This is a genomic window from Massilia niastensis DSM 21313 (assembly GCF_000382345.1).
GTDB lineage: Bacteria > Pseudomonadota > Gammaproteobacteria > Burkholderiales > Burkholderiaceae_D > Telluria > Telluria niastensis.
Map to the genome: position 1 here is coordinate 1 of NZ_KB908092.1, position 56,809 is coordinate 56,809.

At 66.3% G+C, this 56,809-nt stretch carries 51 protein-coding genes and 1 tRNA gene (1 of these 52 cut by a window edge); 33 read left to right on the forward strand and 19 right to left on the reverse strand.

The window, feature by feature from the left end; all coding sequences use genetic code 11:
- Together H162_RS30645 and H162_RS0111565 are read right to left on the reverse strand one after the other, a co-directional pair.
- The coding region (locus H162_RS30645) for a transposase (RefSeq protein ID WP_169444476.1) at positions 1-223 on the reverse strand (223 nt) is incomplete at its 3' end.
- A gap of 101 nt (positions 224-324) precedes the next feature.
- Positions 325-2,661, reverse strand: coding sequence for a penicillin-binding protein 1A (locus tag H162_RS0111565; protein WP_020653631.1), 2,337 nt, complete (start codon positions 2,659-2,661; stop codon positions 325-327).
- A gap of 342 nt (positions 2,662-3,003) precedes the next feature.
- Between H162_RS0111565 and H162_RS0111570 the strand changes: the two genes are divergently transcribed.
- From H162_RS0111570 to H162_RS0111600, 7 genes are all read left to right on the forward strand, one after another.
- The gene (locus H162_RS0111570) at positions 3,004-4,068 is read left to right on the forward strand and encodes a pilus assembly protein PilM (protein ID WP_026354527.1); all 1,065 of its coding nucleotides are present in this window, start codon (positions 3,004-3,006) and stop codon (positions 4,066-4,068) included.
- Positions 4,068-4,703, forward strand: a complete 636-nt coding sequence (locus tag H162_RS0111575; protein ID WP_020653633.1) for a PilN domain-containing protein — start codon at positions 4,068-4,070, stop codon at positions 4,701-4,703. The genes H162_RS0111570 and H162_RS0111575 overlap by 1 nt, the downstream gene beginning before the upstream one ends.
- Before the next feature lie 3 nt (positions 4,704-4,706).
- Positions 4,707-5,405: a type IV pilus inner membrane component PilO gene (locus H162_RS0111580; RefSeq protein ID WP_020653634.1), complete on the forward strand. Its 699-nt coding sequence runs from the start codon at positions 4,707-4,709 to the stop codon at positions 5,403-5,405.
- On the forward strand, positions 5,402-5,944 hold the full coding sequence (locus H162_RS0111585; protein ID WP_020653635.1) for a pilus assembly protein PilP: 543 nt from the start codon (positions 5,402-5,404) through the stop codon (positions 5,942-5,944). The genes H162_RS0111580 and H162_RS0111585 overlap by 4 nt, the downstream gene beginning before the upstream one ends.
- Entirely contained in the window at positions 5,941-8,133 is a 2,193-nt protein-coding gene (locus tag H162_RS0111590) for a type IV pilus secretin PilQ (protein WP_026354528.1), read from the forward strand. The genes H162_RS0111585 and H162_RS0111590 overlap by 4 nt, the downstream gene beginning before the upstream one ends.
- 135 nt (positions 8,134-8,268) lie before the next feature.
- Positions 8,269-9,882: a bifunctional shikimate kinase/3-dehydroquinate synthase AroKB gene (gene aroKB / locus H162_RS0111595; RefSeq protein ID WP_026354529.1), complete on the forward strand. Its 1,614-nt coding sequence runs from the start codon at positions 8,269-8,271 to the stop codon at positions 9,880-9,882.
- Positions 9,883-9,895: 13 nt separating this feature from the next.
- Positions 9,896-11,029, forward strand: a complete 1,134-nt coding sequence (locus H162_RS0111600; RefSeq protein WP_026354530.1) for a deoxyguanosinetriphosphate triphosphohydrolase — start codon at positions 9,896-9,898, stop codon at positions 11,027-11,029.
- Between the two features lie 120 nt (positions 11,030-11,149).
- Here the strand turns inward: H162_RS0111600 and mutY are convergent, their stop codons facing one another.
- Genes mutY through mutM form a run of 3 tightly spaced genes read right to left on the reverse strand, consistent with a single transcriptional unit; the run spans position 11,150 to position 15,041 of the window.
- Positions 11,150-12,265: an A/G-specific adenine glycosylase gene (mutY, locus tag H162_RS0111605; RefSeq protein ID WP_020653639.1), complete on the reverse strand. Its 1,116-nt coding sequence runs from the start codon at positions 12,263-12,265 to the stop codon at positions 11,150-11,152.
- Entirely contained in the window at positions 12,262-14,187 is a 1,926-nt protein-coding gene (locus H162_RS0111610; protein ID WP_020653640.1) for a dynamin family protein, read from the reverse strand. The genes mutY and H162_RS0111610 overlap by 4 nt, the downstream gene beginning before the upstream one ends.
- A gap of 20 nt (positions 14,188-14,207) precedes the next feature.
- Positions 14,208-15,041: a bifunctional DNA-formamidopyrimidine glycosylase/DNA-(apurinic or apyrimidinic site) lyase gene (gene mutM, locus H162_RS0111615; protein WP_020653641.1), complete on the reverse strand. Its 834-nt coding sequence runs from the start codon at positions 15,039-15,041 to the stop codon at positions 14,208-14,210.
- Positions 15,042-15,192: 151 nt separating this feature from the next.
- On the opposite strand from mutM, the gene H162_RS0111620 reads away from it, so the two are divergent.
- The 7 genes from H162_RS0111620 (at position 15,193) to pth (ending at position 21,461) form a co-directional block, all read left to right on the forward strand.
- On the forward strand, positions 15,193-17,019 hold the full coding sequence (locus H162_RS0111620; protein WP_020653642.1) for a tetratricopeptide repeat protein: 1,827 nt from the start codon (positions 15,193-15,195) through the stop codon (positions 17,017-17,019).
- A 68-nt stretch (positions 17,020-17,087) separates the two neighbouring features.
- On the forward strand, positions 17,088-17,684 hold the full coding sequence (locus H162_RS0111625) for an outer membrane lipoprotein LolB (protein ID WP_020653643.1): 597 nt from the start codon (positions 17,088-17,090) through the stop codon (positions 17,682-17,684).
- A gap of 1 nt (position 17,685) precedes the next feature.
- On the forward strand, positions 17,686-18,585 hold the full coding sequence (gene ispE / locus H162_RS0111630) for a 4-(cytidine 5'-diphospho)-2-C-methyl-D-erythritol kinase (protein WP_020653644.1): 900 nt from the start codon (positions 17,686-17,688) through the stop codon (positions 18,583-18,585).
- Between the two features lie 68 nt (positions 18,586-18,653).
- Positions 18,654-18,730, forward strand: a tRNA-Gln gene (locus H162_RS0111635).
- A 141-nt stretch (positions 18,731-18,871) separates the two neighbouring features.
- Positions 18,872-19,822 (forward strand): ribose-phosphate pyrophosphokinase, encoded by a 951-nt coding sequence (locus H162_RS0111640; RefSeq protein ID WP_026354531.1) that lies wholly within the window; start codon positions 18,872-18,874, stop codon positions 19,820-19,822.
- A gap of 191 nt (positions 19,823-20,013) precedes the next feature.
- Positions 20,014-20,601: a 50S ribosomal protein L25/general stress protein Ctc gene (locus H162_RS0111645; RefSeq protein WP_020653646.1), complete on the forward strand. Its 588-nt coding sequence runs from the start codon at positions 20,014-20,016 to the stop codon at positions 20,599-20,601.
- A 275-nt stretch (positions 20,602-20,876) separates the two neighbouring features.
- Positions 20,877-21,461 carry an aminoacyl-tRNA hydrolase gene (gene pth, locus H162_RS0111650; RefSeq protein WP_020653647.1) on the forward strand — a complete coding sequence of 195 codons (585 nt, stop codon included), beginning with the start codon at positions 20,877-20,879 and terminating at the stop codon, positions 21,459-21,461.
- 162 nt (positions 21,462-21,623) lie between these two features.
- Here pth and H162_RS0111655 read toward each other — a convergent pair whose 3' ends face one another.
- Positions 21,624-23,480 (reverse strand): DUF3857 domain-containing transglutaminase family protein, encoded by a 1,857-nt coding sequence (locus H162_RS0111655; protein ID WP_020653648.1) that lies wholly within the window; start codon positions 23,478-23,480, stop codon positions 21,624-21,626.
- A gap of 96 nt (positions 23,481-23,576) precedes the next feature.
- On the opposite strand from H162_RS0111655, the gene H162_RS0111660 reads away from it, so the two are divergent.
- From H162_RS0111660 to H162_RS0111685, 6 genes are all read left to right on the forward strand, one after another.
- Entirely contained in the window at positions 23,577-24,674 is a 1,098-nt protein-coding gene (locus H162_RS0111660) for a patatin-like phospholipase family protein (protein ID WP_020653649.1), read from the forward strand.
- A 164-nt stretch (positions 24,675-24,838) separates the two neighbouring features.
- On the forward strand, positions 24,839-25,930 hold the full coding sequence (gene ychF / locus H162_RS0111665; protein ID WP_020653650.1) for a redox-regulated ATPase YchF: 1,092 nt from the start codon (positions 24,839-24,841) through the stop codon (positions 25,928-25,930).
- A 195-nt stretch (positions 25,931-26,125) separates the two neighbouring features.
- Positions 26,126-26,584: a DUF6130 family protein gene (locus tag H162_RS0111670; protein ID WP_020653651.1), complete on the forward strand. Its 459-nt coding sequence runs from the start codon at positions 26,126-26,128 to the stop codon at positions 26,582-26,584.
- Positions 26,585-26,726: 142 nt separating this feature from the next.
- Positions 26,727-27,635 (forward strand): subclass B3 metallo-beta-lactamase, encoded by a 909-nt coding sequence (bla, locus tag H162_RS0111675; RefSeq protein ID WP_026354532.1) that lies wholly within the window; start codon positions 26,727-26,729, stop codon positions 27,633-27,635.
- A 95-nt stretch (positions 27,636-27,730) separates the two neighbouring features.
- On the forward strand, positions 27,731-28,576 hold the full coding sequence (locus tag H162_RS0111680) for an MOSC domain-containing protein (RefSeq protein ID WP_020653653.1): 846 nt from the start codon (positions 27,731-27,733) through the stop codon (positions 28,574-28,576).
- A 126-nt stretch (positions 28,577-28,702) separates the two neighbouring features.
- Positions 28,703-29,821 (forward strand): GGDEF domain-containing protein, encoded by a 1,119-nt coding sequence (locus H162_RS0111685; RefSeq protein ID WP_026354533.1) that lies wholly within the window; start codon positions 28,703-28,705, stop codon positions 29,819-29,821.
- A 23-nt stretch (positions 29,822-29,844) separates the two neighbouring features.
- Here the strand turns inward: H162_RS0111685 and H162_RS0111690 are convergent, their stop codons facing one another.
- The gene (locus H162_RS0111690; RefSeq protein WP_026354534.1) at positions 29,845-31,824 is read right to left on the reverse strand and encodes a monovalent cation:proton antiporter family protein; all 1,980 of its coding nucleotides are present in this window, start codon (positions 31,822-31,824) and stop codon (positions 29,845-29,847) included.
- A 75-nt stretch (positions 31,825-31,899) separates the two neighbouring features.
- On the opposite strand from H162_RS0111690, the gene H162_RS0111695 reads away from it, so the two are divergent.
- The 8 genes from H162_RS0111695 (at position 31,900) to H162_RS0111730 (ending at position 38,522) form a co-directional block, all read left to right on the forward strand.
- On the forward strand, positions 31,900-32,922 hold the full coding sequence (locus H162_RS0111695; RefSeq protein ID WP_026354535.1) for a KpsF/GutQ family sugar-phosphate isomerase: 1,023 nt from the start codon (positions 31,900-31,902) through the stop codon (positions 32,920-32,922).
- A complete protein-coding gene (locus tag H162_RS0111700; RefSeq protein WP_026354536.1) occupies positions 32,922-33,452 on the forward strand; it encodes a KdsC family phosphatase in 531 nt (176 codons plus the stop codon). The genes H162_RS0111695 and H162_RS0111700 overlap by 1 nt, the downstream gene beginning before the upstream one ends.
- A 10-nt stretch (positions 33,453-33,462) precedes the next feature.
- On the forward strand, positions 33,463-34,068 hold the full coding sequence (gene lptC / locus H162_RS0111705; protein ID WP_020653658.1) for an LPS export ABC transporter periplasmic protein LptC: 606 nt from the start codon (positions 33,463-33,465) through the stop codon (positions 34,066-34,068).
- Between the two features lie 30 nt (positions 34,069-34,098).
- Positions 34,099-34,653 carry a lipopolysaccharide transport periplasmic protein LptA gene (lptA, locus tag H162_RS0111710; RefSeq protein ID WP_020653659.1) on the forward strand — a complete coding sequence of 185 codons (555 nt, stop codon included), beginning with the start codon at positions 34,099-34,101 and terminating at the stop codon, positions 34,651-34,653.
- The gene (gene lptB, locus H162_RS0111715; RefSeq protein WP_020653660.1) at positions 34,650-35,408 is read left to right on the forward strand and encodes an LPS export ABC transporter ATP-binding protein; all 759 of its coding nucleotides are present in this window, start codon (positions 34,650-34,652) and stop codon (positions 35,406-35,408) included. The genes lptA and lptB overlap by 4 nt, the downstream gene beginning before the upstream one ends.
- An 8-nt stretch (positions 35,409-35,416) precedes the next feature.
- Positions 35,417-36,889 (forward strand): RNA polymerase factor sigma-54, encoded by a 1,473-nt coding sequence (locus tag H162_RS0111720; protein WP_020653661.1) that lies wholly within the window; start codon positions 35,417-35,419, stop codon positions 36,887-36,889.
- Positions 36,890-36,946: 57 nt separating this feature from the next.
- On the forward strand, positions 36,947-37,300 hold the full coding sequence (gene hpf / locus H162_RS0111725; RefSeq protein WP_020653662.1) for a ribosome hibernation-promoting factor, HPF/YfiA family: 354 nt from the start codon (positions 36,947-36,949) through the stop codon (positions 37,298-37,300).
- A 136-nt stretch (positions 37,301-37,436) separates the two neighbouring features.
- The gene (locus tag H162_RS0111730; protein ID WP_020653663.1) at positions 37,437-38,522 is read left to right on the forward strand and encodes an enoyl-CoA hydratase/isomerase family protein; all 1,086 of its coding nucleotides are present in this window, start codon (positions 37,437-37,439) and stop codon (positions 38,520-38,522) included.
- Positions 38,523-38,569: 47 nt separating this feature from the next.
- Here H162_RS0111730 and rapZ read toward each other — a convergent pair whose 3' ends face one another.
- The 5 genes from rapZ to ilvA form a co-directional block, all read right to left on the reverse strand.
- Positions 38,570-39,448: an RNase adapter RapZ gene (gene rapZ, locus H162_RS0111735; RefSeq protein ID WP_020653664.1), complete on the reverse strand. Its 879-nt coding sequence runs from the start codon at positions 39,446-39,448 to the stop codon at positions 38,570-38,572.
- A gap of 53 nt (positions 39,449-39,501) precedes the next feature.
- Positions 39,502-40,437 (reverse strand): HPr(Ser) kinase/phosphatase, encoded by a 936-nt coding sequence (gene hprK / locus H162_RS0111740; RefSeq protein WP_020653665.1) that lies wholly within the window; start codon positions 40,435-40,437, stop codon positions 39,502-39,504.
- A 42-nt stretch (positions 40,438-40,479) separates the two neighbouring features.
- Positions 40,480-40,962, reverse strand: coding sequence for a PTS sugar transporter subunit IIA (locus tag H162_RS0111745; protein WP_020653666.1), 483 nt, complete (start codon positions 40,960-40,962; stop codon positions 40,480-40,482).
- A 333-nt stretch (positions 40,963-41,295) separates the two neighbouring features.
- Complete coding sequence (queF, locus tag H162_RS0111750) at positions 41,296-42,123, reverse strand: NADPH-dependent 7-cyano-7-deazaguanine reductase QueF (protein WP_020653667.1); 828 nt, start codon at positions 42,121-42,123, stop codon at positions 41,296-41,298.
- Between the two features lie 108 nt (positions 42,124-42,231).
- The gene (ilvA, locus tag H162_RS0111755; RefSeq protein ID WP_020653668.1) at positions 42,232-43,770 is read right to left on the reverse strand and encodes a threonine ammonia-lyase, biosynthetic; all 1,539 of its coding nucleotides are present in this window, start codon (positions 43,768-43,770) and stop codon (positions 42,232-42,234) included.
- 188 nt (positions 43,771-43,958) lie between these two features.
- On the opposite strand from ilvA, the gene H162_RS0111760 reads away from it, so the two are divergent.
- The 5 genes from H162_RS0111760 to H162_RS0111780 all read left to right on the forward strand — a co-directional run bounded on the left by H162_RS0111760 (position 43,959) and on the right by H162_RS0111780 (position 50,172).
- Positions 43,959-44,462, forward strand: coding sequence for a YqaA family protein (locus H162_RS0111760; RefSeq protein ID WP_020653669.1), 504 nt, complete (start codon positions 43,959-43,961; stop codon positions 44,460-44,462).
- Positions 44,463-44,526: 64 nt separating this feature from the next.
- Entirely contained in the window at positions 44,527-45,090 is a 564-nt protein-coding gene (locus tag H162_RS0111765) for a flavin reductase family protein (protein ID WP_020653670.1), read from the forward strand.
- A gap of 209 nt (positions 45,091-45,299) precedes the next feature.
- On the forward strand, positions 45,300-49,307 hold the full coding sequence (locus tag H162_RS0111770; RefSeq protein WP_020653671.1) for an FAD/FMN-binding oxidoreductase: 4,008 nt from the start codon (positions 45,300-45,302) through the stop codon (positions 49,305-49,307).
- On the forward strand, positions 49,304-49,741 hold the full coding sequence (locus tag H162_RS0111775) for an HIT family protein (protein WP_020653672.1): 438 nt from the start codon (positions 49,304-49,306) through the stop codon (positions 49,739-49,741). The genes H162_RS0111770 and H162_RS0111775 overlap by 4 nt, the downstream gene beginning before the upstream one ends.
- A 14-nt stretch (positions 49,742-49,755) precedes the next feature.
- Positions 49,756-50,172, forward strand: coding sequence for a gamma-butyrobetaine hydroxylase family protein (locus tag H162_RS0111780; protein WP_020653673.1), 417 nt, complete (start codon positions 49,756-49,758; stop codon positions 50,170-50,172).
- Positions 50,173-50,287: 115 nt separating this feature from the next.
- On the opposite strand, the gene H162_RS0111785 is transcribed toward H162_RS0111780, so the two are convergent.
- The 7 genes from H162_RS0111785 to H162_RS0111815 form a co-directional block, all read right to left on the reverse strand.
- Positions 50,288-50,491, reverse strand: a complete 204-nt coding sequence (locus H162_RS0111785) for a cold-shock protein (RefSeq protein ID WP_020653674.1) — start codon at positions 50,489-50,491, stop codon at positions 50,288-50,290.
- A 225-nt stretch (positions 50,492-50,716) separates the two neighbouring features.
- Complete coding sequence (locus tag H162_RS0111790; protein ID WP_020653675.1) at positions 50,717-52,165, reverse strand: hypothetical protein; 1,449 nt, start codon at positions 52,163-52,165, stop codon at positions 50,717-50,719.
- Between the two features lie 30 nt (positions 52,166-52,195).
- Positions 52,196-52,753 carry a hypothetical protein gene (locus H162_RS30650; protein ID WP_020653676.1) on the reverse strand — a complete coding sequence of 186 codons (558 nt, stop codon included), beginning with the start codon at positions 52,751-52,753 and terminating at the stop codon, positions 52,196-52,198.
- 11 nt (positions 52,754-52,764) lie between these two features.
- A complete protein-coding gene (locus H162_RS0111800; RefSeq protein ID WP_020653677.1) occupies positions 52,765-53,442 on the reverse strand; it encodes a C39 family peptidase in 678 nt (225 codons plus the stop codon).
- Position 53,443: 1 nt separating this feature from the next.
- A complete protein-coding gene (locus H162_RS0111805) occupies positions 53,444-53,833 on the reverse strand; it encodes a hypothetical protein (protein WP_020653678.1) in 390 nt (129 codons plus the stop codon).
- Between the two features lie 57 nt (positions 53,834-53,890).
- Complete coding sequence (locus H162_RS0111810; protein WP_020653679.1) at positions 53,891-55,780, reverse strand: hypothetical protein; 1,890 nt, start codon at positions 55,778-55,780, stop codon at positions 53,891-53,893.
- Positions 55,781-56,159: 379 nt separating this feature from the next.
- Positions 56,160-56,809: the final stretch of a sigma-54 dependent transcriptional regulator gene (locus H162_RS0111815; RefSeq protein ID WP_026354537.1), read on the reverse strand. 685 nt of this gene lie beyond the right edge of the window; the window shows 650 of its 1,335 coding nt (coding positions 686-1,335); its start codon lies beyond the right edge, outside the window — the gene reads right to left on this strand; its stop codon occupies positions 56,160-56,162.

Consider the following 56,809-nt stretch of genomic DNA (forward strand, 5'->3'; position numbering starts at 1 on the left):
AACGAATGCCAAACAGGTAGCCGATGAACAGCATCTTGAACAGCGTCACAGGGTCCAGTGCTGGGCGACCATTATCGGCGCAGTACAAATGCGCGGTCTGTTCCCGGATGAAATCGAACTTGATGTGGCGGTCGATCAGACGCAGCAAATGGTCTTGCGGTACCAGCTGTTCCAGCGTGACCATCTCCAGCTCGTGCTGGAAGGGAGAAGGTGTCTTGAGCATGATGACATTAAATCAAAAGCCCCCGCCGTTGGCGAGGGCTTTTGACTTTGTCAGCAGTCTGAGGCGGCCGGTGGCCGCCTTCTCTTTTCCGCGATCGGGCCTCAGAACAACTCGTTCCTCACCGCGTCGCGCGCCTTCTGCTCGGCCGGCGCCGGCGGCGGGCCGACATCCAGGGTCTGCACGCCGGTGCCCGGCGGGTTCTCGGCGTAGTAGTACTCGCTGCCGTACTGCACCAGTCCGGGCGGCACCACGGGTTCCGCCACCGGCTCGTTCTTCAGCGCCTTGGCCATGTAGCCGATCCAGATCGGCAGCGCCAGGCCGCCGCCGGTCTCGCGGTTGCCCAGGTTCTTCGGCTGGTCGTAGCCGATCCAGGCGATGCCCACCAGCTTGGGCTGGTAGCCCGCGAACCAGGCGTCGATCGAGTCGTTGGTGGTGCCGGTCTTGCCCGCCAGGTCGGGGCGCTTGAGCGACAGCGCCTTGGTCGCGGTGCCGAAGCGCACCACATCCTTGAGCATGCTGTCGACCAGGTAGGCATTACGCGAGTCGATCACGCGGTTGGCTTCGACGCCGGCGCGTTCCGGACGCGCTTCCGACAGCACCTTGCCGCCGCTGTCGGTGACCTTCGAGATCAGGTAGGGGCTGATGCGGTAGCCGCCGTTGGCGAACACCGCGTAGGCGCCCGCCATCTGCAGCGGGGTGGTGGCGCCGGCGCCCAGCGCCAGGGTCAGGTAGGCCGGGTTGCGGTCCGGATCGAAGCCGAAGCGGGTCGCGAATTCCTGGCCGTAGCGTGCGCCGATCTTGTTCAGGATCCGGATCGAGACCATGTTCTTCGACTGCGTCAGGCCGCGCCGCATCGTCATCGGACCTTCGTAGCGGTTGTCGTAGTTCTTCGGTTCCCACGCCTGGCCGCCGGTCTGGCCGGCGTCGAAGGAGATCGGGGCGTCGTTGACGATGGTGGCCGGCGACAGCCCGCGCTCCAGCGACGCCGAATAGATGAACGGCTTGAACGAGGAACCCGGCTGGCGCCAGGCCTGGGTCACGTGGTTGAACTTGTTGCGGTTGAAGTCGAAGCCGCCGACCAGCGCGCGGATCGCGCCGTCCTCGGTGCTGGCCGCGACGAAGGCCGATTCGACTTCCGGCATCTGGGTGATCAGCCACTTCGATTCGTCGTCCTGCATCACGCGGATCACGGCGCCGCGGCGCAGGCGCCGGTTCGGGGCCGCCTTCTCGGCCAGCCAGGCCTTGGCGAAGGACAGGCTGGCGCCGGTCATCTTGATGGTCTCGCCCGAGGCGATGGTCGCCGTCACCTGGCTCGGGGACGCCTGCAGCACGATGGCGGCCACGATGTTGTCGCTGTCCGGATGCTCGGCCAGCTCGGCCTCGATCGCTTCATCGGCCTCGGTCTTGTCGCCCGGGATCTCGATATAGCCTTCCGGGCCGCGGTACGGATGGCGGCGTTCGTAGTCCATCACGCCGCGGCGCACCGCCAGGTAGGCGGCGTCCTGGTCGGCCTTGGTGATGGTGGTGAACACGTTCAGGCCGCGCGTGTAGGTGTCTTCCTTGAACTGTTCGTACACCAGCTGGCGCGCCATCTCGGCCACGTACTCGGCATGCACGCCGAAGGCGGTGCTGTCGGACTTGATCTTGAGCGGCTCTTCCTTCGCTTCCTGGAACTGGGCGTCGGTGATGTAGCCGAGCGAGTGCATGCGCTGCAGGATGTACTGCTGGCGCGTCCTGGCGCGGGTCGGGTTGACCACCGGGTTGTAGGCCGACGGCGCCTTCGGCAGGCCGGCCAGCATGGCCGCTTCGGCCACCGAGATGTCGCGCAGGTCCTTGCCGAAGTAGATCTGGGCCGCCGACTGGAAGCCGAAGGCGCGCTGGCCGAGGTAGATCTGGTTCATGTACAGCTCCAGGATCTGGTCCTTGCTCAGGTTCTTCTCGATCTTCCAGGCCAGCAGGGCCTCGTAGGCCTTGCGCTTGAAGGTCTGTTCCGAGGACAGGAAGAAGTTGCGCGCCACCTGCTGGGTGATGGTGGACGCGCCCTGGCGCGCGCCGCTGCCGGCGGCGTTGTGCACGACCGCGCGCAGGATGCCCCAGTAGTCGATGCCGCTGTGCTGGTAGAAGCGGTCGTCCTCGATCGACAGCACCGCTTTCTTCATCACGTCGGGAATGTCCTTGAAATGGACCAGGGTGCGGCGCTCCTCGCCGAATTCGCCGATCAGGACGTTATCGGCCGTGAAGATCCGCAGCGGCATCTTCGGGCGGTAGTCGGTGATCGTGTCGAGCGCGGGCAGGTTGGGGTAGGCCATCGCCAGTGCGAACACGACGACCAGCACACCGATGGCCCCGAGGCCAAGGATGCCGCCGATGGCCATCAGGATCAGGCGCTTCGGACTGAATTTCGAGGAAGAGGGAGATGCGGCTTGTTTCTCTTTCATGCTGGCTTTCGCTTTATTGATCCGCCTCATTATAAGGCAGCACCTTCACCCCTGATACTGGCTTGGCGGCAATCAAACGCCGTGTTAAGGCGGGTTTGTTGACGAGCTTGCACGAGGTGTGAACGGGGTGGCAACGTCATAGGGAAGAGTGTGGCGCATTCGCGCCGGAATGGTATGTTCCTATGCAGAAATATCTTGTCCCTGATCATCCTTATTGCTACGATTCAACAGTGCCTTATATATGTGCACTAAATACCGGTTTTATAAGAGAAAACATCCCGGCGCGGGCCTTCGAAGACAGGTTCCTGCAGGGCAGGAAAAAGGCAGCGGAGGAATGCGTTCGTGATCAATCTAGCTTCCTTGTTCGGGAAGGCGAGTCCGCCGCTGGCGGGACTCGACATCAGCACGTCCGGCGTTCGCCTGGTCGAGCTGGCCGATGCCGGCAAGGGTGAACTGCGCCTGGAGCGCTACGCCGCCGAACCGCTGCCCCGTGGCGCGGTCGTCGACGGCAACATCGAAAACATCGACCAGGTCTCCGACGCCGTCCGGCGCGTCTGGAAAAAGAGCGGCACCCGCGCCCGCCTGGTAGCGCTCGGCATGCCGCCCGCGGCGGTCATCACCAAGAAGATCATCCTGCCAGCCGGCCTGTCGGAAGACCAGCTCGAAGTCCAGGTGGAATCCGAAGCCAGTCAGTATATTCCTTTCGCGCTCGACGAGGTCAGCCTCGATTTCGACGTGATCGGCGCCGCCCCGAACTCCAGCGAAGACATGGAAGTCATGCTGGCCGCCGCGCGCCGCGAAAAGGTCGAGGACCGGGTCGCGATCGCCGAAGCGGCCGGCCTGACCGCGACCGTGATGGACATCGAATCGTATGCCGCGCGCAGCGCGCTGGAACGCGCGGCAAGCGCGAAGCCGGGTCAGATCACGGCCCTGTTCCAGCTCGGCGCCCAGGCCACCCACATGTCGGTCCTGATCGACGGAGACAGCGTCTACGAGCGCGAGCAGCCGTTCGGCGGCACCCAGCTGACCCAGGACATCGTGCGCGCCTACGGCCTGTCGTTCGAGGAAGCCGAGGCGCGCAAGAAGTCGGGCGACCTGCCCGAGAACTACCGCGCCGACCTGCTCACGCCCTTCCTCGAGAACGCGGCGCTGGAAGTGACGCGCGCGATCCAGTTCTTCTACACCTCCACCCCGTACACCCGCATCGACCAGCTGTACCTGGCCGGCGGCTGCGCGCTGGTGCCGGGCCTGGTCGACATCATCGCCGGCCGCACCCGCATCCCGACCGCGCAGGTCACGCCCTTCCAGGGCATGCAGCTGGGCGCCGGCGTGCGCGAACAGCAGCTGCGCCAGGAAGGCGCGGCCTACCTGGTCGCCTGCGGCCTGGCCATGCGGAGGTTCGGCTGATGATCCGCATTAACCTGTTGCCTCACCGCGAGGCCAAGCGCAAGCAGAAGCAGGCCGCGTTCTTCGCCCTGCTGGCGCTGGGCGCGCTGGCCGGCGCCGCCGTCGTGCTGATGGTGGGCGGCTACAACGCGCGCCAGATCTCGGTCCAGAACCAGCGCAACCTGGTCCTGAAGCAGGCGAGCGCCGAGCTCGACAAGAAGATCGGCGAGATCAAGACCTTGAAAGAGGAAATCGAAGCCCTGAAGGCGCGCCAGCAGGCGGTCGAGGACCTGCAGGGCGACCGCAACCAGCCGGTCTACCTGCTCGACGAGCTGGTGCGCCAGACGCCGGAAGGGGTGCACCTGAAGTCGTTCAGGCAGGACGGCCAGAAGGTGGTCCTGACCGGCTACGCCCAGTCGCAGGAACGGGTTGCGGAGCTGCTGCGCAACCTGTCCGGCGCCTCGCCCTGGCTCGAGCGCCCCGACCTGACCGAGGTGCGCGCCGCCACCCTGGACAAGAGCAAGACCGGCCGCAAGGTGGTCGAATTCACGCTCGGCGTGGCGATCAAGCGCCCGCGCGAGAGCGACGCGGACAACAAGGAAGGCGAAGCCAGGCCGGGCGCCGCGCGCAAGCTGGCCGCGGCCAGGCCGGAGTGATGCATGAGCATGAACATCGACCTTAAACAACTCGGCGCCGACCTGGCCGCCCAGTTCCAGGACCTGCAGGGACGCCAGCCGGGTCAGTGGCCGCTGGCCCCGCGCCTGCTGTGCGCGGCGGGCGTGATGGCGGCCGCCGTCGGCCTCGGCTACTTCTTCTACTGGGACGGCCAGTTCGAAGAGCAGGAGCGCGGCGCGCGCGAAGAGCAGAAGCTGCGCGACGAATACAGGAACAAGATGGCGCAGGCGATCAACCTGGAGGCGCTGCAGGAGCAGAAGGCCCAGGTCGACCAGTACGTGGTGCGCCTCGAGAAGCAGCTGCCGAGCAAGTCGGAAATGGCGGCCCTGCTGTCGGACATCAACCAGGCCGGCGTCGGCCGCGGCCTGCAGTTCGAGCTGTTCAAGCCGGGCCAGGAAATGGTGCGCGACTACTACGCCGAGCTGCCGATCGAGATCAAGGTCAGCGGCCGCTACCACGACATCGGCACCTTCGCCGCCGACATGGCCAACCTGCCGCGTATCGTCACCCTGAACAACATGTCGCTCACCACCGGCAAGGATGGCGGCCTGTCGCTGGACGCCGTCGCCAAGACCTTCCGCTACCTCGACCAGGACGAACTGAGCGCCCAGCGCAAGGCGCGCGCGGACGCCAAGGGCAAGGGCAAGGGCAAGGGCAAGAAAGCCAAGAAAGGTGCGAAATGATGCAGCTGCGAAATATTGCGGCGCTGCTCGCGACCGTCGTCCTGGCCGGCTGCGGCGAGGGCAGCGTCGCCGAAGTCCGCACTTGGATGAAGCAGGTCGAGAAGGAGACCGTCCCGGCCGTCAAGCCGCTGCCGGAACCGAAGCAGTTCGTGCCTTACGCCTACGACCCGCGCGAAGCCGTCGAACCGTTCAGCCCCGACAAGCTGCTGACGGCGATGGCGCGCGTGGCCGCGAGTTCGGGTAATCCGTACAAGCCGGACATGAACCGTCCAAAAGAACTTCTGGAAAATTATCCACTTGATACGATGCGCATGGTCGGTACACTCCAGAAGAGCGGCGTCAGCTACGCGCTGGTGCAGATCGAGCGCTCGGTGTTCCAGGTCAGGGCCGGCCAGCGGATCGGCCAGAACTATGGGCTCGTGACCCGCGTCTCGGACGGCGCGATCGACATCAGGGAAGTGATGCAGGACGCCGCCGGCGATTGGGTCGAACGCATGGCCAAGCTGGAGTTGCAGGAAACCAAGGAGACCGGGAAATGACCCCACATGCAATGATTCGCATCGTCGTGCCGGGCTGGCTGCCGCGCGCCGCCTGCGCGGTGCTGCTGGCGCTGGGCGCGGGCGGCGCCGCCGCCCAGGGCAACGCGATCGAGTCGATCACCGCCAACCAGCAGGGTTCGAACGTCGTCATCAACGTGGCCATGCGCGAAGCGCCGCCCAAGGCGCCGATCGGTTTCTCGATCACCAATCCGGCGCGCATCGCGCTCGACTTCGGCGCCACCAGCAATGCCACCGGCAAGAGCAACCAGGACATCAACCTGGGCGACGTGCGCGGCCTGAACGTGGTGCAGGCCGGCGAGCGCACCCGCCTGGTGCTGAACCTGCTGCGTCCCCTGAACTATGCGACCGCGATCGACGGCAAGTCCGTGATCGTGACCGTGGAAGGCTCGGGCGGCGTGGCCCAGGCCGTGAACAGCGCCGGCCTCCCGGCCGCCGCGCCAAGCCGGAATCCAGGCGCCCAAATGCCGTCCACTGGACGCCATTTGTTGCGCAACCTTGATTTCCGCCGCGGCAACAACGGCGAAGGCCGGGTCGTGGTCGACCTGCCGAACAACCAGGTGGCGGTCGACGTGCGCCAGGTCGGCAACCAGATCGTGGTCGATTTCATGCGCGCCGGCCTGCCGGAAACCATGCGCCGCCGCCTCGACGTGACAGATTTCGGCACCCCGGTGTCGCGCGTGACGACGACCGCCCAGGGCGACAACGTGCGCATGACGATCGACGCGAACGGCGCCTGGGAGCAGTCGGTGTACCAGAGCGACACCCAGCTGGTGGTCGACGTGCGCCCGGTCAAGGAAGACCCGAACCGGCTGGGGCAGGGCGCCCAGGGCTACCGCGGCGAGAAGCTGTCGTTCAACTTCCAGAACGTGGAAGTGCGCGCCGCGCTGCAGGCGATCGCCGACATCTCGGGCCTGAACATCATCACCAGCGATTCCGTGAGCGGCAACCTGACCCTGCGCCTGAAGGACGTGCCCTGGGACCAGGCGCTCGACGTGGTGCTGCAGGCCAAGGGCCTGGACATGCGCAAGAACGGCAACGTGCTGTGGATCGCGCCCAAGGAAGAACTGCTGACCAAGGAAAAGCTCGAGCTGGAGCAGCGCGCCCAGATCGCCGAGCTGGAGCCGCTGCGCTCCGAGATCTTCCAGCTGAACTACCAGAAGGCCGAGTCCTTCCGCAACGTGTTCGGCCTGGACGGGGGCGGCGCGTCCGGCGCCGACAGCAAGAACCGCGTGCTGTCCAAGCGCGGCAGCGCGGTCATCGAACCGCGCACCAACCAGCTGTTCGTGACCGACATCGCCTCCAAGATCGAGGATATCCGCAGGCTGATCCAGAAGACCGACATCGCCTCCAAGCAGGTGCTGATCGAAGCGCGCCTGGTCGAGGCCAACGACGGCTTCTCGCGCAACCTGGGCGCCAAGCTCGGCTTCGCCGACATCCGTTTCCCGAATGGCCAGGCGCCCGGCTGGGATATCGGCGGCAACAACCGGGTCGCCGTCGGCGGCAACCTGCTCGGTGTCGGCCAGGTCAGCGGCCAGACCCCGGACCAGGGCGACGCCTGGACCAACACCACGATGGTGAACCTGCCGGCCGCCGCGATCGGCGGCGTGGCGGCGCCCTCGCTGGCGTTCAGCCTGTTCTCCTCGGCCGCCAACCGCTTCCTGAACCTGGAGCTGTCGGCGCTGGAAGCGGACGGCAAGGGCAAGATCATCTCCAGCCCGCGCGTGGTCACCGAGGACAAGCAGATCGCCGTCATCGAGCAGGGCATCGAGCTGCCCTACCAGGTGGCGACCAGCAGCGGCGCGACCTCGATCACCTTCAAGAAGGCCAACCTGCGCCTGGAAGTCACGCCGCAGATCACGCCGGACGGCAACGTGGTGCTGGAAGTGGACGTGAACAAGGACTCGAAAGGCGAGGAAACCCGCGCCGGCTTTGCGATCAATACGCAACACGTGAAGACCAAGGTGATGGTCGAAAACGGCGGCACCGTGGTCCTGGGCGGTATTTACCAGCAGTCGGAGCGCAACAGCGAAAGCAAGGTGCCGCTGCTGGGCGACGTGCCGGTGCTGGGCTACCTGTTCAAGACCAGCGGCCGCGAGAGCGCCAAGACCGAACTGCTGGTGTTCATCACGCCGAAGATCGTCGCCGAGCGCGTGGCCGGCGCCCGCTGATACCACAAAGCAAGCCCCAAGCTGCGCCGGAATTGACGAAAAGAGAGGCGGCCAGTCTATACTGGTCGTCTTTTCATTTGAGCGGGTTTGGTAGTGCCTCATCCCAAGAACAACAACATCTTCCTCGTCGGCCTGATGGGGGCGGGAAAGACCACCATCGGCCGGTTGCTTGCGCGCAAGTTAAACAAACGCTTCGTGGACTCGGACCACGAGATCGAGGCGCGCACCGGCGCATCGATTCCCTGGATCTTCGAGATCGAGGGCGAAGCCTGCTTCCGGCGCCGCGAAGCCGATGTCATCCGCGACCTGACCGCCAGGCACGACCTGGTGCTGGCGACCGGCGGCGGGGCCGTGCTCGATCCGGCCAACCGCGCCCTGCTGGCCGAGCGCGGCACCGTGATCTACCTGCGCGCCTCGATCAACAGCATCCTGCAGCGCACCGCGCACGACAAGAACCGTCCGCTGCTGCAGACCGCCGACCCGCGCCGCAAACTCGAAGAGCTGATGACCCAGCGCGACCCGCTGTATCGCGAGATTGCCGACCTTGTCATCGATACCGGGCGTCCTAACGTACAATCGATGGTACAGACCATATTGGACCAGATCGCCGCGCAGGAAGCAGCACGTGCGCGCCGGCTGGCAAAGACATCGATGAACGAACAGGCCCAGATCACTCTCAACGTTGAACTCGGGGAGCGCAGCTACCCCATCGCCATCGGCCCCGGCCTGCTGAACGACGGCGCGCTCCTGGCGCGCCACGTCGCCGGCGGCAAGGTCGCCATCGTCACCAACACCACCGTGGCGCCGCTCTACCTGGAGCGGGTCGCCGGCCAGCTGCGCGCCAGCGGGCGCGAGGTGGTTGAAATCATCCTGCCCGACGGCGAGGAGCACAAGAACTGGCAGTCGCTGAACCTGGTGTTCGACGCGCTGCTGGCCAACCGCTGCGACCGCAAGACCACCGTGGTGGCGCTGGGCGGCGGCGTGATCGGCGACCTGGCGGGCTTCGCGGCCGCCAGCTACATGCGCGGCGTGCCCTTCGTGCAGCTGCCGACCACCCTGCTGTCGCAGGTCGACTCCTCGGTCGGCGGCAAGACCGGCATCAACCACCCGCTCGGCAAGAACATGATCGGCGCCTTCTACCAGCCGCGCGCGGTGCTGGCCGATACCTCGACCCTCGATACCCTGCCGGCGCGCGAGCTGTCGGCCGGCCTGGCCGAGGTGATCAAGCACGGCGCCATCCTGGATGCCGAGTATTTCGCCTGGATCGAGCAGAACATCGAGCGTCTGGTGGCGCGCGAACCTGAAGCGATGGCGCATGCGATCGCGCGTTCGTGCGAGATCAAGGCCGACGTGGTGGGCCGCGACGAGCGCGAAGGCGGCCTGCGCGCGGTGCTGAATTTCGGCCACACCTTCGGCCACGCGATCGAATCGGGCCTGGGCTATGGCGAGTGGCTGCACGGCGAAGCGGTCGGCTGCGGCATGGTGATGGCGGCCGACTTGTCGGCGCGCATGGGCCTGGTCGACTGGGCGACCGTCGAGCGCGTGCGCGCGCTGGTCGCCGCCGCCGGCCTGCCGACCGTGGCGCCCGACCTGGGCGAGCAGCGCTGGCTGGAGCTGATGCAAGTCGACAAGAAGAACGAGGGCGGGACGATCCGCTTCATCCTGCTCAAGCCGCTCGGCAGCCCGTCGATCACGACGGCGCCGCCGGAACTGCTGCGCGCCACCCTGGCCGCCTGTACAGCAGCATGATGGACTTCGCATGATGGACTTCGACGCCCACCTCGCAGCTTATGCGGCGCACTCCTCGAAGTCGCGCGGGCGTCGCCACCCGGAACCGGCGCCGGGCTCGCGCAGCGAGTACCAGCGCGACCGCGACCGCATCATCCACTCGACGGCCTTCCGCCGCCTCGAGTACAAGACCCAGGTCTTCCTGAACCACGAGGGAGACCTGTTCCGCACCCGCCTGACGCACTCGATCGAGGTGGCGCAGATCGGGCGCACCCTGGCGCGCAGCCTGCGCCTGAACGAAGACCTGGTCGAAGCCACCGCGCTGGCGCACGACCTGGGCCACACGCCCTTCGGCCACGTCGGCCAGGACGTGCTGAACGAATGCATGAAGGACTACGGCGGCTTCGAGCACAACCTGCAGAGCCTGCGGGTGGTCGATACGCTGGAAGAGCACTACGGCGCCTTCGACGGCCTGAACCTGACCTTCGAGACGCGCGAGGGCATCCTCAAGCACTGCTCGCTGACCAATGCGCGCCAGCTGGGCGAGCTGGGCCAGCGCTTCATCGACCGCAGCCAGCCGAGCCTGGAGGCGCAGCTGACCAACCTGGCCGACGAGATCGCGTACAACAACCACGACATCGACGATGGCCTGCGTTCCGGCTTGCTGACGATGGCGCAGATGGAGGAGGTGGAGCTGTTCGCGCGCCATCGCCACGCGGTGGAGGCGCAGTATCCGGGCCTGCCGGGACGGCGCGCGCTGTACGAGACCATCAGGCTGATGATCACGGCGATGACGGCCGACCTGGTCGAGACCTCGGCCGGGCTGCTGGCGGAAGCCGCGCCGCAAGGCATCGACGACGTGCGCGCGGGGCCTCCCTTGATCCGCTTCTCGGCGCAGATGCGGGCCGAGACCACGGCGCTCAAGCGCTTCCTGCACGCCAACCTGTACCGCCATTTCCAGGTCAACCGCATGCGCGTGAAGGCCAGCCGGGTGGTGCGCGAGCTGTTCGACGCCTTCATGCTCGACCCGATACTGCTGCCGGCCGATTACCAGGTCGAAGGCGACCCGATGAAGCAGGCGCGCAAGATTGCGGATTACATCGCGGGGATGACGGACCGGTATGCGATCCGGGAGCACAAGCGGATATTCTCGCTCGATCAGTTCTGATACCGGTTCTGCGTAGGGTGGGCGGATTCTCCGCCCACGCGGCGATCGTTATCGGTTCCGATGTCGCGCTCGATAGTTTTTCTGCCAACTATCGCCGCGTGGACAGCAAAGCTGTCCACCCTACTGAGCAAACAAGCTCGGTTGTCCCAGTTCCACCAGCAGCTTCTTGACCGGCGCCGGCAAGGGCGCCTCCGCGATCGCATCGAGATTCCACCACAGGTGCCGCCCGGTCGCGCCCCCGCGCGCCGCCAGCGCCACGCTGAATGGCGCGATGTGCAGCTTGTAGTGCGTGAACACATGCACCAGCGGGCGCAGCGCGCGGACCTCGTCCACCTCGCCGAACTGCGCCGCGGCCACGGCGAGGTCCGCCGTATCGAAGGCTTCGTCATCCTCGTCCAGCGCCGCATGCCCGCCCACTTCCGGCAGCGACAGCAAGCCGCCCCAGATCCCGGTAGCGGGCCGCTGCTCCAGCAGCACCTGCCCGCGGTCGACGATCACCAGCATCGCGGTGCGCTTCTCCGGCGTCGTCTTCTTCGGCTTGCGCACCGGCAGTTCCGCCGTGCGCCCGGTGGCGAAGGCCACGCAGCGCTCGCGCAGCGGGCAGCGCGGGCAGTCCGGGCGGCTGCGCGTGCACAGGGTCGCGCCCAGGTCCATCAGCCCCTGGGTATAGGCCTCGATGCCGCCGCCTTCGGGCAGCAGCGCATCGGCGCGCCGCCACAGGGCGTCTTCGACCGGCTTGGCGCCCGGGTATTCGCCGACGCCGAACACGCGCGCGAACACGCGCTTGACGTTCCCGTCCAGGATCGCCGCGCGCGCGCCGCTGGAAAAGGCGGCGATCGCCGCCGCCGTCGAGCGGCCGATGCCGGGCAGCTCGGCCAGCAGCGCCGGATCGCTCGGGAACACGCCGCCATGGTCGTGCACGATCCGCTTGGCGCAGGCGTGCAGGTTGCGCGCCCGGGTGTAGTAACCGAGCCCGCTCCAGTGGGCCATCACGTCCTCGGAAGGCGCTTCGGCCAGCGCGTGCACGGTCGGGAAGCGCTCCAGGAAGCGGCTGTAGTAGCCCAGCACGGCCGCAACCTGGGTCTGCTGGAGCATGATCTCGGACAGCCAGATGCGGTAGGCGTCGCGCGTGTTCTGCCACGGCAGCGTATGGCGGCCATGGCTGCGCTGCCAGTCGACCACGGCCTGCGAGAAGGTCGGGTCGGCCAGCTGGTCGAATTCGGTCAGTCGTTTCATGCGGCCTCCAGTTCGGCGCTCTCGCCATCCAGCACGGCCGCGACCCCGGCGGCGACCGCCGCCAGGCGCGCGCGGGTGCGTTCCAGTCCGGCCTGGCCTTCCTCGAAGGCGGCGATCTTCTGCTCCAGGCTGTCGGTGGCGTCGTGGATGCGCTGGATCGAAGCCTGGCGATGGCGCAGCTGGTCGCGGTGCTGGCGGATCTGCGCTTCGAGCGGCGCCATGATCACCTTCAGCCAGCTTTCGGCATCCGCATTGGCGGCGCGGAAGCTGCGCCGCACGCGCGAGGCGATCGAGTCGAAGAAGCGCTCGAGCAGGGTGGCGCGGCTGGTCATCCACAAGGTCGCGGTGCCGAATTGCTTCAGGAACAGCGCCTCGATCTCGTCGATCTCCTGGCGGTAGCGGTCCAGTGAAAGGTTCATCGGCGCGCTCAGGGCGAGGCCATGCTCGGCCGAGAACCTGCGAGTCATGGTTTCCATCATCGCGCCGATCTCGGCGATCTTCGCGTTCGACACCTCGAGGTTCACGCGCATCTGTTCGAAATAAGTGCGCACCGGAGCCCGCATGCCGGTCGCGAAGCGCGCCGCCTGCATCGCCGCGCGCACCGCCTCGGTCTGGTCCTGCACCGCGTCCATGCCCAGCGAGGTATACAGCTCGGTCGACAGGCGGGCGAACACCGCGCGCGTGCCCTGCAGCTTGAACAGGCTGGCGTCGAATTCCTTCTTCTCGGCGTCGACCCGGCGCATCATGTGCGCGATCACGCCCTGGTTCTTGCCGCGCAGGCTGCGCAGCTCCTGCAGCTGCTCGACCAGGTCGCGCGCACGGGCGCCGGCCAGCGCCTGCTGGCCGGCCAGCAGGGCGTCGAGATCGCGCCGCAGCTGGCGCCTGACGATGTCGCGGCGCGCCGGGATCAGGTCGTGGAACAGCGCCGCTTCCAGCGCGCCCAGGCGGCTCTTCTCGAGCAGCGCCATGTCGCCGTTGATCTTGCCGACCAGGGCCTTCTGCGCCGACACCGGATACACGCGGGCGGCATCCAGTCCGAGCAGCTGGGCCACGTCGCGCTGCTGGCGCGCGATCTCGGCATCGTTCTCCTGCGCGCTGCGCAGTTCGTCCCACATGGCGTCGATCTTGTTGAGCACCGCCAGCCGGCCCGGTCCCGCGCCGATATGGGTGCGCCAGACTTCGATGTCGCTCTTCGTGACCCCGGTCTCGGCGGCCAGGACGAACAGCACCGCGTGCGCGTTCGGGATCAGGTTCAGGGTCAGTTCCGGCTCGGTGCCGATCGCGTTCAGGCCCGGCGTGTCGAGGATCACCAGCCCCTGCTTGAGCAGCGGATGGGGCAGGTTGATGATCGCGTGCCGCCATGCCGGGATCTCGACCGTGCCGTCCGGCGCCAGGCTGGCGGCCAGGTCGGGGTCGAGCGGATCGACCAGCCCGTAGCGTTCGGCTTCGTCGGCCGGCACCCGGCGGGTCTGGCTGACCTGGCGGAAGGTCTCGTGCATCTGGTCCGGCGCCTCGAGGTCCAGCGGCAGCACGGTCCAGGCCGTCTGGTCGTCGCGGAAGTCGCTGGTGGACAGCTGGCCGGCCCGGGTACCGATCGGCAGCAGGCGGATGCAGGGCGGCAGAGCGGGATCCCACAGCAGCTCGGTCGGACACATGGTGGTGCGTCCGGCGGTCGAGGGCAGGATGCGCTGGCCGTAGTCCGCGAAGAAGATGGCGTTGATCAGCTCGGTTTTACCGCGCGAGAATTCGGCCACGAAAGCGACCGACAGCCGGTCGTCGCGCAGCCGCGCCAGCGCGTGCGCCAGTTGCTGCTCGCCCGCCGCATCGATCAGCGCCGCCTGCTGCAGCGCGGCGCCATAGCCTTCCAGCGCGACCGCGACCGCGGCGCGCCATGCACCATACTGTTGAAAATCCTGCATCATCCTGCCTTGTTGTTTCCTGCTTAGCGCTGGCACTGCGCGCAATAGAAGGTCGAGCGCTGGCCCTGCTTGATCTGCTTGACCGGCGCCCCACAGTTGCGGCAAGGCACTCCAGCACGATCATAGACGAAATATGTCTGCTGGAAATAGCCTGATTGACCATTCACTGCAATAAAGTCACGCAGAGTACTGCCGCCCTGGACGATGGCTGCGGCAAGAATCTCACGGATGGCCTCGGCCAGCCTGTCGTAGCGGGCGCGGCTGATGCGCGCGGCCGGCGTTTTCGGGCTGATGCCGGCGCGGAACAGGCTTTCACAGGCGTAGATATTGCCGACGCCGACCACGATGTCGCCCGCCAGCAGCACCTGCTTGATCGGCGCGTTGCGGCGCCGCGTCTCGCGGTGCAGGAGCGCGCCGGAAAACTCGTCGCCGAGCGGCTCGACGCCCAGCCCGCGCAGCAGCAGGTGCTGGTCGATCTCGCCATCTTCATTGCCATGCCAGAGCACCGCGCCGAAGCGGCGCGGATCGTGCAGGCGCAGCACCTGGCGGCCTTCCGGACCGCTGACCACGAGATCGACATGGTCGTGCTTGCGCGGCTCGATCCCCGGCGGCAGCACGCGCAGGTGGCCGGACATGCCGAGGTGAATGATCAGGGTGCCGTGTTCGAAGCCGATCAACAGGTATTTGCCGCGCCGGCCGGTATGCGTGATGCGGCGGCCGGCCAGCACTGCCTGCAGGCCGGGCGGGAAGGGCCAGCGCAGGCCTTCGCGCCGGAACACCACCTGCTCGACGATGCGGCCTTCGATATGGGGCGCGACACCGCGCCGGGTGACTTCTACTTCTGGCAATTCAGGCATGGGGGAGGCGAATCGTGTAAAGTCGTAATACGGTCGTGCACAGGGGCACGGTTAAGCATGGCGCTCATGCAAGGAGGCGCGAAGGGGGCCGCGCACGCACCCGCAGGCTTGAGCGTAAAATCAGACATCATCTCGAGAATCTGGACTTGCCTTGAAAAACGCTTTCGTCATTGTAACCCTGTCCGGCCTCCTGACAGCATGTGCTGTCGCGCCGAAACAGCAGCCGCCAGCCGCCCTGGCTGCCGCGCAGGATGCCGGGCAGGCCGCCTTCACCGAGGACCAGGCCGACCCCTCGCTGGAGCTGGACGAAGAAGAAGCCGAAGCGAAGGCCCGCGCCGAACTCGAAGTCAGGCTGCCGAAGGTCGAGCTCACTCCCACCTTGCTGCACCAGATGCTGAAGGCCGAGTTCGAGTTCCGCAACGGCGACTGGCAGGGCCCCTACCTGACCATGCTGAGCCTGGCCAAGCAGACGCGCGACCCGCGCCTGGCGCGCCGCGCCGCCGAAATGGCGGTGGCCGCCAAGCAGTCCGAGGATACGCTGGCGGCGGTGCGCCTGTGGCACGAACTCGATCCGGAGTCCGAGGAAGCCACCCAGTACTTCGTCGGCATGGTGGTGACCTCCGATAACATCGCCGATCTCGAACCGATCTTCGAGAAGCGCCTGAGCGAGACCACGCCCGCGCGGCGCGGCCTCCTGATGTTCCAGATGCAGCAGCTGCTGGCGCGCGCCAAGGACAAGGACGTCGCCGGCGCGATGCTCGAGCGCCTGATCACGCCTTACGGCAATACGATGGAAGCGCGCATCGTGCGCGCCCAGGCCGCCCTGTCGCGTGGCGACAAGGAAACCGCCCGCAGCGAAGCCCACGCCGCGCTGGTCGCCAAGCCCGATTCCGAGATCGCGGTGCTGATGCTGGCCCAGGTGACCGAGAACGAGAACCAGGTGGCGGCCCTGCTCGAGCAGTTCCTGAAGAGCAACCCGAACGCGCGCGAAGTGCGCGCGGCGCATGCGCGGGTGCTGGTCAACCGCAAGGAATACCCGCGCGCGCGCCAGGAGTTCGAGCTGCTGCTGAAAGACCAGCCCGACAATGCCGCCCACCTGTACGCGCTGGGCATCCTGGCCACCCAGATGAACGAGGCCCCGGCGGCCGAAGGCTATTTCACCCGCTTCGTCGAGGTGCTCGGACGCAATCCGGAAGACGAGCGCGACCCGTCGCGCGCCCTGCTGATCCTGTCCCAGCTGGCCGAGGAGCGCGGCGACCTGGCGGGCGCGCTGCAGTGGCTCGACAAGGTGCCCGAGGGCACCGACCCGCAGACCCAGTTCAGCAGCCAGCTGCGCCGCGCCCACGTGATCGGCAAGCAGGGCGACCTGGCCAGCGCGCGCCGCCTGCTGGCCAGCCTGAAGCCGGCCGAGCCGGTCCAGCAGGCCCAGGTGATGGTGGCCGAATCGCAGCTGCTGCGCGACGCCGGCCGGCTGCAGGAAGCCTATGCGCTGATGCAGGGCGCGGCCAAGCGCTTCCCGAAGAATCCCGACCTGCTGTACGACTTCGCCCTGCTGGCCGAAAAGCTGGGGCATGTCGACGTGATGGAGCAGCAGCTGCGCGAAGTGATGGCCCAGGCCCCCGAGAACCACCATGCCTACAACGCCCTCGGCTATTCGCTGGCCGAGCGCAACGTGCGCCTGCAGGAAGCCTATGCCCTGATCGCGAAAGCCATGGAAATGGCGCCGGGCGACCCCTTCATCATGGACAGCATGGGCTGGGTGCAATACCGGCTCGGCAACCTGGCCGAAGCCGAGAAGCACCTGCGCCGCGCCTACGGGCTGCGCCGCGATCCCGAGATCGCGGTCCACCTCGGCGAAGTGCTGTGGCAGAAGGGCGACAAGCTCGCGGCCCAGCAGCTGTGGCGCGAAGCGCGCGCCAAGGACCCGCACAACGACACCCTGCGCACCACGCTGGCGCGCCTCGGTCTTTCCTTGTGAAATAATTCACTCCCGTTCCGGACGCCTGCGCGGCGTCCGCGGCGCTTTTGCCACTACCGTTCTTACCGATGCCCATTACCCGACGTCTCAGCCTGCTCGTCCTCGCCGCCACCCTGGCCGGCTGCGCCACCACCGGCGCCAACCTGTCCACCGCCACGGTCGCGGACTACCGCGACACCATCGACCTTGCCGGGCGGCTGTCGGTGAATTACCTGAAGGATGGCCGTACCGAGTCGCTGACGGGCAAGTTCAACTGGATGCAGCGTCCGGGACGCATCGACATCAGCCTGGCCTCGCCGCTGGGGCAGACCATCGCCAACATCAGCGTGACGCCCGAGGAAGCCACGCTGACCCAGGGCGACCGCGCGCCGCGCGTGGCGCGCGACATCGACGGCCTGACCCAGCAGACCCTGGGCTGGCCGCTGCCGGTGGCCGGCCTGCGCGACTGGATGCAGGGCCATGCGATCGATGCCCAGGGACAGCCCTTCACGGCCTCTCCCGCCAACAACAATGTGGTGACCCGCGATGGCTGGCGCCTGCGCTTCGTGTCCTGGCAGGACGAGACGGCCGCCAGGCCGGTGCCGCGCCGCATCGACGCCGAACGCAGCGCCGCCGGCGACATCCAGGACCTGGTGATCCGTATCGTCATCGATCCGGCGGCCTGACATGCGTTCGCTGCATCATTGCCCGGCGCCGGCCAAGCTCAACCTGTTCCTGCACGTCACCGGCCGGCGCGCCGACGGCTACCACCTGCTGCAAAGCGTGTTCCAGCTGATCGACCATGCGGACACCCTGCATGTCGACCTGCGCGACGACGAGCTGATCGTGCGCACCACCGAAGTTCCCGGCGTGCCCCAGGAACAGGACCTGATCGTGCGCGCGCTGCGCCTGCTGCAGGCGGAGTACGCGCGCCGGCATGGCCGCCTGCCGCCCGGCATCGAGGTGGCGGTCGAGAAGATCCTGCCGATGGGAGGAGGGCTGGGCGGCGGTTCGTCCGATGCGGCCACCGCCCTGATGGCCGCCAACCACCTGTGGCAGGCCGGCTTGAGCCAGCAGGAATTGATGGCGCTCGGGCTGCCGCTGGGCGCCGACATCCCGTTCTTCCTGTTCGGCGAAACCGCGTTTGTCGAAGGCATCGGCGAAGCGCTGCAGGCCGTGCCGGGGCCGGATTGCTGGTATGTGGTGATCGAGCCGGGCGTGGCCGTGCCGACGCCGGCAATTTTTTCGGCGCCCGATTTGACAAGAAATACGAAAGCCGTCAGAATAGCGGACTTTTCCAGCAGCTACACAGATTCAGGCAATCTGCGGGGCTTCGGAAAAAATGATTTGCAGGACGTGGCAGTGCGCCTGTTCCCGCCGGTAGCAGAGGCGGTCGAATGGTTGGGCAGCTACGGCGATGCCAGGATGACTGGCTCAGGGGCATGCGTGTTTAGCGCATTCGCCAGCGAACGCGATGCAGACCATGTCCTGGCCCTGGTGCCAGGTAAGTGGAAGGCGTGGAAAGCGAAGTCGCTGATGAGACACCCGCTGAAATCGCTCTTGCAAAATCAGCGAGTTATAGAATAGAATCCTGCCTGTCGATGCGCTGCACAATGTAACGTGACTAGCTCAGCGGCAAGTAGCAAAAGTCGTGTAGGGGAATCGCCAAGCTGGTTAAGGCACCGGATTTTGATTCCGGCATACCAAGGTTCGAATCCTTGTTCCCCTGCCAAAGTTTCCTGTTCTGTCGATGCTTTAGCGTCCAGCGGGAAAAGCGCGATGCGGTGTCAGGCGCCCATCCAACAGCCTAGTCAGCCGGGTCTTCCGGCTGATTGTTTTTCTAGATTATCAACGCTTACCTCTTGGGACTCCCATGGCTTACGAAAACCTGATGGTTTTTACCGGCAATGCCAATCCGGCGCTAGCAGAAGGGGTCGCAAAAAACCTCGGCATTCCTCTTGGCAAGGCCGTGGTTTCGAAGTTCTCTGATGGCGAAGTAATGGTCGAAATCAATGAGAACGTTCGTGGCAAGGACGTCTTCGTTCTGCAATCGACCTGCGCTCCCACCAACGACAGCCTGATGGAAATCATGCTGATGGTCGACGCTCTCAAGCGCGCATCGGCTGGCCGCATCACTGCCGCCATTCCATACTTCGGCTACGCCCGCCAGGACCGTCGTCCGCGTTCGGCGCGTGTCGCGATCTCGGCGAAAGTCGTCGCCAACATGCTGGAAGAAGCCGGCGTCGAGCGCGTCCTGATCATGGACCTGCACGCCGACCAGATCCAGGGTTTCTTCGACATCCCGGTCGACAATATCTACGCATCGCCGATCCTGCTGGGCGACCTGCAGAAGCGCAACTACGAAGACCTGCTGGTCGTGTCTCCGGACGTCGGCGGCGTGGTGCGCGCCCGTGCGCTGGCCAAGCGCCTCGGCTGCGACCTGGCGATCATCGACAAGCGTCGTCCGAAGGCGAACGTCTCGGAAGTGATGAACATCATCGGTGAAGTCGAAGGCCGCAACTGCGTGATCATGGACGACATGGTCGACACCGCAGGCACGCTGTGCAAGGCTGCCGAAGTGCTGAAAGAGCGCGGCGCCAAGAAAGTCATCGCCTACTGCACGCACCCGGTCCTGTCGGGTCCGGCAATCGAACGCATCACGAATTCGCCGCTGGACGAACTGGTCGTCACCGACACCATTCCGCTGAGCGCCGCCGGTGCAGCCTGCACCAAGATCCGCCAGCTGACCTGTGCTCCGCTGCTGGCCGAGACCTTCAAGCGTATCGTGAAGGGCGACTCGGTGATGTCGCTGTTCGTCGACTAAGCAACAGAACGTCGACTCCAACGGCGCGCCTGGCTGAACAGCCGGCGCGCCGTTGGTGTATGTAAGGATTTCTTGAGTGCGCAGCATGGCGCTCATTCAAGGCAGCCCCTGGTCGCGGGGGAGGCCACCACAAAGGGCAAGCGGGCCGGGACCTGTTCCTGGCGCGAGCCCGAATTTACTTGGAGTATCACATGAAAGTAGTCGCATTCAACCGCACTCAGCAGGGGACCGGAGCGAGCCGCCGCCTGCGCAACGCTGGCCAAACCCCAGGCATCATCTACGGTGGCGCCGCTGCCCCGCAACTGATCGCCCTGGACGGCAACGCGTTGTTCCACGCGCTCAAGAAAGAAGCTTTCCACGGCTCGATCCTGGACCTGGAAATCGAAGGCCAGACCCAGCAAGTCCTTCTGCGCGACTTCCAGATGCACGCATACAAGCAACTGGTCCTGCACGCTGACTTCCAGCGCGTCGACGCATCGAAAGAACTGCACACCAAGGTCACCCTGCACTTCGTGAACGCCGACATCTCGCCGGCAGTCAAGCTGCACGGCGCCGTGGTTTCGCACGTGCTGAACGAACTGGAAGTGTCCTGCCTGCCGGGCAAGCTGCCGGAGTTCATCGAAGTCGACCTGTCGAAGCTGGAAGCCGGTGGTTCGGTCCACACCGACGACCTGATCCTGCCGGCCGGCGTGACCGCGCTGACCCACGGCCAGAACCTGACCGTCGTCACCTCGTCGGTGCCGGCTGGCCAAGTGTCGGCTGAAGCAGCTGCACAATAAGTCGTGATCCCGCGCCGCGCGAGCGGCGTGCTGGAATGAAAACCCGCTGAGGCTTGCCTGGCGGGTTTTTCTTTTTGGGTGGGCCTCGGCGGCCCCGCGGTTCTCCGCCCATGCGGTGATCGTTATCGATGCCGATATCGCGTTCGGCGATCTTGCCGCTAACTACCGACGCGTGGGCAGCAAAGCTGCCCACCCTACGACCGAGCGCGATTCAATCGTCCCGCCGCTTGCCTTTGAGCGATAATCACCTCTTTGTCATTCAAAAAAAACCAAGCATGTCCATCCGTCTGATCGTCGGCCTCGGCAACCCGGGCCCGGAATACGAACAAACCCGCCACAACGCCGGCTTCTGGCTGGTCGACAACCTGGCCAACAGCCTGCCCGGCTGCCGCCTGCAGCGCGAGACGCGCTTCAATGCGATGGTGGCGAAGACCTCGATCGGCGGCAGGGAAGTCTGGCTGCTCGAACCGCTGACCTACATGAACCGTTCCGGCCAGTCGGTCGGCGCGCTGGCGCGCTTCTTCAAGATCAGCCAGGATGAAATCCTGGTCGTGCACGACGAGCTCGATATCGCGCCCGGCGTCGCCAAGCTGAAGAAGGGCGGCTCCTCCGGCGGCCACAATGGCTTGAAGGACATCACGTCGGCGCTCGGCACCCAGGACTACTGGCGCCTGCGCCTGGGCATCGGCCATCCGCGCAGCCTGAACCTGCAGCAGGGCGTGGCCGATTTCGTGCTGCATCGCCCGCGCCGCGAAGAGCAGAGCCTGATCGAAGAATCGATCGACAAGAGCCTGCACATCATCCCGCTGCTGTGTGAAGGCCAGTTCAATGCGGCCACGATGAAGCTGCACACCAATTAAAAAGCTTCTTCGCGAATTGGCAGGAAGCCGCCCGGAGTAGGGTGGACGGCTATGCCGTCCACGCGGTGATAGGCAGCGGTGAGATCATTGCTCCACCATGTCGGTGCCGATAGCGATCACCGCGTGGACAGCAGAGCTGTCCACCCTACAGGATAGAACGCATCACGCTCCCCGGATGACGACCTGCGTGCGCAGATCGCGCAGCATGCGCTCCAGCGCCGGCCGCATGCGCCGGTAATCCGCCGGCGTACAGGTCGCCCCCGTATGCCGGAATTGCAGCCGGCGCTTCACCGTCACCATGTCGCCGCGCCGCGCATAGCGCGAACGGTAGGCGAAGTGGGCGTTCTCGACCACCAGCGGGCGCGGCAGAGCCAGCACCCGCGTACGCGCCGGCAGGCGATAGCGCAGCTCGTCCTCCGCGTCGATGGAAGGGCAGACGAACTCCTGGCCCCGCTCCGGTTCCTGGAGAAAGGTGCGCACCGCATCGCCCAGTCCGCCCCAGAAATCGTAGGCCGTGGCCAGCCCGACCGTGCCGGGAAGCAGGGCGAATCCCGCGCTGGCGCCGGCAAAGGAGAGCGTGTATTCGTCCGCCGTGCCGTCGGCGTCGCCCGGCTCGAACACGCCCTTGCCGTGCTGGCCGAGGCCTTGCAGCATGCGTTCGACGAAGCGTTCGCGTTCGGCCTGCGGCGTGCCGCGGATCACGCGCCGGTAGGGCTCGGCCGCCGCGCCGCCGCTGGTGCGCGTGACCTGGAAGCGGCTGCTGCCGTCGCGGCGGATGTCGAACTGCGTCAGCGTGTGGCTGCGCGCCGGCTGGAATGCCGGGGTCATCGCGAAGGACCCGGTCGCGGCCAGCAGTGCCGGCTTGCCGAGCAGGGCCGGCGGCAGGAAGCCGGCCGCGACCGACTCGGCGGTCGGGTCGAGGTAGAGCTGGAGCGACGGGACGTATACGATGGCATGGTTGAGCACGCCGAGCGTGGGCACGTCCGGCAGCCGGTAGGCATCGCCGTTGTTGACCAGCACCACCGTGCTGTCGATCCCGGCGGAGGTGAGCAGGGCGCTCACGAGGGCCGCATGGTCCTTGCAGTCGCCATAGCGGTTGGCCAGCACGCTGGGCGCGGCATGCGGCACCACGCCGCCGGGACCGAGGTAGACGCCGACATAGCGGATGTGCCGGCGCACCCAGTCGGACAGGGCGAGGGCCCGCGCGCGCGGCGCATCGAGCCCGCGGGTGAGGCTGGCGGCCAGCGCCGTGACGGCGTCGTCCGGCAGGGCCTTGCCGGCGGCCCGTTCCTGGTAGGCGCGGGCGAAGGCGGCGTAGTCGGCGAAGGTGGAGAGGGCGAGCCGCTTGCCGTAGTCGAGGTAGCTGACCGAGTCGGCTTCGATGCGCGCATTGTCGCCGTCGAGGTAGCGCCACTGGTAGCGGCGCCGCCCGGGCGGTTGCCGCGAGGTGACAGGCTCGAAGCCGGCCGCGTCGGCGTGCAGCGGCACTTCAGGCGGCATGTCGACGATGACGCGGTAGTCGCGGTGCCGGTGGAAGCGCGCCGACACCAGGTCTTCGAAGTGGCCCGGGAACAGCGGCGTGTGGCGCCGCACGACGTAGCGCACCATGACCTTGTCTCCCGGCTGGACGTCGGGGAACACCACGATCTTCAGGCGCGTGTCCTGGAACATCGGCGCATCGAGCGAGGCGGTCTCCTGCTGGTCGCGGATCTGGTGCGGCTGCACCGCCAGCTTGCGCCCATCGGCCTTTTCGGTATGGCCTTCCACCGAGACCACCTGGTCGAGCGACTGGTTGTAGCTGAGGTAATACTGCGCGTGCTCCTGCAGCGCTTCCCTGGCGACGATCGTCTTGATCTGCTCCACCGTCAGCAGGTAGCTGCCGTCCGCCTCGACGACGACGTGGCGCAGGTGGCGTTCGACGACGACGCTGTGGTCGGTGCCGGTATCGCGCGCAGCGGCCAGCCGGCAACACAGGAGTAGGCCCGGCAGCAGGCACAGCATGACGAGGCGCAAGAGCATGGCGTTCTCCGGACACGCGACCGGCCCATGTTACGCAGCGGGGACAGCCAGCCCTTGATCCGGCGCAAGCGCGTTCTTCCTGCGATAATTTCGGCCATGAAGGCACTCACTTTTCACGCCGGGCCCCTGGCCCTTGCACAGATCGGCGCGCAAGGCCTGCGGGCCCGGGACGTCGCCATCGTGCCGGCCGCGGCGGGCGGTCCGAAGGGCCTGATCTTCCAGGCCCTCGACCAATGGGTGTTCGGCGAATGGCTGCCGGGCGCGCCGCGCGAGCGCACCCTGATCGGTTCCTCGATCGGCGCCTGGCGCATGGCCGCGGCCTGCCAGCGTGACCCGGCCAAGGCCTTCGCACGCCTCGGCGAGCTGTACGCCGGCCAGCGCTACACCAGCAGGAAGCCGACCCAGCAGGAAATCGACGAGGTGGTGCAGGGCCTGCTGGCCGAGTTCGTGCGCGGCCGCGAGGATGACATCGTCGGCCATCCTCATCACCGCCTGCACCTGCTGACCGTGCGCGGCCTGCGCTCCCTGGCGGCGCCCGCCCACCGCCATGCCGAGCTGCGCGGCTTCGCGGCCGCCGCCCTGCACAATATGGGCGCGCGCGCCTGGCTGGGCCGGCTGATGGAGCGCGTGGTGATCGGCGACCGTCGCGCCGCAGCGCCCTGGCTGCGCGAGCGCTTCGACGCCTTCACGACCCATTTCTCGGCGCTGACGCGCGAGAACCTGGCCTCAGGGCTGCTGGCTTCCGGTACCTTGCCACTCATCATGAAGCCGGTCACCGGCATCGCCGAGGCGCCCGCGGGCAGCTACTGGGACGGCGGCCTCATCGACTACCACCTGGCGCTGCCGTATGCGCGCGCGGCGGGCGAGCAGCGCGGCGACCTCGTGCTGTATCCACATTTTACGCAGCACATCGTGCCGGGCTGGCTGGACAAGGGATTCCCGTGGCGGCGCACGGCGCGCGGCGCCAACCGTGGCTGGCTCGACAACGTGCTGATCGTTGCCCCGTCGGATGCGTTCCTGCGCACCCTCCCGCGCGCCAAGCTGCCGGACCGGAGCGATTTCAAGTTCTTTGGACTGGACCACGACGAGCGCATCCGCAACTGGCAGCGCGCGATCGGGGAAGGGCAGCGCCTGCGCGACGAACTGGCCGCATTCGTCGAGCGGCCCGACCTGGCGCGCATCCAGCCGATCTGAGCGTGACATTGCGGCAATTGCATGCTTTACAGCGTTGCAGTTCCACCCACGCTGGATGCGTGTATCCAGACCGTTTTTTGAGCAGTCGAGACCCAGCGAGGTTACAATGTGAGGTTTGAGGGCGGTTTCGTGATCGCCCGCGTCTATCGAGAGAAAGAATTCCCATGAGCCTCAAATGCGGCATCGTCGGCTTGCCCAACGTCGGCAAGTCCACCCTGTTCAATGCGCTGACCAAGGCCGGCATCCCGGCTGAAAACTATCCGTTCTGCACCATCGAGCCGAACGTCGGCGTGGTCGAGGTGCCGGATCCGCGCATCGACGCGCTGGCCGCGATCGTCAAGCCGGAGCGCGTGGTCAAGGCAATCGTCGAGTTCGTCGACATCGCCGGCCTGGTGGCGGGCGCGTCGAAAGGCGAGGGCCTGGGCAACCAGTTCCTGTCGCACATTCGTGAAACCGATGCGATCGTCAACGTGGTGCGCTGCTTCGAAGACGACAACGTCATTCACGTGGCCGGCAAGGTCAGCCCGCTCGACGACATCGTCGTGATCCAGACCGAACTGGCGCTGGCCGACCTGGGCGCGGTGGAAAAAGCCATCCATCGCGAGGGCAAGAAGGCGCGCTCGGGCGACAAGGATGCCGCCAAGATCGTCGCCCTGTGCGAGAAGATCATGCCGCACCTGAACGATGGCCAGCCGGTGCGCACCGCCGGCCTGGACGCCGACGAGCAGGCCCTGATCAAGCCGCTGCAGCTGATCACCGCCAAGCCGGCCATGTACGTGGCCAACGTGTCGGATACCGGCTTCACCAACAATCCGCTGCTGGACCAGCTGACCGAGTTCGCGAACAAGCAGAACGCGCCGATCGTGGCCATCTGCGCCGCCATCGAATCGGAAATCGCCGACCTGGACGATGCCGACAAGATCGACTTCCTGAAGGACATGGGCATGGACGAGCCGGGCCTGGATCGCCTGATCCGCGCCGGCTTCAAGCTGCTGGGCCTGCAGACCTACTTCACCGCCGGCGTGAAGGAAGTGCGCGCCTGGACCGTGCCGGTCGGCGCCACCGCGCCGCAGGCGGCAGGCGTGATCCACACCGACTTCGAGCGTGGCTTTATCCGTGCGCAGACCATTGCGTACGACGACTTCCTTACCTACAAGGGGGAAGCCGGCGCCAAGGAAGCGGGCAAGATGCGCGCTGAAGGCAAGGAATACATCGTCAAGGATGGGGATGTGCTGAACTTCCTGTTTAACGTCTGATCCGGGAGCAGCGCGGACGCGTCCGCGCTGCGACCAGGCAAGTGAGCGTCCTCTGCGAAGAGGGCGCTTTTTTTTGTCTTGCGATACAAAAATGCCCGGCCGGCGCAGCCTCCAGACAAAGACGGATATACGCCAGATACATGAGCGGCCCAGAATCCTCCTTACGAAAGCAACCACTTGTACTGGAGGAATGCCATGTCGATGTCCTTGAAGCAGCTGGCCGCCGCAGGCGCCCTTGTCCTGGTCAGTGCCGGCGCATGGGCGCAATCCCCCGACAGCCAGCGTCCGCCGGCGGTATTGCCGCTCGCATCGGAAGCGCCACCGAAAGTGATCGCCTACGCGCCGGTTCCCGAAGCCCTGGCGCGCGGCGTGATCATCATCCAGCACCGCACCGAGAACGCACGCCTGATGCCGGTATTCGGCCCCAAGGCGGCCGAGGTCACGCCGCGCATCAACCACCTCCACGTGTCGGTGGACGACCAGCCGATGCGCTGGGCCCATACCAGCACCGACCCGATCATCGTGGTCGGACTGAAGCCGGGCAAGCACACGATCCTGCTCGAACTGGCCGATCCGACCCACAAGATCCTCACCAGCGAAAGGGTGACGGTCACCGTGCCCGAAGTAAAAGCCGCCGGCCACCAAGGCCATTGAGCGGAGTGGGGCCGGGCGCAATGGCCCGACCCAGCCGGCAGCAAGCCAGCTACAATGCGGTGGCGCCAGAACCGTTACCCCGTCCGCCGCATTGCGAGGACCCGACCAGGGTCTTTTTTTACACCCTCGAGCTTGCCGGTTTATGAAGAAAATGTTTCAAGCCAGCGCCTTTGCCCTGGCCCTGATGTCCTCCTCCGCCTTCGCCCAGGACGCGATCCACTGCTCCATGTGCGAGGAATGGAACCGTCCCGCCACGCCGTTCAACATCTACGGCAACGCCTGGTACGTCGGCACGGCCGGCCTGTCGGCGGTGCTGGTGACCGGCCCGCAAGGCCACGTGCTGATCGACGGCGCGCTGCCGCAGTCGGCCCCGCTGATCCGCAGGAACGTCGAAACGCTGGGCTTCAGGATGCAGGACATCAAGCTGATCCTGAACTCGCACCCGCACTTCGACCACGCCGGCGCCATCGCCGAGCTGCAGCGCGCCAGCGGCGCGACGGTGGCCGCCAGCCCGCACGCGGCCCAGGTGCTGCGCGACGGCACCCCGGGCGCCGACGATCCGCAGTACGACCCGAAGGAGCGCTTCCACATTCCGAAAGTGGACAAGGTGAAGGAAGTCCTGGATGGCGAAACCCTGTCGGTCGGCCCGCTGCGCATGACCGTGCACTACACGCCGGGCCACACGCCGGGCGGCACCACCTGGACCTGGCAATCCTGCGAGAAGGGCAAGTGCATGAACATGGTGTACGCCGACAGCCTCACGGCAGTGTCGACGGACGGCTTCTACTACAGCGGCGGCGACCATTATCCCGACCGGTCGGCGAGCTTCCGCAAGACCATCGACAAGGTCGCCAACCTGAAGTGCGACATCCTGATCGCCGCCCATCCTTCGTTCGGCGACCTGTTCGGCAAGGCGGCCGCGCGCACCGCGGACAACAACTCCTTCATCGATCCGGACGGCTGCCGCAAGCTGGCCGCCAGCGCCGGCCGCAATTTCGACACGCGCCTTGAACGCGAGCGCGAGCAAAAGGCGAAAGCGATCGCCCACTGAGACCCTGGCGCGGGCCTCATCCGGAATGGGTGGGGCCGTGCCGGCGGCCGCGTTTGCTGCCATACTGGCGGTCTTTTCCCGTACGACCCGACAGCATGGCCATCCTTTCCGAACTCGTCCTCTATCCGATCAAGTCCTGCGCCGGCATCTCGGTGCCCGAAGCCGAACTGAGCATCGCCGGCCTGTCAGTCGATGGCGTGCACGACCGCGAATGGATGCTGGTATCGCGCGAAGGGAAATTCCTGACCCAGCGCGAATACCCGCGCATGGCGCTGGTCAGGCCGCAGGTGGCCGACGGCGCCCTCGTGGTCGAGGCGCCCGGCATGCCGGCGCTGCGCCTGCCGCTGGCGTTTGACGCGGCCGCGCCCGCCATGCAGGTGCAGATCTGGGACCACAGCGTCTCCGCCGCCGATTGCGGCGACGCGGCGGCGGCCTGGTTCGCCGACGCCATCGGCGGCCCCTGCCGCCTGGTGCGCTTCCGCCCCGACATCGTGCGCCCGACCAGCACCAGGTGGACCGGCGGCGTTCCGGCCCAGGCCCTGTTCGCCGACGGCTACCCGCTGCTGCTGATCGGCCAGGCCTCGCTCGACGACCTGAACGCGAAGCTGGCGGCAAGCGGCCGCGCGCCGCTGCCGATGAACCGCTTCCGGCCCAACCTCGTGGTCGAGGGCATCGAAGCGTTCGAGGAGGATTTCGTCGAATCGTTCGACGCCGATGGCGTGGCGCTGCGCCCGGTCAAACCCTGTGCGCGCTGCCCGATCCCGTCCATCGACCAGGCCAGCGGCGTCGCCGGGCCCGATCCGATCGACATCCTGGTCACCTACCGCGCCAACCCGCGCATGGAAGGCGCGGTCTGCATGGGCATGAACTGCATCGTCATTGACGGCGTCGGCCGGCGCCTCTTCGTCGGCCAGCAACTCGACGCCAGCATCGCCTTCTGAACCAGGCGCCGCGCGATTCTTGCCCATTGGCAACTGTGTCGCGTATTCGCCCGTGCCAAGGCGTTTTTCGTTTCCAAGCAGCGACAGATGGCGTAATGTTACGCCTAATTGCTGAAAGGAATTTCCATGCACGAGCCAGACGCGTTGACGCGAGAACTCATGGCGGAAAACGAGACCCTGCGCGCGCGCATGGCTTACCTGCTAGAACAGGCGGAGCGTAACCACGAGATCATGTGCCGGCACCAGGCCTTCGACCTGCAGATCGTGGGCGCGGGCAGCTTTCCCGAGCTGGTCGGCACGATCTTCCGCACCTTGCCGGTCATTTCCGAACTCGACATCGTGACCCTGTCGCTGGTCGACCAGGACGCCGACATCTACACCGTGATGCACCGGCTGGGCGTCGATTTCGACCAGTTCCCGAACCTGATGTTCTGCGAGCATGCGGCCGAGCTGGGCTACGACCTGTCTCCGGGACAGCGCCCGCGTGCGCTGCTGGGACCGTATGCGCCGGCGCAGCATTGCGCGATGTTCCCGCATCCGCCGGCCGGCCTGCAGAGCGTGGCGCTGGTGCCGCTGCTGCGCAATACCCGCCTGATCGGCAGCCTGAACCTGGGCAGCGCCGATCCGCACCGCTTCACGCCCAACCTCGGCACCGATTTCGTCGAGCACCTGGGATCGATCATCGCGATCTGCCTCGAGAACGTGATCAGCAACGAGATGCTCAAGTACATCGGGCTGACCGATTCGCTGACCGGGGTGTACAACCGCCGCTACATCGACCGCCGCCTGCTCGAGGAAGTCGCGAGGGCGCAGCGCCAGGGCTACGGCTTGTCGTGCATGTACATCGACATCGACCATTTCAAGCAGGTCAACGACACCGTGGGACACCAGGGCGGCGACGAAGTGCTGCGCGAAGTCTCGGCGCGCATCAAGGCCGAGCTGCGCATGTCGGACGCGCTGGGACGCTTCGGCGGCGAGGAATTCGTGGTGCTGCTGATCGACGCCGACCTGGAGAGCGCGAGCATGGTGGCGCAGCGCATCCGCGCCAGCGTCGCCAGCCAGCCGGTCGACCTGGGCAATGGCGAGCGGGTGGCGGTGACGGTGTCGATCGGGGTGGCGGCGCTGTCCGATGTCGAGCGCGAGCAGGTGATCGAGGACGTGGCCCAGGAACTGGTGGCGACGGCGGATGCCGCGCTGTACCAGGCCAAGGCCGATGGCCGCAATCGCGTGGTGACGTACTCGTAGGCTGGGCGGCTGAGCCGTCCACCCTACAGCAAGCGCTCCTCCGCCCGCCCGACCGCCTCGCCTTCGCCGCGCAACACCACCACATCCCCCGCCATCAGCGCCGTATCCGGCCCGGCATCGACGCGCTGCCCGGCGCGCCGCAGCGCCGTCACCTCGGCGCCCACCTCATCCAGCCTCAGCTCCCCCAGCGCCTTGCCGACCGCCGCGGACTGGTCGTGCAGGCGCACCGAATGCAGCCGCACATAGTTGTGCTCCGGATCGTCGCTGATGTCGCCGGCGCCATGGAAGTAGCCGCGCAGCGCCGCATAGCGCTCGTCGCGCGCGGCCTGCACGCGGTGCACCACGCGCCGCAGCGGCACGCCCAGGGTCAGCAGGGCGTGCGAGGCCAGCATCAGGCTGCTCTCCAGCGCTTCCGGCACCACCTCGGTGGCGCCGGCGCGCTTGAGCGTGTCGAGGTCGCTGTCGTCGAGGCTGCGCACGATCACCGGCAGGGCCGGCGCCAGCTCGTGCACCAGGTGCAGCACCTTGAGCGCCAGGCGCGTGTCGGCGCAGGTGATCACGAGGGCGCTGGCGCGGTTGATGCCGGCCGCGATCAGGCTCTCGCGCCGCGTCGCGTCGCCGTAGGACACGCTGGCGCCGGCCGCCTGGGCTTCCTGCACCCGCTCCGGATCCAGGTCGAGCGCGTACCAGGGCAGCTTTTCCTCGGTCAGCAGGGTGGCCAGGCTCTGGCCGCTGCGCCCGAAGCCGGCGATGATCACGTGCTTCTGGGTCTTCATGGTGCGCGTCGCCAGCTGGGTCAGCTGCAGCGACTGCATCATCCATTCGTTGGCCGCGACCTTCATCACGATCTTGTCCGAGTTGGCGATGACGAGCGGCGCGATCAGCATCGACAGCACCATCGAGGCCAGCACCAGCTGCATCAGGAAGGGATCGATCAGCTTCGAGCCGGAGGCCAGGTTCAGCAGCACGAAGCCGAATTCGCCGGCCTGCGCCAGCGCCAGGCCGGTGCGCATCGACACCCCGTCCGAGGAGCCGAACAGCTTGGCCAGCCCGGCGATCAGGGCGAACTTGAGCAGCACCGGCAGCACCAGCAGCGCCAGCACCAGCCACCAGTTGGCCAGCACCAGCTGCAGGTTGAGCAGCATGCCGATGGTGATGAAGAACAGCCCCAGCAGCACGTCGCGGAAGGGCTTGATGTCTTCTTCCACCTGGTGCTTGTACTGGGTCTCGGAAATCAGCATGCCGGCCACGAAAGCCCCCAGCGCCAGCGACAGGCCGGCCCGCTCGGTGATCCAGGCCGCGCCCAGGGTCACCAGGAGCAGGTTCAGCATGAACAGTTCCTGCGAACGGCGCTTGACCACCACCGTGAACCAGCGCCGCATCAGCTTCTGGCCGAAGAACAGCAGCAGGGCCAGCACCAGGGCCGCCTTCAGCGCCGCCCAGCCCAGGGTGACCGGCAGGTCCTCGGGATTGCGCGCCAGCGCAGGGATCATGATCAGCAGCGGCACCACGGCCAGGTCCTGGAACAGCAGGATGCCGATGATGCGCCGCCCGTGCTCGGTCTCCAGCTCGATCCGCTCGGTCAGCAGCTTGACCACGATCGCGGTGGACGACATCGCCAGCGCGCCGCCCAGCGCGAACGCGGCCTGCCAGCTGACCTGCAACTGCGGCGTCAGGTAGGACACCAGCTGGGCGAAGACGATGGTGGCGACGATGGTCAGGACGACCTGGGCCATCCCGAGTCCGAACACGATGCGCCGCATCGATTTGAGCTGGGCCAGGGAAAATTCGAGCCCGATGGAAAACATGAGGAACACGACACCGAACTCGGCCAGCGCATGGGTGGCGGGGCTGTCGTCGGCCAGGGCCAGGGCGTGCGGGCCGATCAGCACGCCGACGGCCAGGTAGCCGAGCATCGGCGGCAGGTGCAGCATCCGGAAGGCGACCACGCCCAGGACGGCGCAGCCCAGCAGGAGAAGGGTTAGTTCAAGTCCTGAATGCATCGGCTCCCGCCTGGTGGGTGTTGTTTGTTACGTCTGGCAAGTTTTTTGCTTTCCCAATTCGTTTATACTTCCAGAATGAGTGTAACCCATGAAAAAATAATGCTGAAAAGTTTTGACGAGAACCAGGCCCGCCGCCTGCTGGAGTTGGGGCGCGAAACCCTGGCCATCGAGGCCGATGCGATCCGCGCGCTGCACGCCCGCCTGGGCGGCGACGACAGCTTCGTGCGCGCCGCCGAGCTGATGTATGCCTGCGAAGGGCGCGTCATCGTGTCCGGCATGGGCAAGTCCGGCCATATCGGCCGCAAGATCGCCGCCACCCTGGCCTCGACCGGCACCCCGGCCTTCTTCGTCCACCCGGGCGAGGCCGCGCACGGCGACCTGGGCATGGTTACCCCGAAAGACGTGTTCGTCGCCATCTCGTATTCCGGCGAATCGACCGAACTGCTCGACATCCTGCCGGTCGTCAAGCGCATGGGCACGTCCGTGATCGCCATGACCGGCAAGCCGCAGTCCAACCTGGCCCAGCTGGCCGACGTCCACCTCAACGTCGCGGTGGACAAGGAAGCCTGCACCCTGAACCTGGCGCCGACCACCAGCACCACCGTCACGCTCGCCATGGGCGACGCGCTGGCCGTGGCGCTGCTCGATACGCGCGGCTTCCGCGAGGAAGACTTCGCGATGTCGCATCCGGGCGGCGCGCTGGGCCGCCGCCTGCTGACCCATGTGCGCGACGTGATGCGCAGCGGCGACGCGGTGCCGGCCGTGGCGCCCGAGGTGCCGCTGGCCAAGGCGCTGCTCGAGATCACCCAGAAGGGCATGGGCATGACCGCCGTGATCGACGAAGAACGCCGCCCGATCGGCGTGTTCACCGACGGCGACCTGCGCCGCCTGATCGAACGCTTCCACGATTTCTCCAACATCACCATCCGCGACGTGATGCACGCCAACCCGCGCCGCGTCCACCCGGAACAGCTGGCGGTCGACGCCGTCGCGGTGATGGAGGAATTCCGGATCAACCAGATGCTCGTGGTCGACCATGAAGACCGCCTGGTCGGCGCCCTGCACATCCACGACCTGACCCGCGCCAAGGTGATCTGATGAAGCCGTTAGCACACATGGAGCGCGCAGCGCGCGTGAAAGTCATGATTTTCGACGTCGACGGCGTGCTGACCGACGGCAGCCTCACCTACGGCCCGGACGGCGAAGTCACCAAGACCTTCAACGTGCTCGACGGCCTGGGCATCCAGCTGCTGGGCAAGACCGGGGTGCAGACCGCGATCATCAGCGCGCGCAACTCGCCGATCGTGGTCAAGCGCGCGGCCGACCTGGGCATCGCCCACGTCTACCAGGGCATCCACGACAAGCGCGTCGGCTTCGCCAAGCTGCTCGAGGCCACCGGCGTCACGGCCGAGGAGTGCGGCTACATCGGCGACGACGTGATCGACCTGCCGCTGCTGTTGAAGGTCGGCTTCGCGGTCGCGGTGCCATCCGGCCACCCCGAGGTGCAGCACCGCGCCCACTACGTGACCCGCAACCCGGGCGGACGCGGCGCCGTGCGCGAGGTGTGCGACCTCGTCATGCGCGCCCAGGGCACCTACGAACAGGCACTGGCCCCGTATTTTGCGTAAAAAAACCGTCATGGCCACCTACGTCAACAAGCGCACCGCACACCGCTGGAAGCTGCTGTCGGTCATGATGCTGGGCGTGTTCTGCGCCTTCGGCAGCTTCTGGCTGCTGCAGCTGATGCAGGATGCCGACCCGGATGCGCAGCTGGGCGGACCGCCGAACGAACCCGACTACATCGTCGAGAACTTCTCGTTCGTGCGCATGACGGACAATGGCCAGCCGAGCTACGTGGTGTCCGGCAGGCGCCTGGCGCACCGGCCGCTGGGCGACGTCTCCGACGTCGACCAGCCGGTCATGCGCGGCATCGCGCCGGGCCGGCCGCCGCTGACGGTGCATTCCGATCGCGCGCGCATCTATCACCAGGAACACCGGGTCGACCTGCTCGGCAATGTCGACGCCCAGCGTCCGGCCACGCCGAAGTCCGAATCGCTGCGCATCCGCACCGAGGCCCTGACCCTGCTGCCCGACGAAGAGATCATGAAGACCGACCAGCCGATCGAGATGCAGCTCGGCGCGTCCAGCGTGCGCGGCACCGGCATGGTGGCGAACAACGCGACCCAGAAGCTGCACCTGGCCACCCGCGGCCAGATCGTCTACCCGCCACGCGAGCGCCGCTAGGGCGCCGCGTCTACACAGGACCAGCACAAAATGAAGAAACACATCGCTGCCGCTTTCCTCTCCCTGGTGTCGCTCACGGCCTTCGCCGAGCGCGCCGATTCGCTCAAGCAGGCAGTCATCAACTTCGACTCGCTCGACGTCGACGAGGTCACCCAGACCCGCATCCTGACCGGCAACGTGGTCGTCACCCGCGGCACCCTGGTGCTGAAGTCCGACCGCGCCCTGGTCAAGGAGACCCCGGAAGGCTACATGAGCGTGACCCTGACCTCGAATCCGGGCAAGGTCGCGACCTTCCGCCAGAAGCGCGACGGCGGCCCCGACCTGTGGGTCGAAGGGCAGGCCCAGCGCATCGAATACGACGAGCGTTCCGAGGTCGTCAAGCTGTTCTCGAGCGCGATCGTGAAGGAGCTCGAGAAGACCCGCGTGACCAACGAGATCACCGCGCCCTTCATCGCCTACGACAACCGCAAGGAAGTCGCCACCGTGCGCAACGACGCCAGCGGCGAGAGCAAGGTCGGCGGCGGACGCGGCACCCTGATCCTGGCCCCGAAACGCAGCACGCCCGCAGAGCAAGGGAAGCAATGATGGCAGTACCGGAATGTGGCAGCACCCTGATCGTCAAGGGCCTCCAGAAAAGCTACGGCAAGCGCATGGTCGTGCACGACGTGTCGCTGCAGGTCGAGTGCGGCGAAGTGGTCGGCCTGCTGGGCCCGAACGGCGCCGGCAAGACCACCTCGTTCTACATGATCGTCGGCCTGGTGCCGTCGGACGCCGGCACCATCGACATCAACGGCACCGACATCTCGAGCCTGCCGATCCACCGGCGCGCGGTGCTCGGCCTGTCCTACCTGCCGCAGGAAGCCTCGGTATTCCGCAAGCTGACCGTGGAAGAGAACATCCGCGCGGTGCTGGAACTGCAGCGCGTGAACGGCAAGCCGCTGACCCGCGACCAGATCAACGAGCGCCTCGACACCCTGCTGGCCGACCTGCAGATCGAGAAGCTGCGCGAGAGCCCGGCGCTGGCGCTGTCGGGCGGCGAGCGGCGCCGCGTCGAGATCGCGCGCGCGCTGGCGACCAACCCGCGCTTCGTGCTGCTCGACGAGCCGTTCGCGGGCGTGGACCCGATCGCGGTGATCGAGATCCAGCGCATCGTGCGCTTCCTGAAGGAGCGCCAGATCGGCGTCCTGATCACCGACCACAACGTGCGCGAGACGCTGGGCATCTGCGACCGCGCCTACATCATCAACCAGGGTTCGGTGCTGGCCTCGGGCCGCCCTGACGATATCATTGCCGACGAATCCGTACGCCGAGTCTATCTCGGCGAACACTTCCGAATGTAGATGTAGCGATGAAACAGTCCCTGCAACTCCGCACGTCGCAGCACCTCGCGCTGACCCCGCAACTCCAGCAGTCGATCCGCTTGCTGCAGCTGTCCACGCTCGAACTGCATCAGGAGATCGAGCAGATACTGTCCGATAATCCGATGCTCGAACGGCTCGACGATCCGCTCGACCACTCGGTGCGCCTGCTGGCCGATGGCGCCATCAACAACTCGCCCGCGAATGGCGAGGCGCCCGCGCCCGCGCAAGGCGAAGAGGGCGCGGCCGCGCCCGCCGAAGCCGAGGGCGGCGAGGGCGGCGGCGAGGGCGAGCGCGATGCGCCCGATGCCGACTGGGGCGGCGAAGGCGGCGGCGCGCGCAGCGGCGACGACGAGGATGGCCGGCCGCAGCTGGAAGCCGGCAGCATCACCCTGCGCGAGCACCTGATGGAACAGGTGCGCACGACCGGGCTCATGATGCGCGACCGCGCGCTGGCCGAGCTGGTCATCGATGCGCTCGACGACAACGGCTACCTCGAGGAGCCGCTGGAAGAGATCCACGCGCGCCTGCCGGAAGAGCTCGAGGTCGACATGGACGAGCTGCGCTGCGCGCTGGCGCTGGTGCAGAGCTTCGATCCGGTCGGCGTCGGCGCGCGCAGCGCGGGCGAATGCCTGGCCCTGCAGATCCGCCGCATGTCCGGGGTGCCGATGGTGACGCGGCGCCTGGCGCTGAAGATCGTCGAAGGCTACCTGAGCTGGTTCGCGCAGCGCGAATACAGCAAGCTCAAGAAGGCACTCGACTGCGACGACGAAGACTTGCGCGAAGTCCAGGCCGTGGTGCGTCAATGCAATCCGCATCCGGGCGCGGCGTTCGCGTCGAACGTGTCAGACTACGTGGTGCCGGACGTGATCGTGCGGCGCGCCAAGAACGGCTGGGCCGTCATGCTGAACCCGGACGTCATGCCGCGCCTGCGCGTCAACAGCGTTTATGCAGCGCTGCTCAAGCAGGGAAAATGCGAGAGCACGATGAATGCGCAGCTGCAGGAAGCGAAGTGGCTGATCAAGAACATGCGCCAGCGTTTCGACACCATCCTCCGTGTGGCGGAGGCGATTGTGGAGCGTCAGCGCAACTTTTTCTCCCACGGCGCGGTTGCCATGCGTCCCCTTGTTTTACGTGAGATAGCTGATACACTAGGCCTACACGAAAGCACCATTTCTCGTGTTACAACGCAGAAGTACATGCTGACTCCGCACGGCATGTTCGAGTTGAAATATTTCTTCGGGAGCCATGTTGCGACCGAAGCGGGGGGGGAAGCCTCCTCGACGGCAATCCGCGCATTGATTGCGCAATTGACAGGAGCAGAAGACCCTAGGAATCCTTTATCCGATAGCAAGATCGCGGAGATGCTCGGGGAACAAGGCATGGTCATTGCGCGCAGGACGGTTGCCAAATATCGCGAAGCGCTCAAGATCCCTCCCGTCAGTCTCCGCAAATCCTTGTAACAGCGCTGCCCACCCTTGCCTTGTGCGCGGGCGGCGCGACTTTTCAAAGGAGTGTGTATGAACCTCACAATCAGTGGACACCATCTCGAAGTGACTCCCGCTATCCGTGAATACGTTCAGAATAAGCTCGAGCGCATCACCCGGCATTTCGACCAAGTGATCGACACCCACGTGTTCCTCGCCGTCGACAACCTCACTGAAAAAGAAAAAAGGCAGAAGGCTGAAATCAACCTTCAGTTGTCAGGCAAGATATTGCACGTCGCTAGCGCCGCGCAAGACCTCTACGCTGCTATCGACACCTTGATGGACAAGCTGGACAGGCAGGTTCTGAAGCACAAGCAGATGTTAAGGAATCATAGTCGTGAGGCGCTCAAGCGCCTGCCGGAAAACGGCGAAGCTGCTGCAGCCTGACCTGGTCGGCGCAGGGCACCATAGCTAAGGGCGTCTGAGGGGACGCCCTTTTTGCATCCGCGTTGTGCATGGGCGTTTGCGTCCGTTTCCCCCCGCGTTCTGTAGAATGCATGTCTTTTCCATCACAGAACATGTTATGACCGACCACGTCCTGACCCGCGTCGCCAACCGCACCGGCATCATCACCCTGGACCGCCCGAAAGCGCTGAATTCCCTGTCGCTCGAGATGGTGCGCGCCCTGACCGCCACCCTGCTCGCATGGCGCGAGGATGCGCAGGTCGAAGCCGTGGTGATCGCCAGCAGCAGCGAGAAGGCGCTGTGCGCCGGCGGCGACATCCGCTTCTTCCACGATGCCGGCCGCGCCACGCCGACTGGCGGCAGCGCATTGCTGGAAGACTTCTTCACCGAAGAGTACGCACTCAATCACCTCATCCATTTCTATCCGAAGCCGTATATCGCCGTGATGGATGGCGTGGTCATGGGCGGCGGCATGGGCATCGCGCAGGGCGGTCCGGATTGCGGGCTGCGCATCGTGACCGAGCGCACCAGGATGGCGATGCCCGAAGTGAACATCGGCCTGTTCCCGGACGTGGGCGGCAGCCACTTCCTGTCGCATGCGCCTGGGCAGCTTGGCAACTATCTCGGCCTGACCGGCCTGACCATCGGCGCGGCCGATGCGCTGTATGTGGGACTGGCCGACGTGTTCGTGCCGGGCGCCGAACTGGGTGGCTTGACGCAGCTGGTGGAAAGCACGCGCGGAGGCGAATTGCCGGCGGCGATACGCGCATTCGCGGCGCCGTTTGCGCAGCAGGCGGGGGAGAGCGGGCTGCAACAGCAGCGCGCGGCGATCGATGCGCACTTCGGGGCGGCGTCGGTGGCGGCGGTGATGGAGTCGCTGTCGCGCGACGAGTCTCCGTTCATGCAGAAGGCGCTGAAGGCGATGCGCCAGCGCTCGCCCTTGATGATGTGCGTGACGCGCGAACTGCTGGCGCGCGGCGCGGCGATGGACGTGGCGGGCTGCCTGCGCATGGAGCGCTCGGTGGTGCGGCGCAATTTCGAGCATGGCGAAGTGCTCGAAGGCGTGCGCGCGCTGGTGATCGACAAGGACAATGCGCCGCAGTGGAATCCGGCGAGCCTGGACCAGGTGACGCCGGAGATGGTGGGGCGCTTCTTCGAGCCGGTGTGGCCGGAGCATGCGCATCCGTTGCGGCATCTTTCGTGACCTGGCGCCGCCTGGCGCCGTCAGCGCCCCAGTGGCGCCGATGACGGTCAGGCCGTCGCGTTCTTCGGCTGTTCCCGGTGCCTGACCACGACCCTTTCGGTCGCGCTGAAGTAGGCTCCCAGCCTTTCCGCCATGTACACCGAGCGATGCTGCCCGCCGGTGCAGCCCACCGCCACGGTGAGATAGCTGCGGTTGTCCGTCTTGAACGACGGCAGCCACTTCTCCACGAACTGGCGGATATCCTCCAGCATCGAGGCCGCGCTCGGCTGGGCGTCGAGGAAGGCGATCACCGGCGCGTCCTTGCCGGTCAGGGGGCGCAGCGACAGGTCGTAGTACGGATTCGGAATCGCGCGCACGTCGAACACGAAGTCGGCGTCGAGCGGCACGCCGACCTTGAACGCGAACGATTCGAAGAACAGGGTCAGCGGCGCATGCGCGGTCTCGGCCAGTTCCTTGATCCAGGCGCGCAGCTTGTTGGCCGACAGTTCGGAGGTGTCGATCACATGCCCCAGGTTCTCGATCGCCGACAGGCGCTCGCGTTCCTCGGCGATGCATTCGATCAGGGTGCGGCGCGAGGCCGGGTTCTCGCCCGGACGCAGCTCGTGCGAGAGCGGATGGCTGCGGCGGGTTTCGGAAAAGCGCGCGACCAGCGAATGGGTGCTGGCGGTCAGGAACATCACCTTGACCGCATGGCCTTCCTCGCGCAGGCGGCGCACGCTCACCGGCAGTTCCACCAGCGACTCGGCGCTGCGGGCGTCGACCGCGACCGCGATCTTGCCGGTGCCGGATTCATTCACCGTGTTCACGAGGGCCGGCAGCAGCGCCGGCGGCAGGTTGTCGACGCAATAATAGCCCGCGTCTTCGAGAACGTTGAGGGCGACCGACTTGCCCGAGCCTGAAATACCGGTAATGAGGACGATGTGCATGATGCGGGGATGATACCGCAATGCCTGCATGCTTGTCCCGCGCCGAACGCGGGTCAGTCGCCGCTCATGGCCTGGCGCTGGCGCTCCATGAACTCCTGCAGCGTGTCGATGCCGCGCAGCTGCAGGATGGTGTTGCGCACCGCGGCCTCCAGCAGCACCGCGATGTTGCGGCCGGCCGCCACCGGGATCACGACCTTGCGGATCGGCAGGCCGAGCACGTCCTCGGTCGGGAAGTGGAAGGGCAGGCGCTCGACTTCCTCGTCCAGCGCGCCGCGCTTGACCAGGTGGACGATCAGTTTCAAGCGCATCTTGCGCCGCACCGCGGTCTCGCCGAAGATCGCCTTGATGTCGAGCAGGCCCAGGCCGCGCACTTCCAGCAGGTTCTGCAGCAGCGGCGGGCAGCGGCCCTCGATCATGTTCGGCGCGATGCGCGAGAATTCCACCGCGTCGTCGGCCACCAGGCCGTGCGAACGCGAGATCAGCTCCAGGCCCAGCTCGCTCTTGCCCAGGCCCGAATCGCCGGTGATCAGCACGCCCACGCCCAGCACGTCCATGAACACGCCGTGCATGATGACGCGATGCGCCAGCTTCTTCGACAGGTAGACGCGCAGGAAGTCGATCACCTGCGCCGCCGGCAGCGGGGTCGAGAACAGCGGGATGTTCTGCTCGTCGCAGATGGCCAGGATGTCGGGCGGCGTCTCCAGTCCCTGCGCGATGATCAGCGCCGGCGGACCGCCGCCGACCAGCTCGCCGATCACGTGGCTGCGCGAGCTCGACTTGAGGCGGTGGTAGTAGTTCAGTTCCTGGTGCCCGAACACCTGGATCCGGCCCGGGTGGATCAGGTTCAGGTGGCCGACCTGGTCGGCGGCCGAGGCGGCGTCGCCCGCGATCTGCCGCTCGCCACCCGGGAAACCCGCGAACCAGCCGAGCTGCAGGCTATCGCGGTTGTCGTCGTACAGACGTTGGATGGTCAGCGGAGTCTGCAGCATGGCGTCATGGGGTCAAAGCGGTGAAATTTCCGCAAAGACAGTTTAACCCAGGGCCTGCAAGCTGGGTTGCCAGTTGATGATGCGCTCATGGACCGACTTCGGGTCCGGGTCGGTGGCCAGGGCCGTGCGTATCGCTTCGTCGGAGAACAGTTCGGCGATCTCGGACAGGATTTCCAGGTGCTGCTGGGTGACGTGGTCGGGGATCAGCAGGAAGAACAGCAGGCTGACCGGCTGGCCGTCGGGCGACTCGAAGGGAATCGGCTCCTTCAGGCGCACGAAGGCCGCGAGCGGCGCCTTCAGGCTCTTGCTGCCCTTGATGCGGCCATGCGGGACGGCGACACCATGGCCCAGTCCGGTCGAACCGAGGCGCTCGCGCGCGAACAGGTTGTCCGACACGGTGGAGCGGGCGATGCCACAGTTGTTTTCGAAGATCAGGCCGGCCTGCTCGAAAGCGCGTTTCTTGCTCGAGACTTCAAGGTCGAGCTGCACATTCTCGAGCGAGAGGATTTTGCTAAGGTTCGTCATAACGTTTGGTGCGGGGCACAAGGGGTGCTTGCGAGCACGAATTATAGGCCTGTTTCACAGCCGTGACATTCGATTTGTTGGCCCGCTGCCAGCGGGCATGGCACCCGGATTACCCAGGCATACATACTGTTATTTCTCTTCCATTTTGGAGCGCAATTTCCTCAACGAAATCGCGTTCCGGAGCCGCTAAACGGTTGCTGCCAAGTCCTTACGCCGACGTTTATACCCGTGTGCTTAAAAAACGTGCAGATCAAAAAAAGTCGCGCGAACACTTGCCTGCGCGGAAAGGCCCGGGCGGCTGTGGCCAAAATCGGACAGCCGCCGGCGCCGCGCTTACTGGCGCGCGGTGCGCAGGTTGGGTGGCCTGCCGGTGCTGAAGTTGGCGCGCCATGGATTGATGTCGAGACCGCCACGTCGGGTGTAGCGGGCATAGACCGCCAGCTGGCTCGGCTTGCATTGGCGCAGCACGTCCATGAAGATGCGTTCCACGCATTGCTCGTGGAATTCGTTGTGCTCGCGGAAACCGATCAGGTATTTCAGCAGGCCTTCCTGGTCGATCTGCGGACCGGCATAGCGGATCTGCACGGTGCCCCAGTCCGGCTGGCCGGTGACCAGGCAGTTCGACTTGAGCAGGTGCGACACCAGGGTTTCCTCGACCGGCGCTTCGGCGTGGCTGGCGGACAGCAGCTGCGGCGAGGGAAGGTACTGGTCGATCTCGACATCCAGGCGGTCGAGCAGCACGCCGTCCGGCTCGCCCATCCTGATGCTGCCGAAGGCGTCCGGGCTGGTGATGCTGACGTGGACCGGCGCGCCGAAGGCGTTCGACAGGTCTTCGCGCAGCAGCGCCAGCAGCGCCTCGCTGCCCGCCAGGCGGGTCTGGTTGAACGAGTTCAGGTAGAGCTTGAAGGACTTGGACTCGACGATGTTGGGCGAATCGGCCGGCGCCGTGACGGTGGCGATCGCCACCTGCGGCTTGCCGCGCATGTTCAGCCACGACAGTTCGTAGGCGTTCCAGATGTCGACCCCGAAGAAGGGCAGGGTGCCCGACAGGCCGAGCTCGTCGCGCTTTTGCTGGCGCGGGATCGGGAACAGCAGTTCGGGTGCGTACTGGCTCTGGTACGCGGAGGATTTGCCAAGTGGCGATTGATCAGCAGTATTCATAGCGTAAAAGGGCGCTTGTGGCGCCCGGAGAATCGGCAGCTCCGGCTGCCGACGCATTCAATGTGCAAGCGGACCGCGCATGGATAACGCGCCATCCGGCCTCGTCTTTCAGGACCCCAGGAACAGCTTATACACCGGATTGGCGCTTTCGTCCCAATACCGGTAGCCGAGCGTTGCCAGGAACTGGCGGAACTCGTCCATTTCGGCGCGCGGCACCTGCAGGCCGACCAGGATGCGGCCGACGTCGCCGCCCTGGTTGCGGTAGTGGAACAGGGAAATGTTCCAGTTCGGCGCCATGCTTTCCAGGAAACGCATCAGCGCGCCCGGCCGTTCGGGGAATTCGAAACGATACAGCAATTCGTCGTGCGCCAGGCTGCTCTTGCCGCCGACCAGGTGGCGGATGTGCAGCTTGGCCAGTTCGTCGTAGGTCAGGTCGAGGGTGCGGAAGTCGTGTTCCTCGAAGGTGCGCGCCAGCAGGCTCGATTCGTTGCGGCTGCCGACCTGCACGCCGACGAAGATGTGGGCTTCGCGTTCGTCGCTGATGCGGTAGTTGAACTCGGTGACGTTGCGCGGGCCGATCAGGGCGCAGAAGCGGCGGAAGCTGCCGCGCTGCTCGGGGATGGTCACCGCGAACACCGCTTCGCGCGACTCGCCCAGTTCGGCGCGTTCGGCCACGAAGCGCAGGCGGTCGAAGTTCATGTTGGCGCCGCAGGCGATCGCCACCAGGGTCTCGCCCTTGATCGGTTCGCGGTTCATCTGCGAGCGCTCGACATAGGCCTTGGCGCCGGCCACCGCGAGCGCGCCGGCCGGTTCCAGGATGCTGCGCGTGTCCTGGAACACGTCCTGGATCGCGGCGCAGATCGCGTCGGTGTCGACCAGGATGATCTCGTCGACCACCTTCTGGGCGACGCGGAAGGTTTCCTCGCCCACCAGGCGCACCGCGGTGCCGTCCGAGAACAGGCCGACGTCGGACAGGGTCACGCGCTGGCCGGCCTTCAGGCTGCGCGCCATCGCGTCGGAATCGAGCGTCTGCACGCCGATCACCTTGATGTCCGGGCGGATTTCCTTGATGTAGGCGCCGACGCCGGCGATCAGGCCGCCGCCGCCGATGGCCACGAACACCGCATGGATCGGGCCCGAATGCTGGCGCAGGATCTCCATGCCGATCGTGCCCTGGCCGGCGATCACGTCGGGGTCGTCGAACGGGTGCACGAAGGTCAGGCGCTGCTCCTTCTCGAGCGTGATCGCGTGCTGGTAGGCGTCGGTGTAGGAGTCGCCATGCAGCACCACCTCGACCGCCGCGCCGCCGCGCGCCTTGACCGCATCGATCTTGACCTGGGGCGTGGTGGTCGGCATCACGATCAGCGCGCGGCAGCCGAGGCGGCTGGCCGACAGCGCCACGCCCTGGGCGTGGTTGCCGGCCGAGGCGCAGATCACGCCGCGCTTGAGCTGCTCGGGCGAGAGGTTGGCCATCTTGTTGTAGGCGCCGCGCAGCTTGAAGCTGAACACGCTCTGCATGTCCTCGCGCTTGAAGTAGATGCGGTTGCCCAGGCGCTGGGACAGCGTCGGGGCCAGGTCCAGCGGGGTCTCTTCGGCGACGTCGTAGACGCGTGCGGTCAGGATTTTCTTGAGGTAGTCGGTAGTCATGTTCGGATAGCGGTAAGGTGGCCAATGATACTGGCGGTCCGGACGACGCGAACTGTTCTGCTGGGCGGGTGACCGTGGCGCGCAGTACGATACGATGCGCTGGGTGTCAGGCCGGTCGTATCGTGTCGTTACGATAAGTGATCCTCATTATAATGGACGACAAAGACCAACGCGTGAAGCACCCCTAGATGATCGAATCCGCCGTACTCTGGCTCCTCAAAGTCCTTGCCGCCCCGACCGTCGGGCTGACCTCCGTATTCATCATCAGCTTCGTTTCCGCGACCCTGCTGCCGCTCGGGTCGGAGCCGGCCGTGTTCGCGGTCGTGAAGGCCAACGGCGCCATGTTCTGGCCGGCGATCCTGGTGGCCACCGTCGGCAACACGCTGGGCGGCGCGGTCGACTACTTCGTCGGCTACCGCGCCAAGATCGCGTTCGCGAAGGAGCGCCAGAGCCGCTGGTTCGGCTGGCTCAAGCGCTACGGCGCCAAGACCATGATGCTGTCCTGGGTGCCGGGCGTGGGCGACCCGCTGTGCACCCTGGCGGGCTGGCTGCACCTGCCGTTCTGGCCCAGCGTCATGTACATGGCGATCGGCAAGTTCGCGCGCTACGTCACCATGACCGCCGCGCTGCTCTACATCCCGGACGGCTTCTGGAAGAGCCTGGGGGGCATGCTGGGGCGCATCACCGGCTGACGCGCTGCAGGCACGGCGCGGGAGGGCCATAATGCCCTTTTCCACAGCTTCCAAGGATGCCCGCATGGCCCAGCGACTCCCGGTCGACCTCGAAAAATCCTACCGCCTCCTGAACCACGGCCCGACCGTGCTGGTCTCGAGCAACCACGGCGGCACCGTCAACGTGATGGCCGCGGCCTGGTCGATGCCGCTCGACTTCCAGCCGCCCAAGGTGGCGGTGGTGATCGACAGGAACACGCTCACCCGCAGGCTGGTCGAAGCCTCGGGCGAATTCGCCCTCAACGTGCCCTCGCGCGAACTGGCGCGCCTGACCCTGTCCGTCGGCTCGGTGTCGGGGCGCGACGTCGACAAGTTCAGCGCCAACGCCGTCCCCACCTTCGCCGCCGAGAAAATCGGCGCGCCGCTGCTCGAGGATTGCCTGGGCTGGCTCGAGTGCCGCGTGATCCCCGAGCCGCACATCCAGGAGACCTACGACCTGTTCCTGGCCGAGGTGGTCGCCGCCTGGGCCGACCCGGCGGCCTTCGTCAACGGACGCTGGAACACGGAGCCGGGCGGCCGTAAAAGCATCCACTACGTCGCGGGCGGGCACTTCTTCGAGACCGGCGACGCCTTCGAGATCGAGGACTGATCCCTAACGCCGTATGCCGTTCCGCTCGGGAGTCAGTAGAAATGATGCATGGGTGCGATTTCGGGCGAATTAAGTTTGCAGTTTTGGTGAGGTGAAATCATTTTGTTGCGCCGACATTCTTGTATTGACACGGCTTCCTCTGCGTGGTGCAGCGCAATAAGCTAGAATGGATATCCTTCGGGCCAGTCCGACAGTCGAATCGAAATCCCATGAACGCCCCCGCACACATCCATACCCTGCTTGCCGATAACGCTCCCGCGCGCCTGCGCGAGATCCCGTACAACTACACCTCGTTCTCCGACCGCGAGATCGTGATCCGCTTGCTGGGTGAATCGTCGTGGCGGCTGCTCGACGAACTGCGCGGCGCGCGCCAGACCGGGCGCTCGGCGCGCATGCTGTACGAGGTGCTGGGCGATATCTGGGTGGTGCGCCGCAATCCCTACCTGCAGGACGACATGCTGGACAACCCCAAGCGCCGCGCCAAGCTGATCGAGGCGCTGCACCACCGCCTGGCGGAAGTCGACAAGCGCCGCACGACGGTCGATGTCGCCGAGGGCGACGCCGCGGCCGGCGCGGCGCGCAGCGCCGCGGTGGAGCAGCTGCTGGCGGCCGCGCGCCGCGCGGTGGACGATTTCGCGCGCGAGTTCCGCGACATGTACGACCTGCGCAAGCGCGCGCAGAAGGTGCTGGGCGCCTACACCGACAAGCGCAACATCCGCTTCGACGGCATGCACCGCATCTCGCACGTGACCGACGCCACCGACTGGCGCGTCGAATACCCGTTCCTGGTGCTGGTGCCCGACAGCGAGGAAGAGATGGCCGGCCTGGTCAAGGGCTGCATCGAGCTGGGCCTGACCATCATCCCGCGCGGCGGCGGCACCGGCTACACCGGCGGCGCGATTCCCCTCACGCCGATGTCGGCCGTGATCAACACCGAGAAGCTGATCGGGATGGGCGCGGTCGAGATGACGTCCCTGCCGGGCGTGGACCGCGAATACGCGACCATCCACACCGGCGCCGGCGTCATCACCCAGAGCGTGTCGCAGGCGGCCGAGAAGGCCGGCTTCGTGTTCGCGGTCGACCCGACCTCGGCCCACGCGTCCTGCATCGGCGGCAACATCGCGATGAACGCGGGCGGCAAGAAGGCCGTCCTGTGGGGCACGGCGCTGGACAACCTGGCGTCGTGGCGCATGGTCGACGTGAACGGCGACTGGCTCGAGGTCACGCGCATGGACCACAACCTGTCCAAGATCCACGACGCGCCGGTCGCCACCTTCAAGTGCGAATGGACCCATCCGGTGCCGAAGGGCGCCGCCAGGGCAGAACCCTTCCGCACCGAGATGCTGGTCATCGAAGGCCGCCGCTTCCGCAAGGAAGGCCTGGGCAAGGACGTCACCGACAAGTTCCTGTCCGGCCTGCCGGGCATCCAGAAAGAGGGCACCGACGGCCTGATCACCTCGGCGCGCTGGATCCTGCACAAGATGCCGAAGTTCACCCGCACCGTGGCGCTGGAATTCTTCGGCCACGCGAGCGACGCGATTCCGTCGATCGTCGAGATCAAGGACTACCTCGACGGCCTGCCGAAGAACGGCGACCCGGCCTTCGCCACCCTGCGCCTGGCGGGCCTGGAGCACCTCGATGAGCGCTACCTGCGCGCGGTCGGCTATGCCACCAAGTCCAAGCGCGGCGTGCTGCCGAAGATGGCGCTGTTCGGCGACATCGTCGGCGACGACGAGAACGCGGTCGCGATCGCGGCCTCGGAAGTGGTGCGCATCGCGAACACCCGCGTGGGCGAGGGCTTCGTCGCCGTCAGCCCGGAAGCGCGCAAGAAGTTCTGGCTCGACCGCGCCCGCACCGCCGCCATCGCGCGCCACACCAACGCCTTCAAGATCAACGAAGACGTGGTGATCCCGCTGAACCGCATGGGCGAGTACACCGACGGCATCGAGCGCATCAACATCGAGCTGTCGATCAAGAACAAGCTGCAGCTGGTCGACCAGCTGCACGACTACCTCGGCAACGAGCACCTGCCGATCGAGAAGAGCGACGACGCCACCAGCGACACCGTGGACCGCGCCGAGATCCTGGGCGACCGCCCGCAGCAGGCGCTGGCGCTGGTGGAACTGGTCGGCAAGCGCTGGGCCTTCATCCTGGCCAACCTCGACGCGCCGCTGGCCGATGTGCGCGGCCAGCTCGACGAGCTGGGGCTGGACCACCTGTCCGGCACGCTCGACGGGCGCATCGGCCAGAAGCCGGACGTGCGCCTGTTCGACGTGGTGCAGGACCATACCGTGCGCGTGTCGTGGAAGCAGGAGCTGCGCGCGCCGCTGCGCCAGATCTTCAACGGCGCCGCCTACAAGTGCATCCTCGACGAGTGCACCGCGATCCACAAGCGCGTGCTGCGCTCGCGCGTGTTCGTGGCGCTGCACATGCACGCGGGCGACGGCAACGTGCACACCAACCTGCCGGTCAACTCGGACGACTACGCGATGCTGCAGGACGCGCACAAGGCGGTCGAGCGCATCATGAAGCTGGCGCGCTCGCTCGACGGCGTGATCTCGGGCGAACACGGGATCGGCATCACCAAGCTCGAATTCCTCACCGACGCCGAGATCCAGGACTTCCGCGACTACAAGCTGCGCATCGACCCGGAAGGCCGCTTCAACAAGGGCAAGCTGCTCAACCTGGAAGGCGCCCACGCCGACCTGCGCAACGCCTACACGCCCTCGTTCGGCCTGATGGGCCACGAATCGCTGATCATGCAGCAGAGCGATATCGGCGAGATCGCCAACAGCATCAAGGACTGCCTGCGCTGCGGCAAGTGCAAGCCGGTGTGCACCACCCACGTGCCGCAGGCGAACCTGCTGTACTCGCCGCGCGACAAGATCCTCGCCACCTCGGCCCTGATCGAGGCCTTCCTGTACGAGGAACAGACCCGCCGCGGCGTCTCGATCCGCCATTGGGAAGAGTTCGAGGACGTCTCCGACCACTGCACCGTGTGTCACAAGTGCGTGACGCCGTGCCCGGTGAACATCGACTTCGGCGACGTCTCGATGAACATGCGTAACCTGCTGCGCAAGATGGACAAGCGCAGCTTCAAGCCGGCCAACCGCGCCGCCATGTTCTTCCTGAACGCGACCGACCCGACCACCATCAACGCCACCCGCAAGGCGATGGTCGATCTCGGCTACAAGGCCCAGCGCATGGGCGCCGGCCTGCTCAAGGGCCTGGCGAAGGAACAGACCAAGGCGCCGCCGCCGACCACCGGCAAGCCGCCGGTCCGCGAGCAGGTGATCCACTTCATCAACAAGAAAATGCCGGGCAACCTGCCGAAGAAGACCGCGCGCGCGCTGCTCGACATCGAGGACGACAAGGTCATCCCGATCATCCGCAATCCGAAGAAGACCACGGCCGACACCGAAGCCGTGTTCTACTTCCCGGGCTGCGGCTCGGAGCGCCTGTTCTCGCAGGTGGGCCTGGCGACCCAGGCGATGCTGTGGGAAGTGGGCGTGCAGACCGTGCTGCCGCCGGGTTACCTGTGCTGCGGCTATCCGCAGCGCGGCGCCGGCCAGTACGACAAGGCCGACAAGATGATGACGGATAACCGCGTGCTGTTCCACCGCATGGCCAACACGCTCAACTACCTCGACATCAAGACGGTGCTGGTCTCGTGCGGCACCTGCTACGACCAGCTGGCGACCTACGAGTTCGAGAAGATCTTCCCGGGCTGCCGCATCATGGACATCCACGAGTACCTGCTCGAGAAGGGCGTCAAGCTCGAGGGCGTGAACGGCACCCGCTACATGTACCACGATCCCTGCCACACGCCGATGAAGATGCAGGATCCGCTCAAGACCGTGAATGCGCTGGTGGCGACGTCCGACAACGTGAAGATCGAGAAGAACGACCGCTGCTGCGGCGAGTCGGGCACCTTCGCGGTGAGCCGTCCGGACATCTCGACCCAGGTCCGCTTCCGCAAGGAGCAGGAGATGGAGAAGGGGGCCGACAAGCTGCGCGCCGACGGCTTCAAGGGCGACGTCAAGATCCTGACCAGCTGCCCGTCCTGCCTGCAGGGCCTGTCGCGCTACGACGACGATTCCGGCACCAGCGCCGACTACATCGTGGTCGAGATCGCGAAGCACCTGCTGGGCGAGAACTGGCTGCCCGACTACGTGGCCCGCGCCAACAGCGGCGGCATCGAGCGGGTGCTGGTATGACGGCCATTCCCGTCCGCCAGCCCGGCTGCGAGCTGTGCGAGCTGTCCGCGCCGAGGGTCTGGTGCGGCGACAAGTTCAGCGTCATCCTGGTCGACGACGCCGCCTATCCGGGCTTTTGCCGCGTGATCTGGCACGAGCACGTGCGCGAGATGAGCGACCTGGCGCGCGAGGACCGGCTGCTGCTGAACGACGCCGTGTTCCAGGTCGAGGAAGCGGTGCGCGAAGTGATGCAGCCGCTGAAGGTCAACGTGGCCAGCCTGGGCAACGTGGTGCCGCACCTGCACTGGCACGTGATCCCGCGCTATGCCGACGACGCGCACTTCCCGGCGCCGGTATGGGCCCAGGCCGCGCGCCAGACCGGCCAGGCCGTGCTGGACGCGCGCCGCGCGCTGCTGCCGGAACTGCAGGCCGCGATCGCGCGCCGATTCAAATGACAAGAGGACTCTCCATGCCCAATCCGACCGAACTGACCGTCCACCAGAAATCGCGCCTGCTCGACATCGCCTTCGACGACGGTTCCGCCTTTTCGATCCCGTTCGAGCTGCTGCGCGTGTATTCGCCGTCGGCCGAGGTGAAGGGACACGGGCCGGGCCAGGAAGTGCTCCAGGTCGGGAAGCGCGAAGTCGGCATCACCGGCGTCGAGCCGGTCGGGAACTATGCGATCAAGCCGCTGTTCTCTGATGGGCATGCGACCGGGATCTACAGCTGGGATTACCTGTACAAGCTGGGCAGCGAGCAGGGGCCGCTGTGGCAGCAGTACCTGGGACGGCTGCATGCGGCCGGATTCGAAGGGGACAGCGGGCGCGCGCCGGGCACGGAACTGCCGGGGGCGCCGGTGATGTCGGGGTGCGGGCACAAGCACTGAGCCCGTTGCGTCGCCGAAACGCAACACGAGGCGCCGCAATACCCACCAAAGCAAAGAGCACGCCCTCGGACGTGCTCTCGTCGTTTGCGGGCCCCGGATTACAGGGCAGCAAAGCTTACTGCGGCTGGATGTTCGCAGCCTGCTTGCCTTTTGGGCCGGCAGTGATGTCGAAGCTTACGCGCTGATTTTCCTGCAGCGACTTGAAGCCGGTTACGTTGATGGCCGAGAAGTGCGCGAAGACGTCTTCGCCACCGCCATCAGGCGTAATGAAGCCGAAACCCTTCGCATCGTTGAACCACTTGACAGTGCCAGTCGCCATTTTCAATTCCCTCAAAAAAAATTTATCGTTTTATCGCAGTGCTGTGCCGAAGGACGGGAACCAAGCGGCATGTTTACAATGCGAATCTAATTATAGTGAATTTCATTAAAAGTTTAGTAAGATTTTTTCAATCGTATTCCCCCTCCCCAATTAACGTTTCCATAACCCCCTGATTGCTGGCCGGTCACGGAAACGCCCCTCTTTCAGAAACGCCCCCTTCTTCCCTCAGAATGACATCGGTATCCGCACCGTCAGCGTGACGTCCGGGGTGTCGCGCGTGACGCCGGCGCCCACCGCGATGTTGAACGTGCGCTTTTCGTTCATGCGGTACGAGTAGCCCAGCAGCAAGGTGCCGAGCTGGGTCCGCACCGAGCCCGCCACCGGCGAGCCGTTCTGGCGCAGCCGCGCGATCGTGCTGTGGTCGTAGCCCAGGCTCAGCGAGGCCTTGTCGTTCAGCGCCAGGCCCATGCCGAAGTTAAAGCCGATCACGTTGCCCGGCTCCAGCTCGCCCAGCGCCTCGCGCAGGCCGCCGCGCACCCTGCGCTCGACGGTGCGCTTGATGTTGTGCACATAGCTCAGGTTGCCGAAGAAGACCGCCGGATCGGATGGATACAGCCAGGTCAGGCTGCCCTGTACCGACTGGAAGCCGGAACCGGTCGGCAGGCTCAGCGGCAGGCCGGTGCCGGTCACGTTCTCGCCGATGCAGCGGGTCTGGCAGTCGGTCACGACCTCGAACGGATCCTTGCCCGTGCGGCTCTTGTAGCGCAGGCCGGCGATGTAGAAAGCCTTGTCCGGGCCGCCGTCGTTGAGCTGGTAGCGTGCCGCCAGTTCGGCGTCGCCGATCTTCCTGCCGCTGGTGTTGAACACGCGCTCGACCGCCGTGCCGGTGAAGATCTCGCGGCTGACGGTAGCGTCCGAGCGGTAGACATAAGGCATCTTGGCCTCGACTTCCATCCGGTTGCTCAGGCCGGTACGGATGGTCAGCGCCCCGGTGAAGGTATTGCGCTTGATTTCACGCACGTCGACCAGGCCGATCAGGAGCGCCGGGATTACGGTGTAGCCGACCAGCGCCACCCGGTTGCTCGAGGAGTAGCCGAATTGCAGCGAAGGTTCGAAGATGAACTTGCCGCGCGGCGTCAGCACGCCCGGCTGCTCGAACAGCGGCGCCACTTCCGGTGGGCGGTTCTCGCGCTGGCGGGTGGACGTGTTTTGCTGCTGCGCCTGGACCGGGTCCTGGGCGGCGGCGGGGCGGGGCGCCGCCGGGTTGGTCGGCTGGACGACCGGCGGCTGCGCCACCGGGGCCTGTCCGGTGCCGGCGCCGCCGGTGCCGCGCTGTTCGGCCAGGACGTCGGCACCCATGCCGGGCAGCAGCAGGATGCTGTCGGTGGCCGGCCGGGCCCGCGGTCCGGCCGCCAGTCCGGGGCGCTGCGCCGCCGCGTCCGGCGTGGCGTCTCCCTGCAGGCGCTGGAGCTGCGCGCGCTGGGATTTCACTTCCTGTACCAGTTTGTCGACGAGGGCGCGCTGTGCGGCCAGCTCCGCCTTCATGACCGCCAGTTCCTGTTCCGTGGCGGCCGGGGCGGCGCCGGCCGTGGGTTGCTGCTGGGCGAATACGGACGGCGTCAGCAGGGCTGCCGCGAGTCCGGCGGCTCTGAGCCGCGCGACATGTGGGGACATCCGGTTTCTCCAGAGTGATGATTAATAATATTACAAGTTTCCTGCTGAGCGCACCAGCGCATCATGAATTGTTGACTGGATATTGAGGTCTTTCAGCAGGGACATGCTGTTCACCGTGGAGGTAATCGTGGTATAGGCACTGATCGTCTGGTCGTTCAGGCTGTTCTGGATCACCGTGGCGCCGTTCCCCAGGGCGAGGTCGGGCGCCGCGAAGTTGTTGTTGCCAATCTGGATCAGCCGGCCTGCGCCGATGGCTTCCTGCGCCAGGCGCGCCTGGTCGGCAGTCATGGTGGTCAGGTCGGGAATGGCGATGTTCGTGCGTGACATGACTTCGCCATTGACCGAGACCACGCGCTCGATGCCGAGCGCCAGCGTCAGTCCGCCCGGGACGTCGAAGCCGCCGCGGGTGTCCTCGAGCGCGTCGGCTGTCACCGGCGTGCCGAAGGCGGAAAGGTCCGACTCGCCGGCGTCGCCGACACCCGCCTCGGCTTCGCCGGCCCCCGAGGCATGGACCGCCGGCATCGTCCCGGCTGCGCCGAGAAGCGCGGCCAGCAGGGCGGCCGCGCGTACAGTGTGAAACCAGCGCATATGAATTCCTTTCAAAAATCGCCAGGGCCGAATTTCGGCAGCGTGGCGCTGAGCTGGTCCTGGTACATGCCGACACCCAGCGGCGCCCTTGGTGCGGTGCGCCAGTCGTCGGGGGCATTGAAGGCAGCCTGGCTGCGGTGGCTGTGGATGACGAACAACAGCTTGTTGCGCCAGATCTCCCGGAAGCGATCCAGGCTCACGATCCGGTTGCCGGTGGATGGGTCGCCCATCAGGATGCGGCCGTCCTCGGCGCCCTTGATGACGACAAAATGGTTGTAGCCGCGGTCGGTGACCAGGACGATGGCAGGCAGCTTTTCAGCGATCAATTTCTCGATCGGAAGCTGGAAACCGTCGCCGCGGAAGCCGCGCGAGGCAAGGAAGCGCTGCATGTCGAGCAGCGAGAAACCCTGGCGCTTGATCTTGTCCTGGTCGCCCTGGGTGAACATCTGTTCGAAGACGGTCTGCTCGCTGGTCGGCGTGCCGTAGTGGTGCGTCAGCAGGGTGGCGAGTGCGGCCGAGCCGCAACTGTAGTCGTACTGCTGGCGCGTGGTGCGCTTGAACTTGATGTCCTTCATGCTGGTGACGGGCACGTTGACGCGCTGCCCCACCGCCAGTTCGATAGCGGGCACCGGACGGGCCGGCGCCAGCAGGGTGCCGCACAGGGCGGCGAGGAGAAGTCCTCGTTTCATACTATTGCATGTGCAGGTTGATGACGGTTGCGTTCTGGATCAGGACGTTCGCGCCGCTGTTCTGAATCACCACCGGAAGGCCCGAGGAATTCGCGAACGAGCCGCCCTGGATGACGTTCATGCCAGTGACGACATTGGTCGCGCTGTTGTTGCCGACCCCGCCACTGAGGGTGGCCGAGGCCTCGTTGTTGATTACATCGGAGCCGCCGCGCTGGCCGGCAAGCTGTGTGGTGTCGGCCTTCTTGCCCAGGGACGGATCGTCCGTGACAGGCGCAACCCGCACCTCGGAAAGGAAACCGACCTTGACGGGCAGTTGTTCCGGTTCGGCGGCCTGGACAGCCAGTGACAACGACGCCAGCGCTGCCAGCAGGTAGGGAGTAGTCCGCTTCATCGTGCTCTCGCTTGAAAAAGCCGTCACGCGGCCGGAGCCGCGTGACGGCAGTTGGTGTTACTGGCCGCCGACGTTCATGTTCGACTGGACGTTGACGCTCTGCTGGATCAGCGAGGAGAGGCCGGAGTTCTGGCTGATCACCATGATGCCCGCAGCCGACTGGGCGGTGCCAGTCATCGCGTTCGACATGTCGAACGCGCCGGTGGTCACGTTGTTGGTGCCGCCTGCGCCGCCGGTGCCCGCGCCGCCTGCGCCGCCGTTGCCTGCGCCAGCGGTGTTGGTGCCGCTGCTGCCGCCTGCGCCGCCGGTGCCGCCTGCGCCGCCCGCACCGCCTGCGCCGCCGTCGCCGCTGCTGGTGTCACCGGAGGACGCCGTGCTGCTCGCGTCGCCGTTGGTGGCCGCGCCGCCTGCGCCGCCCGCACCGGCAGTGTTGGACGCCGCACCGCTCGCGCCGCCTGCCGCGCCCGCGCCGCCGGTTGCGGTGCCGGCAGCGCCTGCGCCGCCTGCTCCGCCTGCCGCACCGCTGCCTGCCGCGCCTGCGCCGCCTGCCGCGCCGTTGCCTGCGCCGCCTGCACCGCCAGTGCTGGTCAGGGCTGCGCCTGCGCCGCCTGCACCGCCGGTGGCAGCGCCGCTAGCCGCGCCGGAACCGGTGGTGTTGGTGGCTCCGCCGCCTGCGCCGCCTGCGCCGCCTGCGCCGCCGGTCGAAGCACCGGCAGTGTTGGCGTTACCGCCAGCGGTTCCTGCGCCACCGGTCTGGGTATCGGCGCCATCGCCGCCATTGCCGTTGCCGCCGCCGACACCGACGCTCACACCAACCTGGAGCGAGCCGCTCGCGCCGCCGCCGCCGCCGCCGCCGCCGGCTGCGCCGCCGGTTGCGCTGCCGCCGCCGCCGGAGCCGCCATCGCCGCTACCCGCGCCGCCGCCGGTGCCGCCGTTGCCGCCGGCCAGGTAGCCGGTACGGCCGCCGTCGCCGCCGACGCCGAAGCCGCCGGAGCCGCCACGGCCGCCAAAGCCCGAGCCGCCTTTGCCGCCATCTCCGCCGCCGCCGCCGACCGCGATCGCGTTGCCGCCCGAGCCGCCACGGCCGCCGTCGCCGCTGCTGGCGTTGCCGGTGGCGCCGCCGTAGCCGCCGTTGGCGCCGTTGGCGTCGCCGACCGATGCGCTGCCGCTGCGGGCATCGCCGCCCTTGGCGTCGCCGCTGGAGCCGCCGCGTGCGCCGTCACCGGCATAGCTGTTGCCGCCGTCCCCGGCGATGCCGACGGCCTTGCCGCCATCGCCGTCACCGCCTTTCGCGCCATAGCCCTTGCCGCCGTTGGCGTCGCCGCTGTTGGTGGCGTAGTTGCCGATGTTGCTGATCTCGTTGCCGATCACGGCGCCCTTCAGGATGCTGGTAGCCGTGGCGGTCGAGGTGTTGAACGAGTTGGTGATCGAGGAAGTCGCGGTCGAACCGTTGTTGGCCGCTGCAGCGCCCAACGCGGAGGCGGCATCGCCCTCGCTGTTGTTCTGGCCCGAATTGTCGGTCGTCTTGGTGTAGGTATCGTTGTCGTTCTTGGTAATCGTCGTCGTCTTGGTATCAGTCTCGGTATTCGAGAAAGTCTTGGTGTCGTTGTCGTTCTTGGTAATGGTCGTCGTCTTGGTGTCGTTGTCGTTCTTGGTGATGGTCGTCGTCTTGGTGTCGGTCTCGGTATTGGTGAAAGTGTTGGTCTTGGTGTCGTTGTCGTTCTTGGTGATGTTGTTGGTCCTGGTGTCGGTCTCGGTGTTGGTGATGGTCGCCGTCTTGCTGTTGTCGCTGTTGTCCGTGTAGGTGCTGTTGTCCGTCTTGATCGTCTGGTTCGACACCGCGACCGCAAGGTTGCGGTCGCCATCGATCGTATTTTCCGCAGTGCTTTGTGCATGTGCCATGCCGAATGCCAGGGCGATCGCCGTTGCCAGGATAGTGCGCTTCATTATGACTCCCCTTGTGTCACTGAGTTGAGATGTCCGGCGCCGAGATGCTGCCGGTCCATCTTCCAATTAGCACTTGCCGTGCCAGCGCAATTCCATGTTCCAAGTCACTGATTTGTAGGACTAATTTGATGAGCTAACGTAAGGCGCGTGGAAATTGATGAGGGTAGTCAATGGCTGCAGGAGCAGCTGTCTCAACGGTGTGACAGCAGTGACACTTTTCGACAAAAGTTGTCGCAGATGTGCGGGGACACATGAAGACGAACGCCTGCGTCCATGCCGTACGCATGAGTGGACGAACGAACGGACGCGGCGGGACGCCGCGCCGGACGGCGCCCGCAAGTGTCACAAAAGAGAAAAAGGAGAGGAGAGGACGGCGGAACTACGGCGAGATCGAATGCTTGGCCATCAGGCGGTACAGCGTCATGCGCGAGACGCCGAGGTCGCGCGCGGCCTGGCTGATGTTGTTGCCGCTGCGCGCCAGGCTGTCCCAGATCGCGGCCCGCTCCGCGTTGAGGCGCGTGTTGCCGAGGCCATCCTGGACCGGGCTGAGCGGGACGATGCCCGGCAGTTCCAGGTCTTCCGGCATCAGGAGGCGGTGCTCGGCGAGCACCATCGCGCGCCGCACGCGGTTGATCAGCTCGCGCACATTGCCCGGCCAGTCGTACTGGGCCATCGCCTGCAGCGCTTCCCTGCTCACGCCCTTGAGCTGCGGGCTGCGTTCCTCGGCATACTTGTTGAAGACCAGTTCGGTCAGCAGGGACAGGTCTTCCTTGCGCTCGCGCAGCGGCGGCACCCGGATCGGGAACACGCTGAGGCGGTAGTACAGGTCTTCGCGGAAGCGGCCCGCGGCCACGGCCTGCGGCAGGTTGACGTGGGTGGCGGCGATCACGCGCGCATCGACCGCGATGGTGCGGGTGCTGCCGACACGGTAGATCACGCGCTCCTGCAGGAAGCGCAGCAGGCTGGCCTGGAGGTCGAGCGGCAGGTCGCCGATCTCGTCGAGGAAGATGCTGCCGCCCGACGCGGCTT

Bases quoted from the DNA above. Each gene is read 5' to 3' on its own strand.
- H162_RS0111575 (WP_020653633.1), top strand. From the start codon at position 4,068: ATGATCCGCATTAACCTGTTGCCTCACCGCGAGGCCAAGCGCAAGCAG.
- lptA (WP_020653659.1), top strand. From the start codon at position 34,099: ATGAAGAAACACATCGCTGCCGCTTTCCTCTCCCTGGTGTCGCTCACG.
- lptC (WP_020653658.1), top strand. From the start codon at position 33,463: ATGGCCACCTACGTCAACAAGCGCACCGCACACCGCTGGAAGCTGCTG.
- H162_RS0111800 (WP_020653677.1), bottom strand. From the start codon at position 53,442: ATGAAACGAGGACTTCTCCTCGCCGCCCTGTGCGGCACCCTGCTGGCG.
- H162_RS0111625 (WP_020653643.1), top strand. From the start codon at position 17,088: ATGCCCATTACCCGACGTCTCAGCCTGCTCGTCCTCGCCGCCACCCTG.
- H162_RS0111645 (WP_020653646.1), top strand. From the start codon at position 20,014: ATGAAAGTAGTCGCATTCAACCGCACTCAGCAGGGGACCGGAGCGAGC.
- H162_RS0111780 (WP_020653673.1), top strand. From the start codon at position 49,756: ATGCCCAATCCGACCGAACTGACCGTCCACCAGAAATCGCGCCTGCTC.
- H162_RS0111565 (WP_020653631.1), bottom strand. From the start codon at position 2,661: ATGAAAGAGAAACAAGCCGCATCTCCCTCTTCCTCGAAATTCAGTCCG.
- H162_RS0111765 (WP_020653670.1), top strand. From the start codon at position 44,527: ATGGCCCAGCGACTCCCGGTCGACCTCGAAAAATCCTACCGCCTCCTG.
- ilvA (WP_020653668.1), bottom strand. From the start codon at position 43,770: ATGACTACCGACTACCTCAAGAAAATCCTGACCGCACGCGTCTACGAC.
- H162_RS0111805 (WP_020653678.1), bottom strand. From the start codon at position 53,833: ATGAAGCGGACTACTCCCTACCTGCTGGCAGCGCTGGCGTCGTTGTCA.
- rapZ (WP_020653664.1), bottom strand. From the start codon at position 39,448: ATGCACATCGTCCTCATTACCGGTATTTCAGGCTCGGGCAAGTCGGTC.
- H162_RS0111790 (WP_020653675.1), bottom strand. From the start codon at position 52,165: ATGTCCCCACATGTCGCGCGGCTCAGAGCCGCCGGACTCGCGGCAGCC.
- H162_RS0111585 (WP_020653635.1), top strand. From the start codon at position 5,402: ATGATGCAGCTGCGAAATATTGCGGCGCTGCTCGCGACCGTCGTCCTG.
- mutY (WP_020653639.1), bottom strand. From the start codon at position 12,265: ATGAAACGACTGACCGAATTCGACCAGCTGGCCGACCCGACCTTCTCG.
- H162_RS0111685 (WP_026354533.1), top strand. From the start codon at position 28,703: ATGCACGAGCCAGACGCGTTGACGCGAGAACTCATGGCGGAAAACGAG.
- bla (WP_026354532.1), top strand. From the start codon at position 26,727: ATGAAGAAAATGTTTCAAGCCAGCGCCTTTGCCCTGGCCCTGATGTCC.
- H162_RS0111695 (WP_026354535.1), top strand. From the start codon at position 31,900: ATGAGTGTAACCCATGAAAAAATAATGCTGAAAAGTTTTGACGAGAAC.
- hpf (WP_020653662.1), top strand. From the start codon at position 36,947: ATGAACCTCACAATCAGTGGACACCATCTCGAAGTGACTCCCGCTATC.
- H162_RS0111720 (WP_020653661.1), top strand. From the start codon at position 35,417: ATGAAACAGTCCCTGCAACTCCGCACGTCGCAGCACCTCGCGCTGACC.
- H162_RS0111700 (WP_026354536.1), top strand. From the start codon at position 32,922: ATGAAGCCGTTAGCACACATGGAGCGCGCAGCGCGCGTGAAAGTCATG.
- H162_RS0111655 (WP_020653648.1), bottom strand. From the start codon at position 23,480: ATGCTCTTGCGCCTCGTCATGCTGTGCCTGCTGCCGGGCCTACTCCTG.
- hprK (WP_020653665.1), bottom strand. From the start codon at position 40,437: ATGCTGCAGACTCCGCTGACCATCCAACGTCTGTACGACGACAACCGC.
- pth (WP_020653647.1), top strand. From the start codon at position 20,877: ATGTCCATCCGTCTGATCGTCGGCCTCGGCAACCCGGGCCCGGAATAC.
- H162_RS0111745 (WP_020653666.1), bottom strand. From the start codon at position 40,962: ATGACGAACCTTAGCAAAATCCTCTCGCTCGAGAATGTGCAGCTCGAC.
- H162_RS0111775 (WP_020653672.1), top strand. From the start codon at position 49,304: ATGACGGCCATTCCCGTCCGCCAGCCCGGCTGCGAGCTGTGCGAGCTG.
- H162_RS0111590 (WP_026354528.1), top strand. From the start codon at position 5,941: ATGACCCCACATGCAATGATTCGCATCGTCGTGCCGGGCTGGCTGCCG.
- mutM (WP_020653641.1), bottom strand. From the start codon at position 15,041: ATGCCTGAATTGCCAGAAGTAGAAGTCACCCGGCGCGGTGTCGCGCCC.
- queF (WP_020653667.1), bottom strand. From the start codon at position 42,123: ATGAATACTGCTGATCAATCGCCACTTGGCAAATCCTCCGCGTACCAG.
- H162_RS0111810 (WP_020653679.1), bottom strand. From the start codon at position 55,780: ATGAAGCGCACTATCCTGGCAACGGCGATCGCCCTGGCATTCGGCATG.
- H162_RS0111640 (WP_026354531.1), top strand. From the start codon at position 18,872: ATGGCTTACGAAAACCTGATGGTTTTTACCGGCAATGCCAATCCGGCG.
- H162_RS0111580 (WP_020653634.1), top strand. From the start codon at position 4,707: ATGAGCATGAACATCGACCTTAAACAACTCGGCGCCGACCTGGCCGCC.
- aroKB (WP_026354529.1), top strand. From the start codon at position 8,269: ATGGGGGCGGGAAAGACCACCATCGGCCGGTTGCTTGCGCGCAAGTTA.
- H162_RS30650 (WP_020653676.1), bottom strand. From the start codon at position 52,753: ATGCGCTGGTTTCACACTGTACGCGCGGCCGCCCTGCTGGCCGCGCTT.
- H162_RS0111670 (WP_020653651.1), top strand. From the start codon at position 26,126: ATGTCGATGTCCTTGAAGCAGCTGGCCGCCGCAGGCGCCCTTGTCCTG.
- ychF (WP_020653650.1), top strand. From the start codon at position 24,839: ATGAGCCTCAAATGCGGCATCGTCGGCTTGCCCAACGTCGGCAAGTCC.
- H162_RS0111730 (WP_020653663.1), top strand. From the start codon at position 37,437: ATGACCGACCACGTCCTGACCCGCGTCGCCAACCGCACCGGCATCATC.
- ispE (WP_020653644.1), top strand. From the start codon at position 17,686: ATGCGTTCGCTGCATCATTGCCCGGCGCCGGCCAAGCTCAACCTGTTC.
- H162_RS0111600 (WP_026354530.1), top strand. From the start codon at position 9,896: ATGGACTTCGACGCCCACCTCGCAGCTTATGCGGCGCACTCCTCGAAG.
- H162_RS0111660 (WP_020653649.1), top strand. From the start codon at position 23,577: ATGAAGGCACTCACTTTTCACGCCGGGCCCCTGGCCCTTGCACAGATC.
- H162_RS0111690 (WP_026354534.1), bottom strand. From the start codon at position 31,824: ATGCATTCAGGACTTGAACTAACCCTTCTCCTGCTGGGCTGCGCCGTC.
- lptB (WP_020653660.1), top strand. From the start codon at position 34,650: ATGATGGCAGTACCGGAATGTGGCAGCACCCTGATCGTCAAGGGCCTC.
- H162_RS0111770 (WP_020653671.1), top strand. From the start codon at position 45,300: ATGAACGCCCCCGCACACATCCATACCCTGCTTGCCGATAACGCTCCC.
- H162_RS0111610 (WP_020653640.1), bottom strand. From the start codon at position 14,187: ATGATGCAGGATTTTCAACAGTATGGTGCATGGCGCGCCGCGGTCGCG.
- H162_RS0111680 (WP_020653653.1), top strand. From the start codon at position 27,731: ATGGCCATCCTTTCCGAACTCGTCCTCTATCCGATCAAGTCCTGCGCC.
- H162_RS0111785 (WP_020653674.1), bottom strand. From the start codon at position 50,491: ATGGCGACTGGCACTGTCAAGTGGTTCAACGATGCGAAGGGTTTCGGC.
- H162_RS0111760 (WP_020653669.1), top strand. From the start codon at position 43,959: ATGATCGAATCCGCCGTACTCTGGCTCCTCAAAGTCCTTGCCGCCCCG.